Here is a 55,144-nt window from a genome sequence, read left to right as displayed (position 1 = left end):
TAAGCAGCAAACCCATCGGTCGTTGTTTGGCTGCCTGATAGCCTACCGCTGAATTCAAGCCGCCGCTGGTGGCCGCACTGATCAGGTCGGGCAGGGCGCTGAGCAAGGCAAACAAACCCCGTTCGCTGGGGCCGAGAATTCGCGCCAGCAACACGTTGCGTAGCAAGCGCAGGGCGATCATCGCCAGTTTGGTGCCCATGCTCAGGGCCAGGTGTTTGAGGTAGTTGTTGCCACTCATGGGCGTGCCCCACGGTAGATGCGCCAGGACAGTAACCCTGGATTGCGCGCGGTACGCTGACTGACGCCGAAGCGTGGCAGGGCCAGTGGATCTTCGGCCCCTCGATAAATGCCGGTACCGGTACCCAGGGCAAACGGGAAGTCATGCCTGGCTACCTGTTGGCGCACCCGCGCATCGTTGTCGCCATTGGGGTAGCAGTAAACTGGCAATGGCTGGTTGCAGCCTTGGAGCAGCGCCTCGCGACTGCGGCTCAGCTCTTCATCCAGGCGTTGATCGTCGAGACCGGTGAGGATGGCGTGGCTGGCCCCGTGGGGGCCGAAGCGCACCAGGCCGGACGCTTCCAGGTGGTGCACTTGCTGCCAGTCCAGCGCCTGGGGCAACGACTCGTGCGGGCAGTCGTCGGTCAGGCGATTGAGGTCCAGCGGCGACAGAGTTTTCAGGCTCTGCAAAAAATTCAGCAACGCCAGGCTGCGGCGTTGCCGATCCGGGTCGTCGTACAGTGGCGGCAACGGGCGCCCAAGTTGCTGCAGGCATTCGATCAGGTGCAGGCGTGCACGTTCGCCATGGCTGTTCCACAGGGTCTCGCCGATGCTTTCCCACCAGAATCGCTGGCGGCTGCCAATGAAATCGGTGGACAGAAAGATGCTCGCCGGCACCTGGTGTTTTTGCAGTAGCGGGAAGGCATTCAGCGCGTTGTCGCGCCAGCCGTCGTCGAAGGTCAGCGCCACTTTCGGTCGCTGCGAGCGCGCACCCGGTTGCAGAATGTCCATCAGCGGCACGCAGTCGAAGTGTTTTTTCAACCACACCAGCAAATGTTCAAACGCCTTTGATCCGACGCACAGTTCATTGCGGTGGGGCAGTTCGGCGGCCTGGTCGCTAGCCAGCACCCGGTGCAGCATCAGGATCACACCGGCGCCGTGCAGTTGCTTGCGCCCGACCGGGGAGTTGAGGTACAGCCAGCCACTGGTGCGTTTTAACAGTTGTTTGATCGCCACGGCACGCGCCCCTCATCGATTTTGCTCGGGGTTCCATTGGGCGTAACGCTGACCGCGCAGGAACTGCCACAGGCCGATGCTCATCCCGGCAAGGGTCACCAGGAGGAACGCTGCCAGGCGAAAGGGTTTGGGCAAGCGGTGTTGCGAATCCAGCAGGCCGGCAATGGCCATGGTGTAACCGAGCAGTTGTGCGATCAGGCTCAGGCGATAAAAGCCGTGATCCTCCCACAGCCAGAAATTGCTCAGCAGCAACGGCAGCAACAGGATCGGCGCCAGCCGCCGGATCAGCTTGTGGCTGATCAAGGCAATCGCATACAGGCCGTGGGTCAGCGGGTTCAGCAGCTCCCGGCGCTGGGCCAGGCTTTGCAGGCCTCCCACTGTGATGCGCTGACGACGGCGCAATTGTTTGTCGGCTTCGTCCACACCCTGGTCGATCACCCGGGCCTGGGGCACGTAGACAATCCGCTTGAACGCGACGGGTGCGCAGGTGCTGATGAAGAAGTCGTCGTTGACCTCCGCCGGCACGTTCTGGAACAACTCGCGGCGCAGGGCGAGCAATGCGCCGTCGGCGGAGACCATGCAGCCGGTGCGATTTTCCACGTAGCGCAGCCAGCCTTCATAGTGCCGATACAGGCTGTCGCCCACGCTCAAGCCCTTGCCTGTCACCGGGATCACCATGTGCCCGGCGCAGCCACCGACTTGCGGGTCGTTGAGCGGCGCGAGCAAATGGCCGAGGGTGTCGGTGGACCACTGGTTGTCGGCGTCGGTGAACACCAGGATCGCGCCGCTGCTGATCGCGACCCCGGCATTGAGTGTCGCCGCCTTACCCTGACGGGGCAGATCGAGCACGGTGATGCGCGGGTCCTCGACCCGGCGCGCGCAGGCCACTGTGTCATCGGTCGAGCCGTCGCTGGCGAGGATGATTTGCAGTGAGTGGGCCTGATAATCCTGAGCCAGCACAGTGCGCAGTTTTTCTTCGATATGTCGCGCTTCGTTGTGCGCGGCAATCACGATGCTCACGTCCATCGGTTGTGCCGGTCCATGGCGCGGTGCCGGGTAGAACGGTGCCAGCAACGTCAAAAACAGGGGATAACCGAGGTAGGCGTAAACCGGTAGCAAAAGGCATAACCAGAAAATGAATTCAGTCACGGGCGGGCCTCCTGGCATTCCAATGACAAAGGCTGAGGATGAACCCGGCGCCCGCCAAGTGCAGGCGGACCCAGTGCAGGCCCCAGAGTTGCAGGGTCAGGAGCGCGTCGCGGTGCCTGGCACTCTGACGCAGGCTCAGTGCCAGGGCGGGCAGGACGGTCAGCAACAGCATCAGTAGCGAATGATGGGGGAAACCGTCGAGCAGGGCGGAAATGGCCATGAAATCGATCACCCAGGCGGCAATCGACAGCAACGGAAAACGCAGCAAGCGCAGGTTCGGGCCATGGGTGCGCAGCAGTTGCAGATGACTGCCCTGGCGCCATAATTCCTTGCCCATCCATTCCCGCCAACTGCCTTCGTAGCCCCAATGCAGCGCCACGCTTTGATTGACCGCGAGCAGTTTCGCGCCGGCGTCGACCAGGCGCATGGTCATTTCCTTGTCCTCGCCAGTGCGCAGTTGTTCATTGAAACCACCGACCTTATCGAACCAGCGACGGCGCATCAGCAGGTTGCAAGTGGGTAGCCATTGCGCGACATGCAGCGGCTGCGTATCGGGGCGCAAAGTGCGGCGCTGCCAGGCGTCGGCGTACCACGGCGCTTCGGCCGGAGTATGCAGGTCCAGGCCAATGACATCGGCCTGGCCGTCGGACTCGAGGTCGAACAACAGCTTGAGCCAGTTCTCTGGCATCTCGACGTCGGCATCGATAAAGGCCAGCCATTCGCCGCTGGTGATCGCCGCTCCGCGATTGCGCAATGCACCAATCAACAGACCGGGCAGGACCAGCACCTGTGCACCGAACTGCCGGGCAATGTCCGGGCCCTGGTCATCGGAGCCGTTGTCGACCACGATCAACTCGCATTCGACGTTGGCCGCCTCGGCGGCATGTCGTGCCGCTTGCAGGGTCCGGGCGATGTGCCGGGCCTCGTTGTACATCGGGATGATGATGCTGATGCGGTTCATGCCCTGACCTCCGTCGGCGGGGCTTCTTCGGCTTTAGTACGCAGCACGCTGGTCAACGCGAGCATGATCCACAGGTACTTGTGATTCGGTGCGCTGAGGAACATCAGGAACAACGTCAACGACAGAAAGCTCATGCTCAGGTGGGTCATCAGATCAGCCTGATGCCCGGTTCCTCGCAATAGCCAGGCGCGGCGGGCGCGGATCAGGTTGTACAAACCCAGGGCGAGCATGCCGACGAACATCAGGCCGGCGGGAATACCCAGCTCACTGAAGATCTCCAGGTAGGTGTTGTGGGCGCGACGGTACAGGTCATCGGTCTTGCCGCTCATGGCAAAGGTCTTGGAATAACCGGTGGTAGCGTAGTGCAGCGGGAACGTGCCGGGGCCGGTGCCGAGCAAGGGGTTCTCGGCGATCATGGCGCTGCCGACCACAATGTAGGAGGCACGACGGCCCAGGGACTGGTCCTGACTCTTGGCCCCGGAGCTGAGGATGCTCAGCGACTGGATGCGTTCCACGTAACCGGCCGGCATCGCATAGAGCCCCAGCGGAATTACAATCGCCAGGCCGAGCATGGCAAAGCCCAGGTGGCGTGGACGAATATGTGGCAACTGCGCGCGGTAGTGCCACATGCCGATCATCAGGCTGAGGAGCAACACCACCAGCCCCGAACGGGATTCAGTCTTGGTCATGCCGCCCAGCAGCAAGAGGGCACAGGCCCCCCAGAACAACCGGTGCAACCGGTTCGGGCTGTGCACCACCAGCAACAGCGCCATGGGCACGGCGAAGGCGATCATTAAGGCAAAGTCGTTCGGGTCATTGAGCGTCCCGGACGCGCGGCCGTCGTCCTGGTATTTGGCAGAGAACATCGCCATGGCACAGGTCATCGCGACACTGATGGCAACCAGTCTGGCGAACATCTCGAGGTTCAACTCACGCCCGACCAGCAGGGTGATGACAAACAGAATCAGGCCGACGCTCAATTCGCGCAGGTGGCCCAGGGAGAAGCCCATGTCGTCGGTGTTCAACAGGCTCAGCAGGTACAGCACCATGAACCCGACCAGGAAACGCCAGATATTGCTGCGCAGGCGCTCGGCCGGCAGTTGGTGAATCGCCAGCTGCAACATCAGGATCAGCGCCAGAGAAGCCCCGAGGAACTTGGAACCCGACAACGCGTTGTCCTTGAACAGACCTTCGAAAGGCAGGATGGCGACAATGCCCAACAGGCCCCAGGCCGGCTTGCGGTACAGCACCGCGACACCCACCAGGCCCAGCACCGCTCCCGGCGCCAGGTACGGATAAGGGCTGGCCAGCAAACCGAGGCAGACCAGGCCGAGCAAACTGACGATCGAGAGCGGAATAATCACTCGCGCGGCTCCCGTGCAGTCCGGATATAAAGCTGCGACCAGCGTTCGGCCAGGGCCTTGAGGTCGTAGCGATCCCGTTGCGTACGTTTTGCGTTATCGATCAACTCGCCGGCCAGGGCCGGGTCATCCAGCAGCGTGCCGATCTGGCGGGCGAGGGCAGCGCTGTCGGTGGGTGCAGCGAGCAGGCCGTTGTGACGGTCCTGCAAGACATCGGGAATCCCGCCGACGCCGAAGGCCACCACCGGCACTCCGGCCTGCATCGCTTCGAGCAGAATCATGGGCGTGCCTTCAGTGCGCGAGCTGATCACCAACGCATCGAGTTGCCGCCACCAGGCGCGCATGTCGGTCTGGTAGCCGGGCAGTGTGATGCGCGCCTGCAAGCCTGCCTCGTCGATCCGCGTCTGCAGGCTTTCGCGCTCCGGCCCGTCGCCAAGCATCACAGCGTCCAGTTGCGGGTACTGCTGACACAACGGGATCAGCGCATCGAGAAACAGATCAGGGCCTTTTTCGCTACTCAGGCGCCCGACGTAGCCGGCCAGCCAGCGTTGACGCTCGCCACTGTGCGGCAGCAAGTCGTGGGCTGCCGGCAGGCCGTTGGGGATCACCTGCAGTTTGTCCGCGCGCACATTGGCTTGGCGGTGCAGAGCGGCAATGCTTTCGGCGACACACACCACCCGGTTCACCGAGGCCGTGCGGCACAGTTGCAGGCTCAGCCAGGTGTAGAACTTCTGCTTGCGACTGCGTGGGGTGAAGCCGTGCTGGGTGATCACCAGTGGCAGGCGCAACAGCGTCGCGCCGACCCAGCCGAACAACAGGCCCTTGAAGTTGTGCGTATTGATCAGTGGCCGCTGGTTCCGTCGCTGGCGCAAATGCCCCAGCAACGCGACCAGGCCTGCACAGCCGAGGCAATCGACACCGGCCTCGCGAAATCGCGCGATCAGTTCTGGCGGCGCATCGAGAAACAGCACCTGGTGCTGCCCCGGCGTCGCCAGGCAATGATCCAGCAGCATCCGCTCGGCCCCATAGAAGCCGCCGCTGCTGAGCAAATGAATGATCGGCAGGTCGTGGGTGGTGCCGAGCGGCGCGTTCAATTGCGCACCCAATGTACGAGGGCTGGTACGCTCCAGCTCTTGTGCGGATTGTTTGGCAGGGTGCTTTGGTCATTGATCACCAGCAGCACCGGCAAGCCCAGTTCATGGGTGATTTGCGCAGGGTGCTTGAAGCGGTGGTCGAAGAACTCACGCACATAGACCAGGGCAATCGCCAGCAGCAAACCGGTGAATACTCCAAACGGAATGATCAGCATCGGCTTTGGGAACGCCGCTTCGGTCGGTTCGAACGGCGGGCTGAGTACCCGTGCGTTGGACAGGTCGTTGTCCAGTGCGCGCGCAGTGCTGCTTTCGGCGAAGCGCTGGGCATAGGTGGCGAACGCCTTGTGCAGCGCGTTGATTTCGGTGTCCATCTGCCGCAGCTTGCTCCGTGTTTCCTGCAACTGGTGGATGCGATTCTTGAACTCGGCAATGCGCGCGGTTTTCTGCTCGATGACCGAGCTGATCGTCGCCAGGTCGCTGGTGCGCTCCTGAATCCGGTTGCTGACAATCTTCAGGAATTGCCCACGGGCCCGGATGATTTGCTCGCGGGTCATTTGCATCGGCTCACTGCCGGGCTGAAAGACCGCCAAGTCGTCCATATAGCGGCTGACCAGGGTTGTCAGTTGCTCACCCAGTTGCTTGATCTCGCGGTCTTCGAAAGCGACGCTGTCAACCGTGGTGGTGAAGGTGTAGGGGAAGGTGTAGTCGTTGAATCTGGCGTTGTTGGCGGTTGCCAGGCTGGTTTTCAGGTAATCGAGCCAGCGCTGGCTTTGCAGCAGTCGGTCCTGATACAGGTTGAGCGCCTGCTCCTCGGTGTTGATCGCGTTGAGGCGAAACGTGATTTCTTCCTTGGGGTCGGACGAACCGATGCTTTCGAGCAAGGCCAGGCGATTGGCTTCCAGGCCATCGAGACGCACCTGGTACTGCAACTTCTTGGTTTCGTAGAAGCTCTGCGGAAGGTCGATGGACTGCATTTCCTGGCGGCTGACCAGGTAATTTTGCAGCAGGGCGGTGACGAATCGGGTGCCCTGGGCCGGGTCAGGAAAGCGGTAGACGATCGAGATCACGTTGGAGCCCGGCAAAGTTTCAACCTTGAGGGCAGCGGATGCTTGCTGCGTGAGGGCATCGAGCACGGTGTCGCGTACCGGATCGGTCTGTAGTCCGAGCAGGTTGCGGATCGGGTTGGTCACGTGTTCGCGAACGGGATTGGTGACAAACCGTTTGAACGGCTGCACCAGCAGTTTGTTGAAGGCGCTCACAGGTAGCGTGTACTCACCCTTTTCGCGCAACTCGCTGATGGTCTGGCGGATCAAGGCCGGCGAACGCAGGATGTTGCTCTCGGTCTCCATGTCCGCCAGCGACGGTGGAATGAAGGAAGCGTTTTCCTGATTGAGGGTGCTGGTGGCATCCCCCTGGGAGATTTTCTTGGACTGCACGATCACCTGGGCGGTGATATCGAAACTCTGCTTGAGCAACAGCGGCAAGACCACGGCGATCACGGCAAAGATCAGGAAAACTCGCTTCACCAGCTGCTTGTTGGCGAAGAAGATCCTGAAGAACTCATGCAGGTAGTTTTCCTTTGGATTCATGGGCCACCTGAGAGTTAATTGCTGTTGTCGTCTTTGTTGTCGACGCGGTAGCTGAAGCTGAGGCCCATGCCCTGGAACAACACGACGTCCGCCAGTTGCCGCGCGAGCTCACCGGCGCTGGCCAGTTTGGTTTTGGGCACGTACAGCATGTCGTCCGCTTGCAGGTAGGCGATCTGGGTGGCGTCGCCGGACAAGGCGTTTTCCACGTCGTAACGATGCGCGACCACCTGGTTGCCGTTGCGCCGCATGATCATCACCGAGTCCAGGCGTGCCTTGACGTTGGAACCGCGGGCCATGGTCAGGGCTTCAAGCACCGACACCGGGCGGCGGATCGGATAGGCGCCCGGCTGTCCGACTTCACCCAGTACATAGATTTCGTTGCCGGCGGTGGACTTGAGCAACACGTCCACGGTCATGCGCCCCGGCAGGGTGGCGTAGCGTTTATTTAGATAGGCCTCCAGTTGGTTGACGGTCATGCCGTGCAGCGGCACGGCGCCGATTTCCGGGAAACTGGCGTAGCCGTCAGTGCCCACGGTGATTTCCCGGCTCATGCCGGTGGCGGGGTGGTTGAGCACGGACTTGAGGTTCCACTCATTGGCCAGAGGGTTCACCACCATCACTGACAGCTGATTGCGGTTGGGCTGGAACAGCTGTTTGCGATCGTAGGCGCGCTGAATCGCGTCCCGTGCTTCATCGCGGGTCAGGCCTTCGATTTTCACCGTGGTGTTGGCCCCAGGCAGTTCGATGGTGCCATCGGGCAGCACCAACTGGTTGCCGTTGAGCTGGCTGGCGGCGGTGAACTTCAGCGCGATCGTGTCCCCGGACTGCACGCGATAGGCGGCCGAGCCACTGGTACTGATGTGGAAGATCACGTCCAGCACATCCTGTGGGCGCAGCGTCTGCTCGACCTTGGGTACGTCGGTGGCTTGGGCGTTGGCCGGTGGGGCCGTGAGGATTTGCACCGGCATGCTTTGGGATTCGTCGGAGGAAGTGCTGGAGCAACCTGCAAGGGGCAGCAACAGCAGGACAAGCATCTTGGCGTTCATGGCGTCATCCTTGTCTGACTGCTCACAGGTTTCTGTACAGCCATTCGGGCATGTAGTACTTGCGTCGGTTGAACACGCTGCCGACCAGCTTCGCTCCCGCCTGGCTCAAGCGCTGGGCCGCGGCCTGGGCCACCTCCCAGCGGGTGTCTTCCGAGCGCACGACCAGGATCACGCCGTCCACCTGGGTGCTGATGACCAGGGTGTCGGAGGCCGAATACACCGCGTCGCCGTCGATCACCACGAAGCGGTACCGGATGCCGAGTTGATCGAGCAGCGGGCTCAGGCGCTCGGGTGTCAGGTGTTCGTTACCACGGGAGTAGCGGCCAAATGGCAGAACGTGAAAGGGCAGGCTGGAGACATCCACCACACAGTCCTGCAACAAGGGCGGGCTCTGGGTGTTGAACAATAAGTCGCGAAATCCCCGTTCCTTGCTCAGCCCCAATTGTTGCGTGAGGTTGGTCGCCGACTGACTGGCATCCACCAGCAGCACCAGGCCGCTGCTCATCTTCGCCAGTTGACTGGCCAGCGCCAGGGCGCTGGTAGTAGTGCCTGCGCCGGGGTTGGCGGCGGTCAGGAAAAGGATCCGCAGGTTCTGGTCGAGCACGGTCGATGCCAGATTGGACTCGCTCGGGCTGGCAATGCTGAGGCTTTTAGCCGTTGACCCGTCCATTTAACTCGCTCCGTGACCGCTGAAAACTTTTAAAGGGGTTTTCAACAGAATCCTCAAATCAAGCAGCGGGCTCTGCTTGGAGATGTAGGTGAGATCCAGCTCAACGCGCTGATCGAAGTCGATATTGCTGCGCCCGGAGATTTGCCACAGGCCGGTCATGCCGGGGTAGATGCTCAGGCGCACAAGGTGTTTGTTCTTGTAGCGGTAGGCATTGAACGAAGTCGGCCTGGGGCCTACCAGGCGCATGTCGCCAGTCACCACGTTGAACAGGTTCGGCAGCTCGTCGAGACTGGTGCGCCGCAGGAAGCCGCCAATACCGGTGATGCGCGGGTCCTTGTCGATCTTGAAATCGATGGCGTCGGTGCCGTGCTTGTTCAGGTGTCGCAGGGACTCCTTGAGTTCCTCGGCGTTGACGACCATGGTGCGGAATTTGTACATGCCGAACATGCGGCCGCGGTAACCGGTACGCTTTTGCACGAACATCACCGGTCCCGGGCTGGTGAGTTTGATGGCCAGCGCCAGCCCCAGCAGCACCGGGGAAATCAGCACCAGGATCAGCAGCGCGCCGAGGCAGGCCAGGATGCGGTTGGTGCGTGACAGGGTCCATGGCCGGCCACCTTCGCGACCGGTTATCCAACCACAACCCTGCATGTGGATCGCGGCATCCATGCGCATGCGCTGCTCGGGGTCCAAGCGCTTTTCTCTACGCAAATTGCTAAGTGGCACACCTTTTTCGTGTTCAGACATAAATTCTCCGCAGAGTTCATGCGTGTGCGGCATGAGGGACGCAATCAGTAGTAAGAGCGGAACCAGGCAACGAAGCGCCTCAGTCCCTCATCCAGCTCGATACGCGGTTGGAAATCGGTAGCGCGGGCCAGCTCACTGGCATCGGCGCAGGTGTTGAGGACATCGCCGGGTTGCAGGGGCAGCAGTTCGACCCGGACTTTTTGCCCCATGTGTTTTTCCAGCAATGCCAGATAGTCCTTGAGCGCTACCGGGTGCTGGCCACCGATGTTGAAAATCCGCCAGGGTGCCATGCTCGTGGCCGGGTCTGGTTGTTCGCGGTCCCATTGAGCGTTGGCTTGCGGTGGGCGGTCGATCAGGCGTGTGATGCTCTCGATAATGTCGTCGATGTAGGTGAAGTCCCGCTGGTGCTCGCCGTAGTTGAACAGCTTCAGTGGCCGTTCTTCTGCGATGGCCCGGGCGAACTGGATCGGCGACATGTCAGGCCGTCCCCAGGGGCCGTACACCGTGAAGAAGCGCAGCCCGGTGCAGGGAATACCGAACAGGTGGCTGTAACTGTGGGCCATCAATTCGTTGGACTTCTTGGTCGCGGCGTACAGCGACAGTGGATGATCCACACCATCGTGCACCGAGTACGGTGTGTGCTGGTTGGCGCCATACACCGAACTGGAGGAAGCGTAGATCAAGTGTTTGACCGGGTGGTTGCGGCAGCTTTCGAGGATGTTCAGGAACCCGCTCAAGTTGCTGTCCAGGTAGGCCCGGGGATTTTCCAGGGAATAACGCACCCCGGCCTGGGCCGCGAGGTGGATCACGATCTCCGGTTTTTCCCTGGCAAACAGTGCCTCGATGGCCGCTGTATCGGCCAGGTCAACCATTGAGAGCGGGAAGGGGCGCGTCTGCTCCTGCACCCAACGCACGCGATCGTGCTTGAGTTGCGGATCGTAGTAGCTGTTGAAGTTGTCGAGGCCGAACACCTGGTGTCCATCGCGCAACAGTCGCAGCACGCAATGGGCACCAATGAAGCCGGCTGCTCCGGTGACGAGAATCTTCATGGATGGACGGCCTCGGGCTTGATGCGGCGCAAGCCGATGCCACTGTAATGCAGGCCGGCGGCCGCCGCCTGTTCCGGGCTGTACAGGTTGCGCCCGTCCACGATCACCCGTTTTCGCAGTTTGCTTGCCAGCCTGTCGAAGTCCACTACGCGGAAGTTCTTCCACTCGGTGCAGATCACCAGGGCATCGGCGTCTTCGAGTGTGTCATCGCGGGTAGCGCACAGATGCAGGTCGTCGCGGTAGCCGTAAATACGCCGGCATTCGGACATGGCTTCCGGGTCGTAGGCTTGCACGCTCGCACCTTCAGCCCAGAGCGCCTCCATCAGGTTGCGGCTCGGTGCTTCGCGCATGTCATCGGTGTTGGGTTTGAACGCCAGGCCCCACACGGCGATGGACTTGCCAGCCAGTCCACCGGGAAAATGCGCCTTGAGTTTGCTGAACAGGATATGCCGCTGGTGGTCGTTGACGTCGGTCACGCTACGCAGCAACTTCAGGGACATTCCGGCGTGTTCGGCGGTGTGCAGCAGAGCGCGCAGGTCCTTGGGGAAGCAGGAACCGCCGAAGCCGCAACCGGGATAGATGAAGTGGTAACCGATGCGCGGGTCCGAACCGATGCCTTTGCGCACGGCTTCTATATCTGCTCCCAGTAACTCGGTGAGGTTGGCCAGTTCGTTCATGAAACTGATGCGCGTGGCCAGCATCGCGTTCGCTGCGTACTTGGTCAACTCGGCGCTGCGGTTGTCCATGAACATCAATTTGTCGTGGTTGCGGCAGAACGGTGCGTAGAGCTCGCTCATCTGGCTGCGGGCTTCATCGTCAGCAGTTCCGATGATGATCCGGTCCGGGCGCATGCAATCGGCCAGGGCACTGCCTTCCTTGAGAAACTCCGGGTTGGACACCACCCGTACCTTCAGCGAACCTTTGCCGCCGCGCCGCAACTCTTCAATGGCAGTGGCACTTACCTGGTCCGCCGTGCCTACCGGCACCGTGGATTTGATGATCAGGGTGCGGTCGGCCTTCATGAAACTGGCAATCTGCCGAGTCACGTTCAGCACATGGCTGAGGTCGGCCGAACCGTCTTCGTCGGCGGGCGTACCAACGGCGATGAAGATCAGCTCGGCGTGCTCTACCGCATCGCTGGCTTGAGTGGTGAAGAGCAGGCGACCGGCCTTGATGTTTTCTTCAAGGGTGCCGCAAAGCCCCGGCTCACTGATCGGTGGCACGGCCTGTTGCAGTTGTCGGATCTTGTTCGGATCGATGTCGACACACAGGACGCGATGTCCGACATCGGCCAATGCAGCTGCTTGTATCAGGCCAACATAGCCCGTACCAAATACGCTCACGTCCATATCAGCGTGCCTCGTGAAACGGTGGAGAGTTGCAAAACCAGACTGTCAAAAGGGGGTATAGACCAGCCTCGGCAAACCGTATCAGCAAACCGGTAGGTTGAAGGGGAAAGACGTTCCCGAATGTGGGGCTATTGATATCAAAGTCGTACCACTATTGGGTTTCATTCCTCCCGATTTTGACTGTTCGGCGAAAGTCTCAAGAAAGCGACATTCTGTCGAAAGCCTTGAAGTACAAGGGGGGTAGCGGCTTGGGGGGGCAGGGCTTAGTCACCGATGTAATGACGACTTTTCACAACGGCTGACAGTTCTTACGAACAGTTCGCGCAATTCGGATGTTAGAAAATGTCCAACAATCTATTGGTCAAGTGCCTGTCGAGTCATAGCAAATTCAATGAGGCTGTCTTTGTCAGCCAACTGCCTGTGAGCGGCAACGGGCGTCCATTCAATGGTCGCCTACACCGGGGTATCTCGGCTGTGTAGCCGAGGATCGGTTGGCAGGAGTCCATGAGTGTGATGTTGTCGGGCCTGGCCGGAATGTTGATCATGCCGGTGCAGTGAATGGCAAACGAGTCACCGATCATGATGCCTTCCAGCACATCCTTGGTTGCGCCCAATCGACAGTGGTCATTGGGGTCGAACGCGTGTGGTTTTTTATCGACCTTGCCGGGTTCGCCAGGCACCCGGTGCACACCCCAGCCACCGCAGGCAGGCACGATTGAAGCTTTGCACATCGCTGTAGCCCAGGCGGTCGGAAATCTCCACCAGCTCCAGGTCCGTTCCCTGCAAAAAATCTTCGGCCCGGTAGCGACGGTATTCGTCGAGCAACTCTGAAAAACTCCAGCCCAACGCCTTCAAGCGTCGAGCGGCGGTGCGCTCGAGCATGTGCTGGGTGGTACAGAATTGCTGCCAGTTGGCTTCGGCGAGGTTGCCGATCAAATGGTCGCAGACTTGCTCCAGCAAGGTTGGTTCACTGTTGCGTCGGGTCTGCTCCAGTAGCTCGATCAGCGTGTGTTCCAGTTCATGATTGCCCGGCGTCAACGGGATGACGAACAACTGTGGATCGAGGCGGATCGAGTGCTGCGCCTGCCCCCATTGCACCGGTGCGCGAAAGGCTTGTTGATGTTCCTGCGCGTTGGCCGTGCAAGCGCCGGCCAGCCCGACGCCCAGAACCGGATCACGCTCCAGGCCGCTGGCGAGGAATTTGCGTCGCAACATGCTGCACAGGCTGATGAGAATGTAATCGGCGGTTGCCGCGCAGGTTTTCACACTGCCGCGGTCGAGCAGGTGCAATTGGACGCTGTCGTCGCCGCGCACGATCCGCGCCTGGAAGTGCCCGTTGAAAAACGGAAAGAAACGCACGAAATACTGGCAGGCGCTGTCCAGTGAGTCGGCCACGTCGAACAAGTACGTCAGGCCATTGGTAGCGGTGGAAACGAAACGCCGGCCAGACGCCAGGCCGATCAGCGGGTCGCCGGTCTGCTCCAGGGCAAACGCCCAGAAGCGCCGCGACATGAACAGCGGAATGCGCATGAATGGCGTGCGCAACTCGAACAGGCTACGACGAAACAGGCCCTCGATACTGTCCCGGTCCACGCCACGGGCCAGCAACTCTTCGATGGCCGGCAGCAGGGTCGGCGCGTAGAACGCATTGGGTATCGATTGATCGCGTAGTGGCTGATCGCTTTTTGTCATTTAGGGCTCACAGCTCGTTCCGCAACACTGGTTAGGCTGCCCGACGTTAAGCGATTTGCCGGAGCAAGACCATGCTTGATTTACGCCAACTCGATTTGAACCTGTTGCTTGCCTTCGATGCGATTTATCAGCAGCGCAGCGTCACCCGTGCGGCCGAGGTGATGTGCCTGTCGCAACCGGCCATGAGCAATGCGTTGCGTCGCCTGCGCGAGTTGTGCGGCGACCCGCTGTTCATCAAGAGTCGCCTGGGGGTGACGCCGACACTGGTCGCCCATCGTCTGGCCGACTACGTGCGTGCAGCGCTGGAGTCATTGCGCGATGGCTTGCGCATGATTCCCGCCGCGCGGCAGAACAATCCACTGCTGCGCATCAGTTGTCTGGATTGCCTGCAACCGGTGTTGCTCGATGCCTTGCTCGAGTCGCCCCACGCCGATTGGCAGGTGCGTTATTTCCAGCCCCGGCGCCGCGACGCCTTGCAGGATCTGGCCAGCGGCAAGCTGGATATCCTGATCGACCTCGACCAACCGCTGGCCGGGCTTGCCGGCCTGCACAAACAGGCATTGCCCGCCGACCATTATGTGTTCGCCTATGGCGCCGCGCTCAAGGAGCCGCCGCGCACCCTGCAGGAGTATCTGGAGCAGCCGCAGATCCAGGTGTCGAGCCGCCGCGACGGGCTCAGCCCGGTGGACTTGCAGCTTGGCTTGAAAGGCCTGCGCCGAAATGTGGCGATGAGCACCCAAAGCACCCTGGCCGCGAAGCTGATCACCGATCGCCAGCCGTTCGGCATCAGCCTGCCAAGCCGGGTCGCCAACGTGCTGGGCCTGCAACATGTGCCGCTGCCCCTGGACGAACCCGTGGCATTGAAACTGGCGCTGTACATCGAGTCGCGCTATCGCTTCGAGCGCAGCCGCGAGGAGGCGATGCACTGCCTGCTGCGCGCCCTTGGTGAGCCCCGGGCCTTGCAGTCGCTGGCGCGGCGCGCGTGATCTACCCCTGCAGGAGCGAGCCTGCTCGCGATGGAGTGTCATTCACCGCTGTGTCGACTGATACACCATCGCGAGCAAGCTCGCTCCTACAGGGATTTGTGCGTGTTCCGGATGTGCCTAGTTCGACGCCAGCAAGCGTCGGTCGACCGTCAGCACAGCCTCAACCATCGCCAGCGCGGCGGGTGTCAGGGAATGCCCGGCTCGGCTGACGATGCCGTAATGCAATTGCAGGCCGGGATCCTCCTGGGGCACGTCGGTAAACTCCAGCAGCCGGATCAGGCCCTGGTCCACCAGTTCGGCCAAGGCCTCCATGGTGGCTATACCCACCGCATCGGAGCGCATCACCACGCGGCGGATCGCATCGAATTGCGCGCACTCCACGCTCGGGTTGAAGTCCGCCTCGCCCTGCACATCGGCGAGGATCTTGCGGATCATCGGCGGTATTCGCGTGCCGACCACCGCGTAATCGAGCAGGGCGCGCAGGGACGGGTTCTGTTGCTGCATCAAGGGATGACCAACACGGCAAAAGAACCGCCCACGTCGAGGGCGTAACAGCTGAACCTGGTATTGCGGGTCGCCAGTGAAGTACCGCGCGTCGGCTACGAGGAATTCGATCTGCTGTTCGCGAAGCCAGACCGCCAGTTGCTCCCAGTCGCCTTGGTGGAAGCTGATGCGGATCGCCGGGTGAGCCTGGATGAATTCCGCCAGCGCCTCGGGCACCAGTACCTGGGCCGGGTACGGGCCGCAGCCGAAGTGCAACTCACCACCGGTCAGGCCGTTGTATTGCGTCAGTTCGTTTTGCAGGGCCTGGCTGCCGGCGAGCAGGCGCCGGGCATGTTGCAGTACCAGTTCACCCTGGCCAGTCAGACGGAATTCGCGGCTGCTGCGTTCCACCAGCGCGCAGTCGAGGTCGCGCTCCAGGGTCTGGATGCTGCGACTGAAGGCGGGTTGGCTAAGGTTGATCGCCTCGGCGGCACGGCCGAAGTTGCGGTAATCGGCCAGGGCGACAAGGTGGCGGAGTTGTCGTAGGTCCATCATGCGTCTCCTGCATTTGTCGGATACTTTTAATGCATTGGATCGATATCACAGGGGCTGGCATAAGTACACGCCTGTCTTCTCGCCGTAACTTGCCATGACCAGCCAACCGTTCATCTCCAGCGCCTTCACCCGTACCATTCTCAGCCATGCCCGGCAGTCCGGACTGTGCCAGGACCAACTGCTGCAACGGGCCGGCATCTGCCTGTCGTTGCTCGAAGGGCAGGACCTGCACGTGCCCGCGCACCTGGTCGAACGCCTGTGGAATGAATGCGAGCGTGCGGGCGCCGGGGTGTCGTTTGGCTGCGAACTGGTTAACGGTATGGCGACTACCACGTTACGGGGTTTGAACATTCTGTTGGATTCCGCCGCGACCCTTCGCGCGAGCCTGGCGTGTTTCACTGACTTCCTGCCGCGGGTGACCAACTACGTAGTAGCGGAACTGGAGGAGGGTGACGGGCAGGCCCGCTTGCATTTGCGCAGTGTTGACCAGATGCCGCATTTTTTTGGTCTCGATGCGGCAACCCTGACGTTGGTGCGCAACATCGCCCGACGGTTGGGGCGCGCGCCGGCCGAGGTGTTTATCGCGGTCCACTTGACGCCGCAACAGGCTGCCGGGCAGTGGTTGCGTAGCATGGGTGTCGAGGTGCTTGAGGGTTCACATCCGTGTCTGAGCCTGCCAGCGGCCAGTCTCGGTGAGCCTTTGCTGGGGGCCAATGGGTTTTTGCATCAGAGCATGTTGCGGCACTGGCAGACTGCTGGGACGCAACACACCCGTAGCGATAGCCTGGAATTGGCGCGGCACTGGTTGACGGCGGGGGACCAGCCGATTGAGCGGATTGCCCAGCGATTGGGGTATCGGCAGCCGAGCAATTTCATTCGGGCGTTTCGCAAGCAGTTCGGGATTACGCCTAAGCAGTTTCGCCTTGGTTTGTAGTCCGGGGTATAGGGCTTTGGTGATGGGGTACATATCCGTTTCTGCGGTCATGGCCACTTACGGTTCTTGAGGAACGAGTTGGCAGGCTTCACACAACCCTGGGGGACCTTGTCGCTCAGGTCCCGGTTGTCGACCGCTTAGAACGACCACGCACCGGACTCATCCTGATGATGCACGACGCGCTGGTTGTGCTGCTCGGCATCGGCGATGACCACGCGACTCTGTTCGTCGACATAGAAATAGGCGCCGGAGGTGTCGGCCATGGATAGCGGCCCAGCAGCTTTAGGGTGCGTGTCGGAGCTGTAGCCATCGGAATGCATGTAGCTGCTGCCGTTGCTGGTCAGCGGTTGCGGGTCATAGGGCTCGGAACAGGCACTGAGCAGGCCGAGCAGGGGCAGGGCAAGCAGGAGTGGAGCACGCATCGAAGCCTCGCCAACTTGTTATTGGTGTGTTGCGCAATAAGCAGCTACGAGGCTGACCGGGCATCGGCTGTTTGGTCTAACCTCGGTGAAAGGCCTCTCACCGCTGATCAAAACGGACATGTATTTTGGCCATTTTGATCTCCTTTTGGCCTGCCTCACGCTGTGAACCGGAGACGCCGTCAGCAAGAATCAGATGCGGGTGGCTGAGTCGGCAACCCAAGGTGTAAACCACAACCAGACGCTTCACTTCCTTGCCCTTGGCTGTTTTCAAGGCTGCTGCCGTGTACAGAACATAAAAACCATCGAACTCACGCCACACTTGGGGAAATGATCCATGGACTCAATGAAACGCATACTGGGCGCCACCCTTTGCGGACTGTCGCTGCTGGCCAGCGCGGTGCATGCCGAACAGCGCGAATTGCGGGTGTACAACTGGGCGGACTACATCCTGCCGTCCGTGCCGAAGGATTTCGCCAAGGACAACGGGATCAAGGTGACCTGGGACACGTTTGACACCAACGAGTCCCTGGAAGCCAAGCTGCTGACCGGCAACTCGGGCTACGACCTGGTGGTGCCGTCTAACCAGTTCATCGAAACCCAGATCAAGGCGGGCGTGTTCCAGAAACTCGACAAGTCCAAGTTGCCGAACTGGTCGCACCAGGACCCTGCATTGCTCAAGTTGCTGGACAAGAACGACCCGGGCAACCAGTACGGTGTGCCCTACATGTACGGCACTGTGCTGATCGGTTTCAACCCGGCCAAGGTCAAGGCGGCGCTGGGTGAAAATGCGCCGGTGGACAGCTGGGACCTGGTGTTCAAGCCCGAGAACATGGAGAAGCTCAAGGCCTGTGGCGTAGCGATGCTCGACTCACCGTCGGAGATCTTGCCGCTGGCGCTGCATTACCTGGGGCTGGATCCGAACAGCCAGAACCCCGATGACGACGAAAAAGCCAAGGCATTGATGCTCAAGGTTCGTCCCTACGTCACCTATTTCAACTCCGCCAAGTACATGACCGACATCGCCAACGGCGATATCTGCGTGGCCATCGGCTACTCCGGCAGCTTCTATCAATTCGGCAATCGCGCCAAAGAGGCGGGCAACGGCGTGGTCGTCGACTGGCGCCTGCCGAAAGAAGGCGCGCCGATCTGGTTCGACACCTTCGCCATCCCGAAAAGCGCGAAGAACGTCGCCGAGGCCCACGAGTTCCTCAACCACCTGCTGGACCCGAAAGTCATCGCGCCGATCAGCGACTTCCTCGGTTACCCGAATGCCAACAAGGACTCGCTGGCGCTGATCAACAAGGACATTACCGGCAACCCGAACCTGACACCGACCAGCGAGGCATTGAAGACGCTGTACGTCGTGCAGCCATTGCCGCAAAAGCTTGAGCGGGTCCGTACCCGGGTCTGGACCAGCATCAAGTCCGATCAGTAACGCCGGGATCTTTATGTGCAATCCCTGTAGGAGCGAGCCGGCTCGCGATGGTCGTCAACGATAACGTTGGTTGGCAGGTGCCCCGCGGCGTTCTCGGGTTTTTCGCGAGCAAGCTCGCTCCTACAGGTTGTCTTGTGCAGGGCTCAGCGAAAAAACTCCCCCGGTGTTTCGCCGAACTGCTGGCGGAAGGCGGCGATAAACGCCGACGTCGAGTCGTAGCCACAGGCCAGCGCGACGTCGGTCACTCGCTCGCCCTGTTCCAGTGGCGTCAGGGCGCCGAGCAGGCGCAAGCGCTGGCGCCAGGCGCGAAAACTCAGGCCGGTGTCGCGCAGGAACAGGCGACTGAGGGTTTTCTCGGTGACGCCGAATTGCTCGCTCCAGTGACTGAGTGTGGTCTGTTGCTCCGGGTGCGACTCCAGGCTTTGCGCGATTTGCCGCAATCGACTGTCCTGGGGCAGCGGCAGCATCAAGTCGATCTGTGGTGCCTCGGCCAACTGATCCAGAATCACCTGGGCCAACCGGCCGTGCGGCCCGTCCTGATCGTATTCCACCGGAACCTGACTGAAGGCGCGGATCAACTCGCGCAACAAATCGCTGACCCCTAGTACATGACAGCCCGGCGGTGCCCACGTCGAAACGCTGCAATCGATGTACAGGCTGCGCATTTCCGTGCGCGGCGAACTGAACACCCGATGCGGCATGCCTGCCGGAATCCACACGGCACGCTCCGGCGGGGCCACGAAACGCCCGACGCCGGTCTGTATTTCGAGCACACCCGCAATCGCATAGGAAAGCTGCACCCACGGGTGGCTGTGGCGCCGGGTCAGTGCGCGATTGGGCAGCGATTCGGTACGGCCGTAGAGCGGTCGTGGCAGGCTGGACAGCCCGGGAATACTGCGTCGAACACTCTTGTCATGTCCTTTAGGCGGCATCAGCTGGCTCATCGGCGTTAGTCGGTAATTATCAGGCACGTTAGAGTCGCTTTCATGTACTGGCAACCCCCGGATGATCACCCCCCATGACTCGCCCCCGTTTGTTACCCGACAACTTCACCCTGACCCTGATCGGCGTAGTGACGCTCGCCAGCCTGCTGCCCGCCAGCGGCCAGGTCGCGCTCGGTTTTGGCTGGCTGACCAACATCGCCATTGCGCTGCTGTTTTTCCTGCATGGCGCCAAGCTGTCCCGCGAGTCGATCATTGCCGGTGCCGGGCACTGGCGCCTGCATTTGCTGGTGTTCAGCCTGACGTTCGTGCTGTTTCCGTTGCTCGGTCTGGCGCTCAAGCCGCTGCTGTCGCCGCTGATCGGCAATGACCTGTACATGGGCATGCTCTACCTGTGCGCGCTGCCCGCCACGGTGCAGTCGGCGATTGCCTTTACTTCGCTGGCGCGGGGCAACATCCCGGCGGCGATTTGCAGCGCGGCGGCGTCCAGCCTGTTCGGGATTTTCCTCACGCCGTTGCTGGTGACCCTGCTGCTGAATGTCCATGGCGAAGGCGCCTCGACCCTCGACGCCATCCTCAAGATCAGCGCGCAGTTGCTGCTGCCGTTCATTGCCGGGCAGATCGCGCGGCGCTGGATCGGCAACTGGGTGGCGCGCAACAAGAGCTGGTTGAAGTTCGTCGACCAGGGTTCGATTCTGCTGGTGGTCTACGGCGCATTCAGCGAAGCGGTGATCGAAGGCATCTGGCAGCAGATTCCGTTGTTGGATCTGCTTGGGCTGGTGCTGGTCTGCTGCATCGTTCTGGCGCTAGTGTTGGTGGCCTCGACCGTACTGGGCAAGGCATTCGGCTTCAACCGGGAAGATCGCATCACCATTCTCTTCTGCGGCTCGAAGAAAAGCCTGGCGACCGGCGTGCCGATGGCGCAGGTGCTGTTTGCCGGTAGCACCATTGGCTTGCTGATCTTGCCGCTGATGTTGTTCCACCAGATTCAACTGATGGTCTGTGCGGTGCTGGCACAGCGTTATGCCAAGCGGCCGGAATCGATTACCGAGCTGATGGCCCAGGTTGATCCCTGATTTGCCAGCCGTGGCGGCTCGAGTGAGCCGCCACGGTTTACGGGTCAGCGCTTGTCAGCGACCAATGGCGGGGTACGCGGCGGGATCATGCGTTTGCTGCCGGTCGACTCGAACGCCGACGCCAGGTGCAGCAGCGACGAGTCGTCATAGGCGCGCCCGGCAAACGTCAGGCCGACCGGCATGCCGATGTCCGGCATCACGCCCATCGGTACGGTGACCGTCGGCACACCGAGATGACGGATGGCGAGGTTGCCGTTGGCGACCCATACGCCGTTGCTCCAGGCGATATCCGCCGATTGCGGATCGACATCGGCATTCGCCGGACCCACATCGGCCACCGTCGGGAACAGCACCGCGTCGAGGCCCAGGCGATCCATCCAGTCTTCCAGATCGATCTTGCGGGTCTTTTCCAGGCCGCGCAGGCCGTCCGGCACCGTACTGATCTGATCCCATGGCGTGATACCGCGTTCGGCCATGCGCACGTATTCATCCATGCCGGCGGCCAGGTCACCCTCGCGGTTGGGCAGGGTGCCCGGGTCATGAGGGAAGATCTGCGGGCCGTCGACATCGACGAGGCGATTCAGTTTGGGATCGCCGTTCGCTTGCAGGAAATCATCGAAGGCCCAGGCGGAAAGGTCCCACAGTTCATGGTGTAAAAATTCCTTGGAGACGATGCCGCGATTGAACACGGTCGGCGCACCAGGGCGATCGCCCTCGCAATTGGAGACCAGCGGGAAGTCCACTTCGAGCACTTCAGCGCCCGCGGCTTCGAGGGCCTTGCGCGCCTGTTCCCAGAGCCCGATCACCGAAGGACGAGTGTTGATGCGTTGGCCAGTCGGGCCACCGATGCCCGGTGCTTCGGAGGTGCCGGCTTCAGGGTCGGCGTTGATGTACATGCGCGGGATGCCGAATTTCTTGCCTTTGAGCGCATCGCTATTCGCGGCCAGCGCGGCATAGGACTCAGGGCGTACCGAAGAAGATTTCGGGATCGGCACCCAGGGCTGCAGGCGCCACAGGTCGCCACGGGTGTCCGGGTCATCGGCCACCACCACGTCGAGCACTTCGAGCAGGTCGGCCATGGTCCGGGCAAACGGCACGACCACGTCCATGGTCGGGGTCAACGGCCAGTTGCCGCGCACCGAGATCACGCCGCGCGAAGGGGTGTAGGCGCACAAGCCATTGTTCGAAGCCGGTCCACGGCCGCTCGACCAGGTTTCTTCCGCCAGGCCGAAGGCCGAGAAACTGGCCGCGGTCGCCGTGCCGGCACCGTTCGACGAGCCGGAGGCGAAAGGGGCGGTGAGGTAGTCAGCGTTGTACGGGCTCTCGGCGCGGCCGTAGACACCACGCTGCATCCCGCCGTTGGCCATTGGCGGCATGTTGGTCTTGCCCAGGCAGATGGCCCCGGCGGCGCGCAGGCGTTCGATGGTGAACGCATCGCGATAGGCGACCAGGTCCTTGAAGGCCGGGCTCCCGGAAGCGGCGGTGAGGCCCTTGACCAGATAGCTGTCCTTGGCGGTGTAGGGGATCCCGTCCAACGGCCCCAGCGTCTGGCCCTTGGCGCGACGGGCGTCGGACGCCTGGGCTTCGGCGAGCGCCTCGGGGTTGCGAACCACGACCGCGTTCAGTGCGGTAGGCGTTTCGGGGCCGTCAAAGGCGTCGATCCGCGCAAGATAAGCCTGAACCAGCTCAACAGAGGTGGTCTGGCCGGATTCGAGCGCGGCGCGCAACTCGGCAATGGAAACTTCGGTAACTTCGATCATGCTGCCACCGCCGCTTGCAGGTGGAGGGTCCCAAACACTTCACTTTTCTCGAAATGGACTTTCATATCGTTATTCTCGTTGCACTGTGTGGCACGACAGGGTCGGGTGTTAAAAATACTGAGCACTATTTAGCATTAAACCGGGATTTTAGGAATCCGTTGTCCAATTTATCTTACAGGCGACAGAAAAAAGGCCACCACAACCCGACGTTGTGGTGGCCCGAGGGTGACTCATTATAGTGGCCCGCGCGCGCAGGCCAATGGATCAGTGAGCGCCGGCGGCCTTGTTCAGGTCGCTTTCGGCCCATTCGGTGTAGACGCAGGCATCCGCGGTAGCCCAGCGCACCCGCACCGGGTCACCGGACTTGAGCGGCATGCCGGCGGCGGACAGCGCCTTGACCGTCATCGAGGTGCCGCCAGCGGTGACCACGCTGCACGTCTGGCTTTCACCCAGAAACAGCACTTCCACGACCTTGGCCGAGACTTCGTTCCAGCCGGCGGCCAGCGGCTCGGCAATGGCTTGTTCATTGCTCAGGGCCAGGGCTTTTTCCGGACGCACCATCAGCAGCACGTTCTGATCAGTTTGCAGGCCCGCCGTGAGTCGGATCGACAGCGGTTGCCCCTCGAAGGTCGCCACCGCATTACCCTGGGCCTTGAGTTTGAGGAAGTTGGAGTTGCCAAGGAACGAGGCGACAAAAGCATTCGGTGGATTCTGGTACAGGTCGTAGCCGCTGCCCAGGCCGACGATCTTGCCGTGGCTGAAAATCGCGATGCGCTGGGACAGGCGCATGGCTTCTTCCTGATCGTGGGTCACGTAGACGATGGTGATGCCCAGGCGCCGATGCAACTGACGCAGTTCGTCCTGCAAGTCTTCGCGCAGTTTCTTGTCCAGTGCACCGAGGGGTTCGTCCATCAGCAGGATGCGTGGCTCATAGACCAGCGCCCGTGCAATGGCCACGCGTTGCTGCTGGCCACCGGACAGTTGCGAAGGGCGGCGATGGGCAAACTGCTCAAGCTGCACCAGCTTGAGCATTGCATCGACCCGGCGTTCGCGTTCGGCGGCGGCCAGTTTGCGGATGGCCAACGGGAAGGCGATGTTGTCGCGTACCGACAGGTGCGGGAACAGCGAATAGCGCTGGAACACCATGCCGATATCGCGTTTGTGCGGCGGCACATTCACCAGCGACTGGCCGTTGACCAGGATCTCGCCGCTGCTCGGGGTTTCGAAACCGGCCAGCATCGACAGCGTGGTGCTTTTGCCCGAGCCACTGGAGCCGAGGAAGGTGAGGAATTCACCGTCCTTGATGTCCAGCGAGATGTTGTCCACGGCGGCAAAGTCGCCGTAGTGCTTGTTCAGGTTACGCAGGCTGACCAGGGGCTTGTCATTTTGCTGCGCGGAATCGTTGATCACTGCACTCATGTCGTACTCCTGCGCGCTCAGGCGCTGATTTCATTGCGCCGGCGCAGTGCGGCGGCGATCACCATGACCAATACCGAGAGGCCGATCAGCAGCGTCGAGGCGACGGCGATCACGGGCGTCAGGTCCTGGCGCAGGGTGGTCCACATTTTCACGGGAAGGGTTTGCAGGGTCGGGCTGGCCATCATCACGCTCAGCACCACTTCATCCCACGAGACGAGGAAGGCGAAGAGGGCGCCGGCCACCATGCCCGGACGAATCGCCGGGAAGGTCACCTTGAACACCGCTTGCAGGCGCGAGGCACCGCAGATCACCGCCGCATCCTCGATCGACTGATCGAACAGCTTCAGCGAGTTGATGATCGAAATGATGGTGAACGGCAATGCGACGATGACGTGGCTGACCACGAAAGCGAACATGGTCCCGGTGTAGCCCAGTTTCAGGAACAGCGCGTACACCGCCACGGCGATGATCACCAGCGGCACGATCATCGGCAGGGTGAACAGGCCGTAGAGCATTTCCCGGCCGGGGAAGCGGCCGCGAACCAGGGCGAACGCAGTCGGCAGGCCCAATGCGACGGCGAAGAACGTGGTCAGCACCGCGACCTTGAGGCTGGCCATGGCCGCGCTCATCCAGTCGGCGTTGGAGAAGAACTGGCCGTACCATTTCAGCGTCCAGCCCGGCGGCGGGAACACCAGCCACTGGGACGAACCGAACGACAGCAGCACGATGAACACGATCGGCAGCAGCAGGAACAGCCCGATCAGCCCGGTGGTGGCATACAGGCCGAAGCGCATGCGCCGGCTCATGGCATTGGGGGTCAGGAGCATGACGGCTTACCTCGCATTGCTGGCGCCAACCGGGGATTCCGGCTGGAGCTTCAGGTAGAAGTAGAACAACACCAGCGTGATCACGATCAGCAACGCGGCGCCGGCGCTGGCCAGGCCCCAGTTGAGGAACGACTGCACCTGCTGAATGATGAACTCGGGCAGCATCATGTTCTGCGCACCGCCCAGCAGCGCCGGGGTCACGTAGTAACCGAGGGACATCACGAACACCATCAGACCGCCGGAGAACAGCCCCGGCCGGCACAGCGGCAGGAACACCCGGAAGAAGTTGGTCCAGGGGCTGGCGCCGCAGATCGAACCGGCCTGCAGGATCATCGGGTCGATGGCCTGCATGGTCGCCTGCAACGGCAGTACGATGAACGGGATCATGATGTAGCTCATGCCGATCACCACGCCAGTGAGGTTGTGCACCATCTCCAGCGGTTGATCGATGATGCCCATGGCCATCAACGCCTTGTTGATCACCCCGGAGGCTTGCAGCAACACCAGCCAGGAGTAGGTGCGGGCGAGCAGGCTGGTCCACATCGATAGCAGCACGATATTCAGGATCCAGCGCCCCCAGCCGCGCGGCACCAGGGTGATCGCCCAAGCCAGCGGGAAGCCCAGCAACAGGCTGAACAGCGTCACCAGACCGGCTACCGAGAAGGTGTTGAGCAACACTCGCGCATAGGCCGAGTTGGCGAACAGTTGCTCATAGTTGCCCAGCCCTGGCACCGGTTCCAGCACGCCGCGCAACAGCAGGCCAATCAGCGGCGCGAGAAAGAACAGGCCGAGGAACAGCAGGGCGGGAATCAGGTTGCTCGATCCGCGCCAGCGTTGCGCCAGGGTAGGGGATTGCGTCATCGCAGCCGCCTTGCCGACAGCGCCGGAGGCGCTCCCGACTGGCGTCGATGGACGGGACGCGGTTACCGTCATTTTCATTTGACCAGCCATTCGTTCCACCGTGTCGCGATGGCCGGACCGTTCTTGGCCCAGTACGCGAAATCAAGAGTGATCTGATCCTTTGCGTAAGCGGTCGGCAGGTTAGGGGCCAGCGCCGAATCCAGGCGCGCCACACTGTCGACGTTGACCGGGGCGTAGGCGGTCAGGTTGGAAAAGTCCGCCTGTCCTTTGGCGCTGCTGGCATTGGCCAGGAACTTCATCGCCGCGTCCTTGTTTTTCGAACCCTTGGGAATGACCAGGATATCGGCCATGACCAGATTCTGCTTCCAGCTTACGCCGACTGGTGCGCCGTCTTCCTGCAGGGCATGGATCCGGCCGTTCCAGAACTGGCCCATGCTCGCCTCACCGGAGGCCAGCAGCTGCTGCGACTGCGCGCCGCCGCCCCACCAGACGATGTCTTTCTTGATGGTGTCGAGTTTCTTGAAGGCGCGGTCCAGGTCCAGCGGGTAGAGCTTGTCCGCCGCTACACCGTCGGCCAGCAACGCCAGTTCAAGCACGCCAGGGCTTGGCCATTTGTAGAGGGCGCGTTTGCCGGGGTAGGTCTTGGTGTCGAACAGCGCGGACCAGTCCTGAGGTTTATTGGCGCCGAGCTTGCCTTCGTTGTAGCCGAGGACGAAGGAGAAGAAGAACGAGCCGACGCCGTGATCACTGACGAAGCGCGGGTCGATCTTGTCGCGTTCAATGACTTTGAAATCGAGGGGTTCGAGCAAGCCTTCAGCGGCGGCGCGCAAGGCGAAGTCGGCTTCGACGTCGACCACGTCCCACTGCACGTTGCCGCTCTCGACCATGGCCTTGAGTTTGCCGTAGTCGGTCGGGCCATCCTGCACGACAGTAATGCCGCTGGCCTTGCTGAACGGATCCGCCCAGGCCTGCTTCTGCGCATCCTGGGTGCTGCCGCCCCAGCTCACGAAGTTGACGCTTTCAGCCGCCAGCAATGCCTGGCTGGTCACGCTCAGCAGTCCCGCAAAAAGAACTGCGGTCGCACGTTTGTTCAACACCATTTTCACGCCCTCATTGTTGTGTTTATGAGCGGGGCTTTGGAGTGCCCGCCTATCGGGAGCAGTAGGTCCGTCAAGTCAGTGCTGACTGTCCGGTCTATGGAATATCATATTATGGTATTCCAAACTTTGTGCAAGCATTTTGCCGTACCGGCTATCAGCCAAAAACGTTTTTTCATTGGTTCCGAAGATTGCCCGGCGACGCAATTCCTTGTGGGAGCGTCAACCCGTGAAAGGAATACTCTCCACCACTTCCAGGTCGTACCCGGTCAAACCGGCATATTTCAGCGGCGGCCCGAGATGGCGCAATTTGCCGACACCCAGGTTTTGCAGGATCTGCGCACCGGTGCCCACCTCCGAATAAATCCGCGACTGCGAACGGCTGAACTGTCGGGGCGTCTGGGTCAATTGCGGTACGCGTTCGAGCAACGCCTGGGAGGATTCGTGATTGGCCAGCACCACCACCACGCCGTGGCCTTCGGCGGCGACACGCTGCAAGGCGGCCCACAAGGTCCAGTTGGTCGGCCCGCTGTACTCGGCACCGACCAGATCGCGCAACGGGTCAATCACATGCACACGCACCAGCGTCGGCTCATCGCGGCGCATATCGCCCATGACCATGGCCATGTGGACACCGCCTTCGATGCGATCCTCAAAGGTGATCAGACGAAAGGTGCCGTGCACGGTAGGCAGATCACGCTCACCGATGCGCACGATGGTGTGTTCGGTGCTAAGACGGTAGTGGATCAGGTCGGCGATGGTGCCGATCTTGATCCCGTGCTTGCGCGCAAACACTTCCAGGTCAGGGCGCCGGGCCATGGTGCCGTCGTCGTTCATCACTTCGACGATTACCGAGGCCGGGGTATGGCCGGCCAGGCGGGCCAGGTCGCATCCGGCCTCGGTATGACCGGCGCGGGTCAGCACGCCGCCTTCCCGGGCACGCAACGGGAATATATGGCCGGGTTGCACGATGTCAGCAGGGCCGGCGCTGGCAGCGACGGCGGCGGCCACGGTGCAGGCACGATCGGCGGCGGAGATACCGGTGGTCACCCCGACGGAGGCCTCGATGGACACGGTGAAGGCAGTGCTGAACACGCTGCCGTTGCTCGGCACCATCTGCTCCAGGCCCAGGCGTTTGCAGTGCTCGTCGGTCAAGGTCAGGCAGATCAGGCCACGGGCTTCGCGGGCCATGAAACTGATCGCCTCGGGCGTGCAGCAGTCGGCGGCCAGCAACAGGTCGCCTTCGTTTTCCCGGTCTTCGTCGTCGACCAGCAGGACCATTTTGCCGAGGCGGTAATCTTCGATGATTTCTTCGATGCTGTTGAAGGCCATGCTGGAGTCTCAGTGTTTGTTGGATGAGTATTGTGGTATACCGTAATACAAAACAAACCGAGAGGTCACTATGAAGGCGTACTGGATTGCTCACGTGGATGTCACCGACCCCGATCAATACAGCCAATACACCCAGCGGGCGCCGAAGGCGTTTGCCCAGTATGGCGGTCGGATTCTGGCGCGGGGTGGGCGCAGCGAGGCGATGGAAGGCCGGCCTACGCCGCAGCGCAGTGTGGTGATCGAGTTTGATTCCTATGAGCAGGCGGTGGCTTGCTATCACTCGGCGTTGTATCAGGAGGCCAGGGGGCATCGCGAAGGCGTGGCGAAGGCAGAGGTCATTATCGTCGAGGGCATGGCGCCGCTCTGATCAACACCGCTTGACCCTGTAGGAGCGAGCCTGCTCGCGAAAAACGTTAGAGCAACGCGTTCGGTCAGTCAGCACGCGTCATCGTTGACGACCATCGCGAGCAGGCTCGCTGCTACAGGGGGAATGGTTTTTTTCAGCGAATAAAGTGAATCTTCCCGCTGTCGTCATTGCCCATGTAGATGCCATAAACCCCGGCCTGGCGCTCCTCGATATAGCGCTCAAGGATCTGCCGGATCGCCGGATAGTAGATGCTGTCCCAGGGAATGTCCTCGGGCGCGAAGAACTTGTAGTCGAGGGTTTCCGGGCCGTACTGCCCGGTAATCTCCAGCGCGATGGCGCGGAAGATGATGTACACCTCGCTGATCTTCGGCACGCTGAAGATCGAATAGGGCGAGACGATTTCGGCACGCACGCCGCTTTCTTCCCAGACTTCGCGCAAGGCCGCCTGTTCGGTGGTCTCGCCACTTTCCATGAAGCCTGCCGGCAGCGTCCAGGTACCCGGGCGCGGCGGAATCGCGCGTTGGCACAGCAGATATTTGCCGTCCTGCTCGATGATGCAGCCGGCAATGATTTTCGGATTGATGTAATGGATGTAGCCGCAACCGCGGCACATCAGGCGCTCGTGCGTATCGCCCGGCGGCAACTGTGACCTGAGGTCTGCGCTGCCGCACTTGGGGCAAAAGCTCGGGCTGAACATTTCAGCGACCTATGCGCGGTTCTTTCAGCGCGATGGGCAAGGTAATCGCCGGGATGTCGCCGGTTTCTTCCTGCTTGCGCTTGAGGTAGTCCAGGGCCACGGCAGCGGCCGCACGCACGTGGTCGACGCAAGCCTGGTGGGCGGCCAACGGATCACCGCCCTTGATCGCCTCGACCATGCGTTCCATTTCCTGGTTACTGGCGCCGCGACGGTTCTCCTGGGATACCGAGGTCGCGCGCAGGTAGCTGATGCGTGCCTGCAACTGGCGCAATTGAGTGGCCGCGACATGGTTGCCCGAGCCTTCGAGCAGCACATCGTAGAAACCTTGCACCGAGTCGATGACCTGTTGCAGCTCACCGTCTTTGAGCGCCTTGCGATTTTCTTCGAGGGCTTTTTCCAGGGCCTTGATGTCCTTGGCCTTGGCGCGCAGGGTGAACAGTTGCACGATTAGCCCTTCGAGTACGCACCGCAGTTCGTAGATGTCCACGGCATCGGCCAGGGTGATGATCGCGACACGCGGGCCCTTGGCGTCGGCGAATTCCACCAGGCCTTCGGATTCCAGGTGACGCAAGGCTTCACGCACGGAGGTACGGCTGACGCCCAGGCGATCGCACAGATCGCGTTCGACCAGACGGTCTCCCGGCAGGAGCTGGAAGTTCATGATGGCGCTTCGCAGTTTATCCAGCACGATTTCGCGCAGGGTAACGGGGTTGCGATTGACCTTGAAGCTGTCGTCGAGTGGCAGGCGTTTCATGGGGTCCGCTCTGATTGTGGCTGTCCATGCAAAAAAGAGCACTTCGATTACGGAAATCTACGTGCCCGGTCAGATCAAACAGCCAAGGGTTAACTGGAGGCCTCGGCATCGGCTTCGGCGAAGGCTTCACGGGCGAGCCGGAAACTGTCTACGGCAGCGGGGACACCGCAGTAAATGCCGACCTGAAGCAATATTTCGCGTATTTGCTCACGACTCAGGCCGTTACGCAAGGCGCCGCGTACATGCAGTTTGAGTTCATGGGGCCGGTTGAGGGCCGAGATCATCGCCAGGTTGATCATGCTGCGCTCCTTGAGCGACAAACCCTCACGACCCCAGACATGACCCCAACAATACTCGGTGACCATTTCCTGCAACGGTCGGGTGAAGTCGTCGGCGTTCTCGATGGAGCGATTGACGTAGGCCTCACCCAGCACCTGGGTACGGATCTTCAGGCCTTTTTCATACTTTTCGTTGTTCATTTGCGTAGCTCCCGCGGGCTCAAAGGCCGCCCATCAAGGTGTATTTGAGTTCCAGGTAATCCTCGATGCCGTACTTCGACCCTTCACGGCCCAACCCCGAGGACTTGATCCCGCCGAATGGCGCGACCTCAGTGGAAATCAGCCCTTCGTTGATCCCGACCATGCCGTACTCCAGCGCCTCGCTCATGCGCCAGGCGCGGCCCAGGTCGCGGGTGTAGCAGTAGGCGGCCAGGCCGAATTCGGTGTCGTTGGCCATCTCGACGGCCTGGGCCTCGGTGTCGAAACGGAACACGGCGGCCAACGGGCCAAAGGTTTCATCCCGGGCGACTTTCATCTGCGTGGTGACGTCGATAAGCACGGTCGGCTGGAAGAATCCATTGCCCAGGGCATGGCGTTCGCCGCCGCAGAGTAGTTGTGCTCCGTGGGCCAGAGCGTCTTGCACGTGTTCTTCGACCTTGGCCACGGCGCGCTCGTTGATCAGCGGCCCTTGGGTGACGCCATCATCGAAACCGCTGCCGACCTTGAGTTGCGAAACCCGCTCGGCCAGGCGTGCGACAAAGGCGTCGTGGATGCCGTCCTGCACCAGGAAGCGATTGACGCAGACGCAGGTCTGCCCGGCGTTGCGGAACTTGGCGATCAGCGCGCCGTCAACCGCGCGTTCCAGATCGGCATCGTCGAAGACAATGAATGGCGCGTTGCCGCCCAGTTCCAGTGAGACTTTTTTCAGGGTCGGCGCGCACTGGGCCATCAGCAGTTTGCCGATGGCGGTGGAGCCGGTGAACGACAGTTTGCGCACAAGGCTGCTGCCGGTCAGCTCGCCACCGATGGCGATGGCATCGCCGGTGATCACGTTGAAAATGCCCGCTGGAATCCCGGCCTGTTCCGCCAGCGCAGCCATGGCCAGTGCCGAGAACGGTGTTTCCGGGGCTGGCTTGACGATGCACGGGCAACCGGCCGCCAGTGCCGGGCCGGCCTTGCGGGTGATCATCGCCGCCGGGAAGTTCCACGGCGTGATGGCCGCGACGACACCAATTGGCTCCTTGCTGACCACGATGCGCGCATCGCCCTTGTGGCTGGGAATGGTGTCGCCGTAGATGCGCTTGGCCTCTTCGGCGAACCATTCGATGAAGCTGGCGGCGTAGAGGATTTCACCCTTGGCTTCGGCCAGTGGCTTGCCTTGTTCGAGGGTGAGGATCTCGGCCAGGGCGTCGGCATTCTCCAGCATCAGCGCGTGCCAGCACTTGAGGGTATTGCTGCGCTCCTTGGCGGTCAGCGCGCGCCAGGCCGGCCAGGCCTTGTTGGCGGCCTCGATGGCCAGGCGCGCGTGCTCGGCGCCGAGATTCGGCACCTGGCCGATCAGCTCACCGGTGGCCGGGTTGAAGATGTCCTGACAGGCGCCATCCGGCGCGTCCAGCCACTGGCCATCGATGTAGGCCTGCTGACGGAACAATTGCGAGGCTGCTGGGCTCATGCCGGCTCCTGATAAAAAAGAGGGTTACCTGTAGGAGCGAGCTTGCTCGCGAAAAATTCGAGAACGCTACGGGGTGTCAGACCGCCAGCGTTATCGTTGACGACCATCGCGAGCGAGCTCGCTCCTACAACAAAACGCGTCAGGCCAGGGTGGGCAGGGGGCCAAGTTTGCCTTTGTGGTAGATCATCGGCGTCACCGGTTGGTCGGGCAGGATCAGGTGCTTCACCGCGCCGACGATGATCGCGTGATCGCCGCCGTCGTATTCGCGCCACAGTTCGCACTCGATGATCGCCGTGGCCTTGGCCAGGATCGGGTTACCCAGTTCGCTCAAGTGCCACTCGATCCCTTTGGCCTTGTCCTTGCCTTTACCGGCGAAGGCATAGGCTTCGGCGGTCTGCTCAGCGGACAGCAGGTGAATTGCGAACTGCTTGCTGTCGCGCAGCACTGGGTAGGTGTCGGAGCCGTAGTTGGGGCAGAACAGCACCAGTGCCGGGTCGATCGACAGCGCACTGAAGGCGCTGGCGGTAATGCCGACGATGCCGCCTTCCGGATCCAGGGTGGTGACCACCGTGACCCCGGATGGGAACGAGCTCATCACGTCTTTGTAAATGCCGGGTTCGATCATTTTCCGGGACTCCTAGCGCATCACGAAGGGATCAGGCATCGGTGCCTGGGAGAGGTTGATCCACACCGTTTTCAGCTCGGTGTAGGCCAGCACCGAATCGATGCCGCTTTCGCGTCCATAGCCGCTGTTCTTGAAGCCGCCGATCGGCGCCATGGCCGAGACTGCACGGTAGGTGTTGACCCAGATGATCCCCGAACGCACGTCCCGGGCCAGGCGATGGGCGCGGCCCAGGTCGCGGGTCCAGATGCCGGCGGCGAGGCCGAACTGCGAGTCGTTGGCAATCGCCAGCGCTTCGGCTTCGTCCTTGAAACGGATGACCGAAGCCACCGGACCAAAGACTTCTTCCTGCATGATCTTCATCGAATTGCGGTCGCACTCGAACAGCGTCGGTTCGTAGAACCAGCCGTCACCCAGATTCTCTGGACGCTTGCCGCCCAGGCGCAGGCGCGCGCCTTCTGCGATAGCATCGGCCACCAGGCCTTCGACCACGGCCAGTTGCTGTGCGGTGGCCATCGGGCCCATTTCGCTGCTGTCGTCCTGCGGGTTGCCAATGCGGATGCGCTTGGCGCGTTCCACCAGACGAGCGACGAATTCGTCGTAGATTTCGTCCTGCACCAGCAAGCGCGAACCGGAGACGCAGCTCTGCCCGGAGGCGGCATAGATCCCGGCGATGGCGCCGTTGATCGCGCTGTCGAGGTCGGCGTCGGCGAAGATGATGTTCGGCGATTTGCCCCCCAGTTCCAGCGACAGCTTGGCGAAGTTCTCGGCACTGCTGCGCACCACATGCCGCGCGGTGGCCGCGCCGCCGGTGAAGGCGATCTTGCGCACCAGCGGATGACGGGTGAGGGCGGCGCCGGTGCTTGGGCCGTAACCGGTGACGACGTTGACCACCCCCGGCGGGATCCCGGCTTCCAGTGCCAGGCGCGCCAGTTCGAGAATGGTCGCCGAGGCGTGCTCCGAGGGCTTGATCACGATGGTGTTGCCCGCGGCAAGCGCCGGGGCGAGTTTGATCGCGGTCAGGTACAGCGGGCTGTTCCACGGAATGATCGCGGCAACCACACCCATGGCTTCGTGCACGGTGTAGGCAAACAGATCCGGCTTGTCCAGCGGCAGGGTGCCACCTTCGAGCTTGTCCGCCAGGCCTGCGGTGTAGTGGAAAAACTCCGGCAGATAGCCGACCTGGCCACGGGTTTCGCGGATCAGCTTGCCGTTGTCACGGCTTTCGAGCTGCGCCAGTTGTTCTTTGTTCTCGGCGATCAGGTCGCCCAGGCGTCGCAGCAGTTTGCCGCGAGCGGTGGCCGTCAAACCGCGCCATGCCGGGCTGTCGAAAGCCGCCTGCGCAGCTTGCACGGCACGCTCGACATCGGCTTCGTCGGCATCGGGCAGTTCAGCCCAGGGTTCGGCCAGCGCCGGGTTGAGGCTTTCGAAGGTCTTGCCGGACAGGGCATCGACCCATTCACCGCCGATGCACATCTGGAAGCGTGCGAGTGTCATGCAACGATCCCCTTGATCTGGTTTTGTTTGGAGTGCGCGGTCTGCAGAAACTCCAGCAACAGCTGGTTGACCAGGCGTGGCGACTCTACCGGCATCATATGCCGTTGCTCGGCGAGTACGGCAACGGTCGCGCCGGGAATGCGTTCGGCCAGTTGCCGGGCCATTTCCGGGGTTGAGCCGGGGTCCAGTTCGCCGGTGGCGATCAGCGTCGGCACCTGGATGCTGGCCAGGTCGTCGGCGCGGTACATGTCCTGGGTGGCGAACAGTTCATAAGTGGTCAGGTAGCCCTGAGGGTCATTGCCGGCCAGGGTCTGGCGAATTGCGGCGATCTGCGCCGGGTTCGCGGCCTGGTATTCACGGCTGAACCAGCGCGACAGTGCGGCTTCGGCATTGGCGTCCGGCCCGTGTTCGGCAGCCTGGCTGGTGCGGGCGATGACCCCGGCACGCTGTTCGGCGCTGCGGTTGAACACGCTGTTGAGCACCACCAGGCCTTCCAGGCGTTGCGCGTAGTGCAGGGCAAAGGCCCGCGCTACGAGCCCGCCCATGGAAAAACCGATCACCGTTGCCTTGGGCAATTGCAGGTGGTCGAGCAGCTCCAGCAATTGGTCGGCATAGCCGAGCAGCGGCGTGCCGCTCTCCGGGCGCGGGCTGGCGCCATGGCCGAGCATGTCGTAGGCGATGACGCGGTACTTCGTGGCCAAGCCAACGATCTGGCCGCCCCACATTTCTTTGTTCAGGCCCACGCCGTGGATCAAGACCACGGGCTGGCCTTGGCCGGTCGCCAGGTAACTGGTGCCAGCCGGGGTGAGTTCAGCGGTGAGCCGAATCATGGAGCGCTCCTGCAATGCCTTCTTGTTGTCGTTCTACTGGGCGGTTACTGGGCTTTTTCGGCGGCCAGTTCTTCCAGGTCGATGTAGCGGTTGCCGATGCGCGGGTGCAGGCGGCCGCCGTCGGCGCAACCCAGGACCACAACTATTTCGTCGGCACGCGGCGCGTCTTCGATCTGCATTTCCAGGGTGATGTAATGCGAGCGCAGGCCTTCGTCGTCCTTGTGCATCATCGGGATCTGAATCGAGGTGCCCGGGCCGCCGCGCTTGTTGGTGAAGCTCAGGTAGCTCTTGGCCTTGACCGCTTCGCGGTAATGGTTGCCGAAGCGCAGGGTGTGGATCACCGCCGAAGCGTGTTCGATTTCGCCATCGGCGCCGACCACCGCAGCCTTGCCGTACGCCTCGATTTTCTCGGCGCCGCCAATGATGCCCACCAGACGCTCGACCATCAGCGCGCCGAGGTCGGAGCAGTTGGCGCGGATCTGTGGTTTCAGGTCTTCGACGAAACCGTTGCCCAGCCAGGGGTTCTTCATCACCACGGCCAGACCGACCATGGTCACGGGCTTATCGGTGGCTTTGCCGCCTTCAATAAAGGTTTCTTCGACATAGCTGACGATCTTGCGGATTTCGAAACTCATGAGCTGCTCCGTGGAGGTTTGGGTGTCTGTGCGTCTGATGGTATACCATAATACCGGAAGCACAAGTCCCCCGAACGGAGTTTCTGGCTGGATGGCGATAAAAGGCGGCAGGCGAGGCGCTATGCGTGTCGGGAAGGGCTTATAAAGGACGTTAAAAAACCCGGCGGGTGAGGCCGGGTTTTTCTTTGAGTCCTGCGGTAAAGCACTGCATTCAGACAGCGCGGCTTTCGATCAGGCGGTCGGAACCGCCTTCGGCGACGCGGTTTTGCAGCAGTTTGTCGGAACCACCTTCAGCGACGCGGTTTTGCAGGAGCTTGTCAGAGCCACCTTCGGCAACACGTTTTTCCAGCAGGCGATCCGAACCACCTTCGGCGACACGATTCTCGATCAGGCGATCGGAACCACCCTCGGCCACACGGCTTTCAATCAGGCGATCCGAGCCGCCTTCAGCGACCACAGGTTGAGCTGGGTTTGCGGCGAAAGCGTTAATTGCGAAAACCGAGAAAGCGATGCTGAGGAGGGTTTGGCGTTTCATGATGGTGTGCTCCGGGGTGCTGATGAGTTGGTATGGAGCAGATGTTACGCCGTGGATTTTTTAAGAGAACTACATTGAATTGATGGTGACTATCGACGCAGTCAATGGATGATTTGGTGATCTTCGTGGGGGCGGGCTTGCTCCGGGTGGCGTTCCGACGATAGCGGTGTGTCATTCAACACTGATAGTGCCTGGTCCAACGCCATCGCGGGCAAGCCCGCTCCCACAGGTTTTAGCAGTGAGCACAGAATTTGTGTCCAATGAAATCCAATGTGGGTTCGAGGCGTTAGCGGGAAATAAGCCCGTGATCGATGGCGTACTTGACCAGCGCCGCCGGCTTGTCGATGTTGAGCTTGCGTCGGATGCTCAGGCGATGGGTTTCCACCGTGCGCACGCTGATGTCCAGTTCCCGGGCCATTTCCTTGTTGTTCAACCCCTGCGCCATCTTCGACAGTACCTGGCTTTCCCTAGGGGTCAGTTCGTTGTCGGTGTTTCTGTCGGCGATCAGCCGCTGGGCGATGTCGGCGCTGTAGAAGGTTCCGCCGCTGCTGATGGCTTCTATGGCGGCGATGATTTCCCGTGACGGGGCGTTCTTGAGCACGTAGCCGCTGGCGCCGGAGCGCACGGATTCACTGACGTATTCGTAATTGTCGTACATGCTCAGCACCAGCACCTTGAGCGATGGGTACTGGCTGCGCAGCACGCGGGTCAGTTCCAGGCCATTCATGTCCGGCAGGCTGATGTCGACCAGCAGCAGGTCCGGCTGGCAACGTCCGACCATCTCGATGGCCGCGGCGCCGTTTTCCGCTTCGCCGACCATTTCCAGGGGCGACATCACGGCCAGCAGCGCCTTGATGCCGTCGCGGACCAGGGAGTGATCGTCGACCAGGGCGACGCGAATCGGGGAGGGCAGGTTCATGGCAAGTTTCACTCTTGTAGTTTTGCGCCAGGTTTCATCGGCAGCCGCACGTCCAGCTCACTTCTGCCCGGCATCGAGATCAAATCGAAGCGCCCGCCAAAATGTTCGACGCGTTCGCGGATATTACGCAGGCCAATGCCGGCCTGACGACGTTCGACCTGGGCGACGTTGAAACCGATGCCGTCATCGACCACCGTCAGCCGCACGGAGTCGTCGCAGCCGCGCAGTGTAATGGACACGTTCTTCGCCTGGGCGTGTCGTTCGATATTGGTCAGGCCTTCCTGGACGATGCGGAACAATGCGACGGCGGCGCCGTCGACCAATTGGCAGTCGAATTCATTTTCGTCATAGGTCACGGTCAGCCCGCTGCGCTGTTCGAATTCGGCAGCCAATTGGCCGATGGCCGCCGGCAGGCCGAGGGTGTCGAGCAAGGATGAACGCAGATCGTGGGAGAGGCTGCGGACTTCGCCGATGGCATCGCCCAGGCGCTCGGTGGCGTCTTTCAGCGTGTTCAGGCCCTTGTCGGGGGCCTGTCCGCGTTCCAGCAGATGGCTGGCCAGTTCGAACTGAAACTTGATCGAGACCAGCACCTGGCTGATGCCGTCGTGCAACTCGCGGGACACCCGTGATCGTTCCTCTTCCTGCAGGCTGACGATGCGCTGGGTCAGGCGCTGCAGTTTCTTGTCCGCCAGCCGATGTTCGCTGACGTTGAGGGTCATGCCCGTGGCGAATACGAACAGCACCGCGACGAGGGCAACCACGGCAATCGCCATCATGGTCTTGCGGATGCCCATGGCCACTTCGGCACGGGCCTGCTGGGTGGCGCGTTCGACGTCTTCGAGGTAGATGCCGGTACCGAGCATCCAGCCCCAGCGATCGAGCATCACCACGTAGGCGAGCTTGTCGGTCACCTGGCCGGAGGAGGGCTTGTTCCAGGCGTAGCGTTGAAAGCCTTCGCCCGATTGCGCGCTTTTGAGCAGTGCCTGGATCACCGGCAGGCCGTGGGGATCTTTCATGTCCCACAGGTATTGGCCCACCAGTTCCGACTGGCGCGCATGCATCAGGCTGCGGCCTTCGTGGTCGTAGACGAAGAAGTAGCCGTTGATGCCGAAGCTGAGCTTGCGCAGTTCTTCCAGCACTTGTTGTTGGGCACGGGCGTCGCCGTGGCCGTCGTCGTACAGCGGCGCGATCAGGCTTTGCGCCATTTCCACGTAGTTTTTCAGTTCCGCGCGTTTGCTCGCCAGAATGCTGTCTTCGATCAGTTGCGCCTGCTGATCGCCCAATTGGCGGTTGAGGGAAATCACCAGCGCGCAGATGACGGCAATGGCCAGCACCAGTGGCAGAATCCCGAGGGCGACGATCTTGTGTTTGAGCTGCATGTTGACTCCTGCCCGCGCGAAGGCTCGGCATCATATGCCAAAGATACGCCCTGTAGGAGCGAGCTTGCTCGCGATGGTATTCCAGGCGCTGTTTGGTGTCGGTTGTACCTTTTTCGCGAGCAATCGAGCGTCGACCGGCTGCTCCTACAAGGGGAAGGACGTGTTCTACGTAGAACTACGTAGATCCCGCGTACGTAGTAACGCGGATTTATTTGTGGACGGCATGCGCAGATATTGGGCCAGCTCCGCACTGCGGACACAATTATAAAAATTACCGCCGCAGTCACTGGCTGTCGGCAGGAGACACGCTATGCCCCGTCTGGCTAAACACCTCGCCTGGTTTGCCGTGGCTGTCCTGGGAGCGATTGCGCTGAGTGTCGTGGCCCTGCGCCGCGGCGAAGCGATCAACGCCCTGTGGATCGTAGTCGCAGCCGTCGCCATCTACCTCGTTGCCTACCGCTACTACAGCCTGTTCATCGCCAACAAAGTGATGCAACTCGACCCCAATCGAGCCACTCCGGCTGTGCTCAATAACGATGGTCTGGACTACGTGCCGACCAACAAACATGTCCTGTTCGGTCACCACTTCGCGGCCATTGCCGGCGCGGGGCCTTTGGTCGGTCCGGTGTTGGCGGCGCAGATGGGCTACCTGCCCGGCACGCTGTGGCTGATCGCCGGCGTAGTGCTGGCCGGTGCCGTGCAGGACTTCATGGTCCTGTTCATGTCCACCCGCCGCAACGGTCGTTCCCTGGGCGATATGGTCCGCGAAGAAATGGGCCGCATCCCCGGCACCATCGCGCTGTTCGGCTGCTTCCTGATCATGATCATCATCCTCGCGGTGCTGGCGCTGATCGTGGTGAAGGCCCTGGCCGAAAGCCCTTGGGGCATTTTCACGGTGATGGCGACTATTCCGATCGCGATGTTCATGGGCATCTACATGCGCTACATCCGCCCGGGCCGCATTGGTGAAATCTCGGTGATCGGCGTGCTGTTGCTGCTGGGCTCGATCTGGCTCGGCGGGCAGATCGCCGCGGATCCGGTGTGGGCCAAGGCCTTTACCTTTACCGGTATCCAGATCACCTGGATGTTGATCGGTTACGGTTTTGTCGCGGCGGTATTGCCGGTGTGGTTGATCCTGGCGCCCCGTGACTACCTCTCGACGTTCCTGAAAATCGGCACCATCGTCGCCCTGGCCATCGGCATCCTGGTAACCATGCCCGAGCTGAGAATGCCGGCCCTGACCCAGTTCGTCGACGGCACCGGTCCGGTTTGGAAGGGCGGTCTGTTCCCGTTCCTGTTCATCACCATCGCCTGTGGCGCGGTCTCCGGTTTCCACTCGCTGATTGCTTCCGGCACCACGCCCAAGCTGCTTGCCAGTGAGGGGCATGCCCGCTACATCGGTTACGGCGGCATGCTGATGGAGTCGTTCGTCGCCATCATGGCCATGGTTGCCGCGTCGGTGATCGATCCGGGTGTGTATTTCGCCATGAACAGCCCGGCCGCTGTAGTCGGTGCCGATGCGGTGACCGTTGCGCAAACTGTCAGCAGCTGGGGCTTCGCCATTACCCCGGAAGCCTTGCAAGCCGTAGCCCATGACATCGGTGAAACCACCATCCTGGCCCGTGCCGGTGGTGCGCCGACCCTGGCGGTCGGGATCGCGCAGATCCTGCACAGTGTTCTGCCGGGCGAGAACACCATGGCGTTCTGGTACCACTTCGCGATCCTGTTCGAAGCGCTGTTCATCCTGACTGCAGTGGACGCTGGCACCCGAGCCGGTCGCTTCATGCTCCAGGACTTGCTTGGCTCCTTCGTTCCGGCGCTCAAGCGCACCGAATCCTGGACCGCCAACCTGGTGGCCACCGCTGGTTGCGTGGCCATGTGGGGTTATCTGCTGTACCAGGGCGTGATCGATCCACTGGGTGGTATCAACACCCTGTGGCCGCTGTTCGGCATCTCCAACCAGATGCTGGCCGGTATCGCGCTGATGCTCGGCACCGTGGTGCTGATCAAGATGAAGCGCCAGCGTTATGTGTGGGTGACCTTGCTGCCGGCCGTATGGCTGCTGATCTGCACCACGACAGCGGGCTTCATCAAGCTGTTCGACGCCAACCCGGCGATCGGCTTCCTGGCCCTGGCCAAGAAATACAGCGATGCCTTGGCCAATGGACAGGTGCTGGCCCCGGCCAAGAGCATCGACCAGATGCAGCATGTGATCTTCAACGCCTACACCAACGCGACCCTGACTGCGCTGTTCCTGTTCGTGGTGTTCAGCATCCTGTTCTTTGCGCTCAAGGTCGGCATCGCTGCCTGGGGCACCAAGGAGCGCACGGATAAAGAAGCGCCATATCAAGCGCTGCCGGATGCCTGACCATGTTCAATGACCTGAGTCGCCTCGGTAAATACCTCGGTCAGGCCGCGCGCCTGATGGTCGGCATGCCCGACTACGACAACTACGTCGAACACATGCAGACCAAGCACCCGGACAAACCGGTGATGGACTACGAGGCGTTCTTCCGTGAGCGCCAGGAGGCCCGTTACGGCAGTAAAGCCGGACCGAAGTGCTGTTGAGTGACATAAAAAACCGGCTGAAAGGCCGGTTTTTTATTGAATACAGGAATGCCCTGATGACAACGTCCTTGCAGCCAATGCTGTTCATCCACAGTGCAACTCGTTACTGATTTGAACTGTTTATCAGCTATCTCCAAAGATGAAGCGACAGTTTCCCCGACCGGGACTTTAATGGATGGTCTGGAGTGACTGATCGCGGGGCTGTCATAGCCTCAAGGCTATGGATCCCATACCGAAAAGCTATTTCATCAATCGGTGATCCGGAGCCACGCTCAAAGGTGGTTAGCTGAAAACAAAATCAAGAGGAGATGCCATGTCAACTGAATCGAAATGCCCGTTCAATCACGCCGCTGGCGGTGGCACGACGAACCGCGACTGGTGGCCGAACCAACTGAACCTGAAGATATTGAGTCAACACTCGCCCAAGTCTGACCCGCTGGGAGGCGACTTCAACTACGCCGAAGCCTTCAAGAGCCTGGACTTCCAGGCGCTGAAAAACGACCTGACTGCGCTGATGACCGATTCCCAGGACTGGTGGCCAGCGGACTTCGGTCACTATGGGCCTTTCTTTATCCGCATGTCCTGGCACGCCGCAGGTACCTATCGCACCGGTGACGGCCGGGGTGGCGCCGGCTCCGGCCAGCAACGTTTTGCACCGCTCAACAGTTGGCCGGACAACGTCAGCCTCGACAAGGCCCGCCGGCTGCTCTGGCCGATCAAGCAAAAGTACGGCAACAAAATCTCCTGGGCCGACCTGATCGTCCTCACCGGCAACGTTGCACTGGAGTCCATGGGCTTCAAGACCTTTGGTTTTTCCGGTGGCCGCCCGGATGTCTGGGAACCGGACGAAGATGTCTACTGGGGCTCGGAAAGCAAGTGGCTGGGTGGCGACGTGCGTTATGGCAAAGATGCCGGGCAAGCTCCCGCAGAGCGCAATCTGGAAACCCCCCTCGCAGCCGTGCAGATGGGCCTGATCTACGTAAACCCCGAAGGCCCTGAAGGCAACTCTGATCCGGTCGCCGCCGGGAAGGACATCCGTGAAACCTTTGCGCGCATGGCAATGAACGACGAGGAAACCGTTGCGCTGATCGCGGGCGGTCACGCCTTCGGCAAAACCCACGGTGCCGGTCCTGTTGACCATGTCGGACCCGAGCCTGAAGCCGCCGGGCTCGAACTGCAGGGCCTTGGCTGGAAGAGCACGTTCGGTACCGGTAGCGGTGCCGATGCCATCTCCAGTGGTCTGGAAGTGACCTGGACGACCACGCCAACCCGGTGGAGCAACAACTACCTGGAAAACCTGTTCGGTTACGAATGGGAACTGAGCAAGAGCCCGGCGGGGGCAAACCAGTGGAAGCCAAAAAACGGCGCTGGCGCTGGTACCATTCCAGATGCCTTTGACCCGTCCAAACGGCGTGATCCGACCATGCTGACCACGGACCTGTCGCTACGCTTCGACCCGATCTATGAACCGATTTCCCGACGCTTTCTGGCCAATCCGGACCAGTTGGCCGACGCCTTTGCCCGTGCCTGGTACAAGCTGATTCACCGTGACATGGGCCCGCTCTCACGCTACCTCGGCCCGGAAATGCCGAACGAAGAACTGCTGTGGCAAGACCCGATCCCTGCCGTCGATCATCCGCTGGTCAATGACAGCGACGTGGCGGGCCTGAAAAGCAAGGTGCTGGCGTCTGGCTTGTCGGTCTCGCAGCTGGTATCGACGGCGTGGGCGGCGGCTTCCAGCTTCCGTGGCTCCGACAAACGCGGTGGTGCCAACGGCGGGCGTCTGCGCCTGGCACCGCAAAAGTCCTGGGAGGCCAACCAGCCGCAGCAACTGGCCAATGTGCTGGCCATACTCGAAGGCATCCAGAAGGAGTTCAATAGCGCGCAAACCGATGGCAAGAAAATCTCCCTGGCCGACCTGATCGTGCTCGCCGGTGGCGCGGGTGTCGAACAGGCTGCGAAAAACGCTGGCCACAGTGTGACGGTGCCGTTCAGCCCGGGACGCATGGATGCCAGTCAGGAACAAACCGATGTCGAGTCCTTCGGATTCCTTGAACCGATTGCCGACGGTTTCCGTAATTACCTGAAGCAACAGTACCGTGTGCCGGCCGAAAAACTGCTGATCGACAAGGCACAACTACTGACGCTCAGCGCGCCGGAAATGACGGTATTACTGGGTGGGCTGCGGGTGTTGAACACCAACGTCGGCCAGAGCAAACACGGTGTCTTCACCTCACGGCCGGAAGCGTTGACCAATGACTTCTTCACCAACCTGCTCGATATGGGGGTGGAGTGGAAGCCCGTGTCGGATGCCCAGCAGGAGTTTGAAGGGCGTGATCGCAAAACCGGTGCCGTGAAGTGGCTGGGGACGCGGGTTGACCTGGTCTTTGGTTCCAATGCGCAGTTGCGTGCGTTGGGCGAATTCTATGCCAGCGCCGATTCGCAACAGAAGTTCGTCAAGGACTTCGTCGCTGCGTGGACCAAAGTGATGAATCTGGATCGCTTCGACTTAAACCGCGTCGTCTAGAGGAAATGTTGTCATAACGCTGGCATTACTGGCAAAAAGTGCCTCGGCTCGCCCTCCGGCTCCCACATCAGCGGAGGGCATCCAGCGACCATAAACTTTGGCGATCATGGTCCAGTCTTTGTGGCCGAGCTGCTTGGCTACCCACATTGGATTTTCGCCAGCGGATAGCATCATCGAGGCATAGGTGTGGCGACTCTGGTAGGGTCGCCGCCACCTGACGCCAGACTTCTTCTTCGCCGGCATCCAGATAACCCGGTAAATGTATCCGGCATGCTTCCACGGCTCGCCAGTGCTTGTATTGAGAAACACCCTGCCGCCAGCGAGGAATGTCAATTCCTTCTGCTTGAGCAGCGCTTCTCGCGCCGGAGCCAGCAACTTCACGGTGCGCCTTCCTGCTAACGTCTTGGTCGACTCTGGCTCTTTTGCAGCCCTTGTTTTGGCCCTGACGATCCTTATCTCCCCCGCGATCCAGTCGATATCCCCTCATTCCAAGGCGATCAATTCGCTAGGTCGAAGACCTGTCCACAAAGAGAACTGCAGTTGTGGCCACGTGTCGCCCCTGGCTGCTGCCAATATTGCTGGTTGCTCTTCGCGAGTGAAGGGGGTCAACGTCATCTTCCTCCTTGAGCTGTTCACGATTCTTGTAGGCCCACCCAGAGAGCGGATTGCTCTCCAAGATTTCATCCTCAACTGCGTCGTTAAGCGCAGAGCGAAAGCAGCTTTGAACATTCATCAGGGTCTTGTTGGCTACCTGCTAGGTCGACATCTTTTCTCTGATGATCTTTTTCGACAGCTCATAAAATTCTGCCGTCTGGCGCTTTCCTCCAAACAAGATGCTTCGGCCATTTGCCGTCGCGGATTTTGGTTCTGATGGCATCGGGTGTATAGCCCGACTCCCGAGAGAACTGCTCTACGGTCTTGTATCTGACCATGTGTGTGCTCCATGTCGCCCGCGGCGGCAGAGGGTGGGTATTTGGAATTCTGATGAAGGGCGTGTGGCACGCTTTGAAGATGAGCTACGGTTTATTGGTTCATCTCGCCAGTTGTGTACACGCTTTCTCCCCTTAGGTGACTGGCGGGGTGAACCCTCAGCGCCATGGCCCCTTGTAGCAGTACGTCGTCCAGTGCTTTGTTGTAGCCCTTGTTCTTGCACTCAAGACGGACGCGCATGTCGTTGTCGGGGGCGGTGGCATATGGTGGCTTCCGATCAGGCAGCAGCACCGACGCTGTTATGCGCTGCTTGGCTTTCGCTTCGTGAATCTCGATGCCGTATCGTTCAAGGCTTTCGGCATAGCCTTTCTCGTTACCGCCGATGCCGAACTGGAAGCCAGCCATAAGGCCATTGCGATAGGCGCGGTCGTGCGCGATGTCGGCCGCTACCGGCGCGGTGTAGAGAGGTTCCTCAATCCATCCTTTGGTTACGACATTCACGCGGAGCTTAGCCCGGCGCACTTCAGGCTCTTGGTATTCGTCGAACGTGCAGGTGTAGAGGTACGCGACTGGCTCGCCCTGATTCTGCGCGGTCAGTTCATCAATCCGCTGATCCGCTGCGTTCAGACGAAGCAGCAGGGCGTCACGCTCAGCTCGGAGCTGGTTGATCTCCTCCTGGGCCTGGTCAACAACCTGCTGAGCTTCATGCACGTCGATCCAATTGCCGGTGGAGTCTTCCAGTTTCTGAATGCCCACGTCTGAAGGTTTCAGCAGGAACATGTAGCGCGGGAGGGCATTCAGCTTGTCCCGGAATTCCCGGCACGGGCGCGGGGCGAGGGCTGTGTTGGATTGGTTTTCTGTGGGCATGGGGCGTCCTATGCCGGGTAATGCCCGGGCGGTGGAGGGGTGGGGATCGTCTATATTTAAGGGTTCAACCAATGGAGGTAGATATGGAATGCCTAATTTGCTTTGAGCCTGCTTCGGAGGTCGATGTTGGTGATGATTACCAGGAAAGAGCATGTCCAGAATGCGGACACTATCGAATTACCCATACAGCGGTTGTATGGATGGAAACCCACGGCTGGCGCTTCGACGTGAAGCTGACTCGGGCTTGGCTTTTACATTCACAGGGCTCGGGGCAGATCCCAACTATTGATTCGCAGCAGGCTAGCGTTCTGATCCAGGTTTAAGCATGCCGCCATGCCTCTATCATCTTCCTTTCTCGCCGGTTGGCATGATTCGTAAATTGGGATGATGATTTGCACTTGGTGCATACCTGACGGTGACTGCGATGAGTGCGAAAACCGATGTGGAAGCGATAAGGCTGATCGGTAAAGAGGTTGTGCGGTTGCTCAGTCTTCCCGAGTACAGGCTTGAAGCCGAGGCCCGACAAGGGCTTCGACTGATTGCCGATCTCGCGCAGTGGCGAGTAATTGCCTATGGCTCCGAGCCAGCGCTTCAGCGCAATAGGTGAGGGTGAGTCACGCCGCGAGGCGCTGGTAAAGTTCGATGATATCGGCGGCGTTGGCGCTGACCAATGCCTCGGCCTCATCCGGACATACACTGTTGCCGATCAGCCGCACCTGGTCCGTTTTATTGATGTCGCGCCACTCCTCGGCACCGGTTACCGGATCGACAAACAGCCCGCGATCGATGATGTAGTCCCTGTCGAAGCCTTGCGCGGCCTTCTGCTCGGGCGGCTGCAGCATGCGCAGGGTGATGTCCACCAGCACATAGCCGCCGACCATCACCATTTCGGCTGGGTCTTGGAAGTGCTCCGGCAGTTGTTCGTGCATGAAGGCTGCACAGCGGCGAGCGCCTTCCATCTGCTCCGACGTAAGAGTGTCCGGCACCTGCACGACCTCGACCAGTGCGGCCGCGCTCGGCCTTGATCGGTTGGCCGTCTTCGTCGATCGGTCCCCAGTCGCAGAACTCTTCGACGTTCTCCAGGAACATCAGGCGCGGCCGGGTGGCGTGTGCCCAGCGCACCACGACCCAGGCCTGCCCACGCACGCCGCGATCGCGCGGGGCGCAGCCCTTGGCCTTGCGGTGGTGGCAGTCGGGCGAAGCCCAGAGCATACCGACAGGCTGGCCGCCCGTGGCGTGGATAGGGTCAACCTCGAACACATAGGCAACATAGTGCGCTGTCTCCGGGTGGTTGGCGCGGTGCACCGCCAACGCGATCGGGTTGTGGTTTACCGCGACATCTGGTTCCCGGTATGCCCGGGCAATCCCGGTGCTGGCGCCACCGCCGCCGGCGAACAGGTCCACCACCAGCTCTTTCTGAAATGGCAGGCCCATGCTTGGCTGGCCGTGGATGAACTGGGGTTTCTTCTGTTGTGCGGACATAGGGAATCCTCGCCGGGTATATTGCGAATTCATTGATTTGGGGGTGATCAGGGATGTGGCAGTGGCCGAATTACATTCAGTACCGAATTGAGCTTCGCAAACAGAGCAACGCTCAGCGAGCGCTCGATAATAAGCGCCCCGCAGAAACTCAAGAAAACTACGAAAATGGGGCTCTGGATTTCTTTTCTCGTGAGGATGATGATCTTTTTGAGTGGAAGCGCTTAATCCAGACCAGGTACTACAGGGGAAAAGCTGACAGCCTTCTAATTCAAATGCCAAACACTGACGACAAGGCAATGTATGAGAAGGTTGAGTGGGATAAGGACCCGAAACAACCTCGATATTTGACAGACGAAGGTCTGAGGGTTGTTCGTGCAGCCATTCGAGAGGAGCAGAAGCACAAACGTGAGGCTGTCGGTTACTGGTTCGGTATTGCGGTAGGCGTAATCGGTGCCATTACAGGCTTGATTTCAGCTTTTAGGTAGTGGGGCGCCACCCTCCGTGACCGGATGCGACAGGGTGGGGTGATTTTTTCGGGTTGGTCTACGCTTTGACTAAGTTTCAATGCCGGTTTCGGAGAACCATTTGGCTCAGGCCACCGCTCGAAAGGTCTCATATGAAATTTAATATCGTTGCTTTGGGTTTGCTCGCTGTTTTGGCTGGCTGCACAACCGCTGGCCCCTATGTCACCAACATTTCAAGCGATGGACGTAACGGCTTGAATATCGAGAAGTGCTCCGTGAAGATGAATGCTTTCATGGGGACTGTTAGCACCACCGAATGTACATCCCAGAATGTTCAGCTCAGTCGCAGCAACTGATTTCAGTCTTCAGTTTGGCGCGATGATCTCGTCTCCGGGATCTCGCTTTAGCTCCGCCAAAGTTTGATTGCGGAACTCCTGCGCCACGTTTTCGCTAATCACGATTTCGTGGCGCTCCCTCAATGCCTCCCTCGCACCTTCGGGATCGAGCGAGTGGACATAACGCAGGCAGCCTTCAATCACTGATGCCTGCTCAGTGTCTTCGTTCCAGAGCATCAACTCTTCAAGAATGTTGCGCGTGCCGAGCCGGCAGCGGTGCCGCAATTCCTTCTCGTCGAATTCGATCCGCTTCTTGGCAGCCTTGGCCGACCGTTCCTTTCCACTTTTGGCCATGACTAACCTCATCTATTCCGCTGGCCGGCAATGCCATCCAGCTTTGTCGTTTGCGTTGTTGCACGCGTGCCATCCTGCGCATCAGGCTGATGCCGGGAAGTCGAGCGATTAATCGGCGATCAGCCGACGGCATAGCGTTTCGCTAATGCCGAGGTGCTTGCTGGCCTTATACCGCGTCATGCCGGCCGCTTTGCACTCCATTAATTGAGTGGCCAGAGCGGCTTTTTCTTCGTCGCTGATGAGCCGCCTGCGCTTGCTCTTTGGCGCCTCGATATTGCGATAACCGTACACAGGCTTCAGGATTTGATCGACGCCAGGGCTGTCCTTGCCAATGCCAGTCGGGATCAACTGCGCCCGCCCCCAGATGCAAAGAAGGCAGCCTTCGCCGCCTCCAGTCCACTTTACCGCTTTGCGGCTTCTTCGAATGCTTGGTCCATTTCAGGATGCTCGGGAGTTGAGGGTGATGCCGTGGAAGTGGGCGATGCGGCGCAGGACGATTCGCCCGATGCCGAGTTGTTCAGCGATTGCCATCTGGCTCATATTCGCCCGGGCCAGCGGGCGGATGCGCGGCACCAGCTTCGCTTCAGCCTTGCGCCGATCTTCCAGAGTGGCGGCGGTGGTCGTGGCGAACTTGATGCCGTACAGGCCTGCGATGTAGTTGATGGTCCGGGTCGACTTACCCAGGGCCTTTGCGGCGGCGCAGACCCCGAGTTTCGTGAAGCCGCGAATCGCCTCGACCAGCTCGGCGTCGATTGGCGGTACCGCGATGCACAAAGTCGCCCGAGGAAGGCCTGGCGGTGGTCCATACCCACCGCAGTTGCGGCGAGCCGGCCGGGCTCGGACCGATGTGCGCCCATTGCGGGCAGCCCTTGCGCCGCGCGGACCTGATCAGTGAGCCGAGTGCCGCCTACATCGCCGAACGCAGCGCCCGGCGCGACGCTTTCAAGGGCAGTCGTGGGGCGGCGGGGGAATAAGACCTGCGACGTGCCCGCAGTTGCGGGTTTGTATCCGTAGGTATCCGCAACGCCCACCGTTACCGGGGCATACAAAACCGCCGTTTCCCGACACCCGGGCGATACACGGCGGCCTTCAAATGGAACCACCGGCACCGCGTCACTTTCGGCGCGGCTTGGCGTGGTTCAACTGGAGGAAAGACAATGTTGCGTACCCACACCCGTCACACCCTCGGCAAGCTTGGTCTGGTCCTGGCCGCCGCTGGGCTCGCCACCGTAGCGAGTCTCTCTCAAGCCCAGGAAGCACAGCCGGCTCCAGCGATGAAAAGCTGGCAGCAGGGCCTGCATCGCACCGACCTGGTACGCGAAGACCTGGGTGCCGCCGATCGCGAAGTCCTTCAGGTACTCGTGGACTTCGATCACGGCGTGACTTCACCCAAGCATGCTCACCCGGGCGTAGAGGTGGCGCACGTGATCAGCGGCACCTTTGAGTATCAACTGGAAGGTCGGGCACCGGTGATACTCAAGGCCGGCGATTCGTTGTACATCCCTGAAGGCGTCGCCCATGTGGCGAAGAACGTGGGTGGAGGCAAGGCCTCGGAACTGGCGACCTACATCGTGAAGAAAGGCGAACCGCTGCTGATCCTGAAGGAGTAGGCGAGCGCGGCCGGCTCATTGCACACTGCAAACCTCCCACACGCACCCGCGTAGCCAGCGATGCGCCGGGTCGGCGTCCATGCGCGGGTGCCACAACATCGAAACCGTGATCGCCGGCGTGGGGAACGGCAGGGCAAAGCAATGCATTCCCTGGCACAGGTTGCCGACGTGCCGCTGCGGTACGCTGGTGACCAGGTCCGAAGCCCGCGCCAAAGCAATCGCGGAAGAGAAGCCAGCGACAATGGTGGCGATGTCGCGCGTCAGTCCCAGCTCATTCAAGGCGTCGTCCATGACGCCTTTTTCGTGGCCCCGGCGCGAGACCAGGATGTGCCGGGCGGCAGCATAACGAACCGCTGTCATCTCGCCTCGAGCCAGTGGATGACCCTTGCGCACGACGCCAATGAACCGGTCGCGAAACAGCAGCCGGGTCCGCACTTCCGGGCTGGTCGATTCGCCGATCACACCGGTTTCCAGGTCCACCGAGCCTTCGCGCAGCAAGGTGCTGTCCTTGTTGAGCTTCTGCACGAAATTCAGGCGGACACCGGGTGCTTCCTGGTGGAGGCGGGCGATCAGTGGTGGTCCGAAATTTTCCACGAAGCCATCACTGGTGCGCAGGGTGAAGGTGCGCGCCAGTTGATTGAGATCCAGTGCCTCGGCGGGGCGCAGGACGGCTTCGGCGTCCTGCACGAGCGCGCCGACGCGTTCACGCAGCTCCAGCGCCCGGGGCGTGGGAACCAGTCCGCGACCGGCCCGCACCAGCAGCGGATCACCCGTGGTTTCGCGCAACCGCGCCAGCGCCCGGCTCATGGCTGAGGGGCTCAGGCGCAAACGCTGCGCAGCGCGGGCCACGCTGCCTTCTTCGAGCAACACGTTCAGGGTGATCAGCAGATTCAGGTCTGGCATGGAGTGAATCCTTGTGGGAGCGAGCTTGCTCGCGATTGCAGAGTTTCAGTCGACATCAATGGTGGCTGTCAGGGCCCCATCGCGAGCAAGCTCGCTCCCACATTTTCGAGTGTGGCGTTGTATGCACGTATAAAGTGCAAATGCTGCGTCTTCCGCCATGTTAGGTGCGGGCTTAGGCTCGAGACAACCTATTTGCGGAGTCGCGAGAAAATGAAGTCCATATCGATTCGGGGCGCCTTGGCCAGCCTGTCGTTATCCATGTTGCTGTCGTCCCTGGGCACCAGCATTGCCAACGTGGGTTTACCGACACTGGTCGCAGCGTTCTCGGCCTCCTTCCAGCAAGTGCAATGGGTGGTGCTCGCTTACCTGCTGGCGATCACGGCGTTGATCGTCAGTGTCGGGCAGCTCGGCGACATCATTGGCCGTCGGCGATTGCTGCTGACCGGCAATGCGGTGTTCACCGTCGCCTCGTTCCTGTGCGCCCTGGCGTCCAGTCTGTGGTTGCTGATTGCCGCAAGGGCCTTACAGGGTATCGGCGCGGCCATCATGATGGCGTTGACCATGGCGCTGGTGAGCGAGGCGGTGCCCAAGGCAAAACTGGGCAGTGCGATGGGCCTGCTCGGCACCATGTCGGCGATTGGCACGTCGCTCGGCCCGACCCTCGGCGGTTTCTTGATTGCCAATCTGGGGTGGCAGGCGATTTTTCTGGTCAATGTGCCGTTGGGTGTTTTGGCGATTGGGCTCGCGCATCGTTTTTTACCGAAAGATTGCCGTGAGAAAAGGGCGGATGGAGCGGGTTTCGATGTCCTCGGCACCTTGGTACTGGTCTTGACACTGCTGGCCTATGCGCTGGCGATGACCCTCGGGCGTGGCGGTTTTGGTCCGCTGAACACGGCACTGTTGCTGGTGGCGATGGTCGGGGCGGGCGTGTTTGTGTTCGTCGAGCGCACAGCCGAGTCACCGCTGGTTCGACTGACGATATTCCGCAACCTGCAACTGAGCGCAGGTTTCGCCATGAGCATGCTGGTGACGACCGTGGTCATGGCCACCCTGGTGGTGGGGCCGTTTTATCTCACCGGCGCACTGGCGCTGAATGCAGCGAGCGTTGGCCTGGTGATGTCGACGGGGCCGCTGGTCGCCGCACTGGCCGGGGTTCCGGCGGGTCGATGGGTCGACGGATTGGGCGCACATCGAGCCACCACACTCGGATTGATTGCCATGTTGACCGGCGCCTGCATCCTGCCCGTCGTGCCAACGGGCTTCGGTGCGTTCGGCTACATCGTGCCACTGGTGGTCATTACCGCCGGTTACGCGCTGTTCCAGGCGGCCAACAATACCGCCGTCATGTCGAATATTGCGACGCCGCAGCGTGGCGTGGTGTCCGGTTTGCTTGGGTTGTCGCGCAATCTTGGCTTGATCACCGGCGCCAGCGTGATGGGCGCAGTGTTCGCCTTCGGTTCGGCCAGCAACGATGTTTTGCAAGCGCAACCCGAAGCCATCGCACAGGGAATGCGGCTGACGTTCGTGGTCGCCGCCGGGCTGATCCTCGTCGCCCTGGCGATTGGCGCAGTCAGCAAAATCGTTTCACGTCGCCTGATCGCGCCGTGCTGAAAAACGGCGCGACTGTCGTGAAAACGACCTGTTTGCGCTGAACGCGAAGCCTCGCGAGTTTTCTGTTGAACGAGTGTTCAGTCTGGACTATGTTGAGGGCCACCTTCCCCCGGCTGGTTGCGGGCTTGCGTTTCTTCAATTCGAACGAGGCACTGGCATGCGGTTTTCACCCTTTGTTGAACGGATCAGTGGCCAAGGCGTTGCCGCCTGGGATATCCACTACGCGGCCAGCGCTGCGCAGCGCAATGGCGAGGACGTGATCATCCTCAGCGTCGGCGACCCGGATTTCCCCACTCCCGATTTCATTACCGATGCCGCCATCCACGCCCTGCGCGAAGGGGATACCCACTACACCGAAATCGCCGGTCGCCAGGCCCTGCGCGAGGCCATTGCCGGCCGCTACAGCCAATTGATCGACCGCGAACTGCAGGCGACCAACGTCATTCTCACGGCAGGTGCGCAGAACGCCTTGTTCGCCACCTCGATGTGCCTGCTCGGTGCCGGCGACGAAGTGATTGCCTTCGATCCGATGTACGTCACCTACGAAGCGACCCTCAAGGCGTCCGGCGCCACGCTGGTGCGGGTGCCTTGTGCGGCGGACTCGGGTTTCCGCCTCGATGCCGCCGTGTTGGCCAAGGCCATTACCCCGCGCACCCGGGCGATTTTCTTCTCCAACCCGAACAACCCCACCGGCGTGGTGCTGGGTCGTGAAGAGCTGCAAGCCATCGCCGACCTCGCCATTGCCCATGACCTGTGGGTGGTGGTGGACGAGGTCTACGAGAGCCAGGCCTATGAGCGTGAACACCAAAGCCTGGCGGCGTTGCCGGGCATGGCCGAGCGCTGCGTGGTGATCGGCAGCCTGTCCAAATCCCATGCCATGACCGGTTGGCGCATCGGCTGGGTCGTGGCCAATCAAGCCTTGGTCAACCATGTCGAAACCCTGGTGTTGAGCATGCTGTACGGCTTGCCCGGGTTTGTCATGGAAGCGGCGCTCAAGGCCGTGCAGTCCCATGACGAAGTCACCCACGGCATGCGCGAGATCTATCGTCGGCGCCGCGATCTGGTGGTGTCCGGCCTGGCCGATTGCCCGGGCATCAGCGTGCTCAATCCCGATGCGGGCATGTTCGTGCTGGTGGATGTGCGCGGCACCGGCCTGACCTCGCTGGAATTCGCCTGGCGCCTGCTGCGCGAAGCCGGTGTCTCGGTGCTCGATGCCGCGGCATTCGGTGAGCCGGCCCAAGGGTTTGTACGGCTGTCGTTCACCCTGAGTGACGAGCGACTGGCCCAGGCCTGCCAGCGCATTCGCGGCTTTGTCCAGGTACTCAATGGTGAAGCGCCCAGGCCGGTGATCGGCACGGTGACCAGCACCGCGACCGTCGAACCGGCCGCCGCCAGGACCATGATCGAAGTCGATGGCCTGCACAAACGCTTCGGCAATATCGAAGTGCTCAAGGGTGTTTCCCTGACCGCCCGCGAGGGCGAAGTGATCTCCCTGATCGGTGCCAGCGGCTCGGGCAAAAGTACCTTGCTGCGCTGCATCAACATGCTCGAAGTGCCGGACCAGGGACGCATCCTGGTCGACGGCGAAAGCATTCACCTTAACCAGAATCGCCCCGGCGCACCGCTGGTGTCGGATGCCAAACAGCTTGTGCGCATCCGTTCCAGCCTGGGCATGGTGTTCCAGAACTTCAACCTCTGGCCCCATCGCACGGTGCTGGAAAACCTCATCGAAGCGCCGACCCAGGTCCTGCGTGAAAGCCGTGCGGAGGCCACTGAACGGGCCGAAGCACTACTCGAACGCGTCGGGCTGGCGGCCAAGCGCAACGAGTACCCGGCGTTTCTCTCCGGGGGACAGCAACAACGGGTGGCCATCGCCCGGGCCTTGGCCATGCGGCCCAAGGTCATGCTGTTCGATGAACCCACCTCGGCACTCGACCCGGAACTGGTCGGGGAAGTGCTGCGGGTGATCCGCTCCCTCGCCGAAGAAGGCCGGACCATGATCCTCGTGACTCATGAAATGGCGTTCGCACGCGATGTCTCTTCCAAAGTTGCCTTTTTGCACCAAGGGCTGATCGAGGAAACCGGTTCGCCGGACGAAGTGTTCGTACACCCACACAGCGAGCGTTGCCGACAATTCGTCAACGCTCATCAGACTCGCTAACTCATCATAAAAAGACGGGAAAACAACATGGGAAATCGACGTTTTGCAAACTGGTTGACCGGTGCGGCCTGCGTATTGCTGGCCGGCATGAGTGCGGCACAGGCGCAGCCGATCAGGTTCGCGGTGGCCGCCGAACCCTATCCGCCGTACACAGAGAAACAGGCCAACGGTGAATGGAAGGGTTTTGAAGTCGACCTGATCCACAAACTGTGCAGCGAAATGAAAGCCGATTGCGAGATCAAGGAAGTGGCGTGGGACGGCATCATTCCATCGTTGCTGGCAAAGAAGATCGACGTGATTTTTTCCTCGATGTCGGTGACCGAAGAACGGGAAAAACAGATCGCCTTCAGCAAGGCCTACTACGATTCGGCGATTGCCGTCGTCGGCCCGAAAGAGGCGTCGGTGAAGAAGTACCCGGATGACCTCAAGGGCAAGATCATCGGCGTGCAGAACTCGACCGTGAGCGCCAGTTACCTGAAGACCTACTACGAAAAAATTGCCGACGTTAAGTACTACGACACCCAGGATTCGGCCAACGCCGACCTGATTGCCGGGCGCATCGACCTGATGATGGCCGACGGCACCGCCATGGCCGCATTCATCAAGACCCCGGATGCCAAGGACCTGGCCTACCTCGGCACCGTGCCTTATGACCCGATCTTCGGCAAAGGCGTGGGTGCCGGCCTGCGCAAGGACGACACCGAACTTAAGGCCAAGCTCGACAAGGCCATCCAGGAGCTGCTGGCGAGCAAGGACTACGACGACCTGTCCCAGAGCTACTTCGGCACTAGCGTGAAGCCTGCGTTCTGACAGCTAGGTCGAACGCGAACCCTTGGAAAACGCAAATCCTTGTGGGAGCGAGCTTGCTCGCGATGAGGGCATGACAGTCAACATCCAAGTTGACTGAACCACCGCGATCGCGAGCAAGCTCGCTCCCACAGGGTCTGGCGGTGCTTTCTAACCGCCAACTGGAGATTGAAATGCCGGCAATGTTCGATCTGATCAATTTCACTGAGCAGGGATGGGGCAGTGCGCTGTTGAAGGGGCTCTGGATGACCCTGCAGATTTCCGCCGGGGCC

General features: G+C 61.0%; 58 protein-coding genes and 1 pseudogene (2 of these 59 cut by a window edge). 18 read left to right on the top strand and 41 right to left on the bottom strand.

The window, feature by feature from the left end; genetic code table 11:
• The 13 genes from AC3WTM_RS12705 to AC3WTM_RS12645 all read right to left on the bottom strand — a co-directional run.
• On the bottom strand, positions 1–238 hold the beginning of the coding sequence (locus AC3WTM_RS12705; protein WP_102671410.1) for a lipopolysaccharide biosynthesis protein. It extends 1,067 nt beyond the left edge of the window; 238 of the gene's 1,305 nt are visible here — the first part of the coding sequence; its start codon is at positions 236–238; its stop codon lies off the left edge, out of view.
• Positions 235–1,233: a polysaccharide deacetylase family protein gene (locus tag AC3WTM_RS12700; RefSeq protein ID WP_102671411.1), complete on the bottom strand. Its 999-nt coding sequence runs from the start codon at positions 1,231–1,233 to the stop codon at positions 235–237. Before AC3WTM_RS12700 ends, AC3WTM_RS12705 begins: the two co-directional genes overlap by 4 nt.
• Positions 1,234–1,245: 12 nt before the next feature.
• Entirely contained in the window at positions 1,246–2,382 is a 1,137-nt protein-coding gene (locus tag AC3WTM_RS12695; protein ID WP_102671412.1) for a glycosyltransferase family 2 protein, read from the bottom strand.
• Positions 2,375–3,343 (bottom strand): glycosyltransferase, encoded by a 969-nt coding sequence (locus AC3WTM_RS12690; RefSeq protein WP_102671413.1) that lies wholly within the window; start codon positions 3,341–3,343, stop codon positions 2,375–2,377. Before AC3WTM_RS12690 ends, AC3WTM_RS12695 begins: the two co-directional genes overlap by 8 nt.
• Positions 3,340–4,707: an O-antigen ligase family protein gene (locus AC3WTM_RS12685; protein WP_102671414.1), complete on the bottom strand. Its 1,368-nt coding sequence runs from the start codon at positions 4,705–4,707 to the stop codon at positions 3,340–3,342. Before AC3WTM_RS12685 ends, AC3WTM_RS12690 begins: the two co-directional genes overlap by 4 nt.
• Positions 4,704–5,798: a glycosyltransferase family 4 protein gene (locus AC3WTM_RS12680; RefSeq protein ID WP_102671444.1), complete on the bottom strand. Its 1,095-nt coding sequence runs from the start codon at positions 5,796–5,798 to the stop codon at positions 4,704–4,706. The genes AC3WTM_RS12685 and AC3WTM_RS12680 overlap by 4 nt, the downstream gene beginning before the upstream one ends.
• Positions 5,795–7,387, bottom strand: a complete 1,593-nt coding sequence (locus AC3WTM_RS12675) for a GumC family protein (RefSeq protein ID WP_102671415.1) — start codon at positions 7,385–7,387, stop codon at positions 5,795–5,797. The genes AC3WTM_RS12680 and AC3WTM_RS12675 overlap by 4 nt, the downstream gene beginning before the upstream one ends.
• Before the next feature lie 14 nt (positions 7,388–7,401).
• A complete protein-coding gene (locus AC3WTM_RS12670; RefSeq protein WP_102671416.1) occupies positions 7,402–8,433 on the bottom strand; it encodes a polysaccharide biosynthesis/export family protein in 1,032 nt (343 codons plus the stop codon).
• A gap of 22 nt (positions 8,434–8,455) precedes the next feature.
• On the bottom strand, positions 8,456–9,103 hold the full coding sequence (locus AC3WTM_RS12665; RefSeq protein WP_102671417.1) for a CpsD/CapB family tyrosine-protein kinase: 648 nt from the start codon (positions 9,101–9,103) through the stop codon (positions 8,456–8,458).
• On the bottom strand, positions 9,104–9,850 hold the full coding sequence (locus AC3WTM_RS12660; protein ID WP_102671418.1) for a sugar transferase: 747 nt from the start codon (positions 9,848–9,850) through the stop codon (positions 9,104–9,106).
• A gap of 44 nt (positions 9,851–9,894) precedes the next feature.
• The gene (locus AC3WTM_RS12655; protein ID WP_102671419.1) at positions 9,895–10,899 is read right to left on the bottom strand and encodes an NAD-dependent epimerase; all 1,005 of its coding nucleotides are present in this window, start codon (positions 10,897–10,899) and stop codon (positions 9,895–9,897) included.
• Positions 10,896–12,248: a UDP-glucose dehydrogenase family protein gene (locus tag AC3WTM_RS12650; protein ID WP_102671420.1), complete on the bottom strand. Its 1,353-nt coding sequence runs from the start codon at positions 12,246–12,248 to the stop codon at positions 10,896–10,898. Before AC3WTM_RS12650 ends, AC3WTM_RS12655 begins: the two co-directional genes overlap by 4 nt.
• 651 nt (positions 12,249–12,899) lie before the next feature.
• Positions 12,900–13,940: an AraC family transcriptional regulator gene (locus AC3WTM_RS12645; RefSeq protein WP_102671422.1), complete on the bottom strand. Its 1,041-nt coding sequence runs from the start codon at positions 13,938–13,940 to the stop codon at positions 12,900–12,902.
• 71 nt (positions 13,941–14,011) lie between these two features.
• Between AC3WTM_RS12645 and AC3WTM_RS12640 the strand changes: the two genes are divergently transcribed.
• A complete protein-coding gene (locus AC3WTM_RS12640; RefSeq protein WP_102671423.1) occupies positions 14,012–14,926 on the top strand; it encodes a LysR family transcriptional regulator in 915 nt (304 codons plus the stop codon).
• Between the two features lie 117 nt (positions 14,927–15,043).
• On the opposite strand, the gene AC3WTM_RS12635 is transcribed toward AC3WTM_RS12640, so the two are convergent.
• Positions 15,044–15,961, bottom strand: a complete 918-nt coding sequence (locus AC3WTM_RS12635) for a LysR family transcriptional regulator (RefSeq protein WP_102671424.1) — start codon at positions 15,959–15,961, stop codon at positions 15,044–15,046.
• 97 nt (positions 15,962–16,058) lie between these two features.
• On the opposite strand from AC3WTM_RS12635, the gene AC3WTM_RS12630 reads away from it, so the two are divergent.
• Positions 16,059–16,898 (top strand): AraC family transcriptional regulator, encoded by an 840-nt coding sequence (locus AC3WTM_RS12630; RefSeq protein ID WP_102671425.1) that lies wholly within the window; start codon positions 16,059–16,061, stop codon positions 16,896–16,898.
• A gap of 137 nt (positions 16,899–17,035) precedes the next feature.
• Here the strand turns inward: AC3WTM_RS12630 and AC3WTM_RS12625 are convergent, their stop codons facing one another.
• Together AC3WTM_RS12625 and AC3WTM_RS12620 are read right to left on the bottom strand one after the other, a co-directional pair.
• Positions 17,036–17,320: a hypothetical protein gene (locus AC3WTM_RS12625; RefSeq protein ID WP_102671426.1), complete on the bottom strand. Its 285-nt coding sequence runs from the start codon at positions 17,318–17,320 to the stop codon at positions 17,036–17,038.
• A gap of 97 nt (positions 17,321–17,417) precedes the next feature.
• Positions 17,418–17,639 (bottom strand): hypothetical protein, encoded by a 222-nt coding sequence (locus tag AC3WTM_RS12620; protein WP_102671427.1) that lies wholly within the window; start codon positions 17,637–17,639, stop codon positions 17,418–17,420.
• Positions 17,640–17,654: 15 nt separating this feature from the next.
• Here AC3WTM_RS12620 and AC3WTM_RS12615 point away from each other — a divergent pair, with 15 nt between their 5' ends.
• Positions 17,655–18,755 carry a polyamine ABC transporter substrate-binding protein gene (locus AC3WTM_RS12615; RefSeq protein WP_102671428.1) on the top strand — a complete coding sequence of 367 codons (1,101 nt, stop codon included), beginning with the start codon at positions 17,655–17,657 and terminating at the stop codon, positions 18,753–18,755.
• Positions 18,756–18,898: 143 nt separating this feature from the next.
• On the opposite strand, the gene AC3WTM_RS12610 is transcribed toward AC3WTM_RS12615, so the two are convergent.
• On the bottom strand, positions 18,899–19,687 hold the full coding sequence (locus AC3WTM_RS12610) for an AraC family transcriptional regulator (RefSeq protein ID WP_102671445.1): 789 nt from the start codon (positions 19,685–19,687) through the stop codon (positions 18,899–18,901).
• 86 nt (positions 19,688–19,773) lie between these two features.
• On the opposite strand from AC3WTM_RS12610, the gene AC3WTM_RS12605 reads away from it, so the two are divergent.
• Positions 19,774–20,772 carry a bile acid:sodium symporter family protein gene (locus tag AC3WTM_RS12605; RefSeq protein ID WP_102671429.1) on the top strand — a complete coding sequence of 333 codons (999 nt, stop codon included), beginning with the start codon at positions 19,774–19,776 and terminating at the stop codon, positions 20,770–20,772.
• A gap of 44 nt (positions 20,773–20,816) precedes the next feature.
• Here the strand turns inward: AC3WTM_RS12605 and AC3WTM_RS12600 are convergent, their stop codons facing one another.
• From AC3WTM_RS12600 to ribBA, 6 genes are all read right to left on the bottom strand, one after another.
• The gene (locus tag AC3WTM_RS12600; RefSeq protein ID WP_102671430.1) at positions 20,817–22,532 is read right to left on the bottom strand and encodes an amidase; all 1,716 of its coding nucleotides are present in this window, start codon (positions 22,530–22,532) and stop codon (positions 20,817–20,819) included.
• Between the two features lie 264 nt (positions 22,533–22,796).
• The gene (locus tag AC3WTM_RS12595; protein WP_102671431.1) at positions 22,797–23,951 is read right to left on the bottom strand and encodes an ABC transporter ATP-binding protein; all 1,155 of its coding nucleotides are present in this window, start codon (positions 23,949–23,951) and stop codon (positions 22,797–22,799) included.
• Between the two features lie 17 nt (positions 23,952–23,968).
• A complete protein-coding gene (locus tag AC3WTM_RS12590) occupies positions 23,969–24,778 on the bottom strand; it encodes an ABC transporter permease (protein ID WP_090456315.1) in 810 nt (269 codons plus the stop codon).
• Between the two features lie 6 nt (positions 24,779–24,784).
• Entirely contained in the window at positions 24,785–25,717 is a 933-nt protein-coding gene (locus AC3WTM_RS12585) for an ABC transporter permease (RefSeq protein ID WP_173677950.1), read from the bottom strand.
• On the bottom strand, positions 25,714–26,739 hold the full coding sequence (locus AC3WTM_RS12580) for an ABC transporter substrate-binding protein (protein ID WP_095967714.1): 1,026 nt from the start codon (positions 26,737–26,739) through the stop codon (positions 25,714–25,716). The genes AC3WTM_RS12585 and AC3WTM_RS12580 overlap by 4 nt, the downstream gene beginning before the upstream one ends.
• Before the next feature lie 219 nt (positions 26,740–26,958).
• A complete protein-coding gene (gene ribBA, locus AC3WTM_RS12575) occupies positions 26,959–28,068 on the bottom strand; it encodes a bifunctional 3,4-dihydroxy-2-butanone-4-phosphate synthase/GTP cyclohydrolase II (protein ID WP_102671433.1) in 1,110 nt (369 codons plus the stop codon).
• A gap of 70 nt (positions 28,069–28,138) precedes the next feature.
• Between ribBA and AC3WTM_RS12570 the strand changes: the two genes are divergently transcribed.
• A complete protein-coding gene (locus tag AC3WTM_RS12570) occupies positions 28,139–28,435 on the top strand; it encodes a DUF1330 domain-containing protein (protein WP_102671434.1) in 297 nt (98 codons plus the stop codon).
• Positions 28,436–28,568: 133 nt separating this feature from the next.
• Here the strand turns inward: AC3WTM_RS12570 and AC3WTM_RS12565 are convergent, their stop codons facing one another.
• The 11 genes from AC3WTM_RS12565 to AC3WTM_RS12515 all read right to left on the bottom strand — a co-directional run bounded on the left by AC3WTM_RS12565 (position 28,569) and on the right by AC3WTM_RS12515 (position 38,253).
• Positions 28,569–29,132, bottom strand: a complete 564-nt coding sequence (locus AC3WTM_RS12565) for an NUDIX hydrolase (protein ID WP_102671435.1) — start codon at positions 29,130–29,132, stop codon at positions 28,569–28,571.
• Between the two features lies 1 nt (position 29,133).
• Positions 29,134–29,886 carry a GntR family transcriptional regulator gene (locus AC3WTM_RS12560; protein ID WP_015095667.1) on the bottom strand — a complete coding sequence of 251 codons (753 nt, stop codon included), beginning with the start codon at positions 29,884–29,886 and terminating at the stop codon, positions 29,134–29,136.
• An 89-nt stretch (positions 29,887–29,975) separates the two neighbouring features.
• Positions 29,976–30,365: a carboxymuconolactone decarboxylase family protein gene (locus tag AC3WTM_RS12555; protein WP_007991919.1), complete on the bottom strand. Its 390-nt coding sequence runs from the start codon at positions 30,363–30,365 to the stop codon at positions 29,976–29,978.
• Between the two features lie 19 nt (positions 30,366–30,384).
• Entirely contained in the window at positions 30,385–31,836 is a 1,452-nt protein-coding gene (locus AC3WTM_RS12550; RefSeq protein ID WP_102671436.1) for an NAD-dependent succinate-semialdehyde dehydrogenase, read from the bottom strand.
• Positions 31,837–31,975: 139 nt separating this feature from the next.
• On the bottom strand, positions 31,976–32,461 hold the full coding sequence (locus AC3WTM_RS12545; protein ID WP_102671437.1) for a flavin reductase family protein: 486 nt from the start codon (positions 32,459–32,461) through the stop codon (positions 31,976–31,978).
• Between the two features lie 12 nt (positions 32,462–32,473).
• Positions 32,474–33,955 carry an aldehyde dehydrogenase gene (locus tag AC3WTM_RS12540; protein WP_102671438.1) on the bottom strand — a complete coding sequence of 494 codons (1,482 nt, stop codon included), beginning with the start codon at positions 33,953–33,955 and terminating at the stop codon, positions 32,474–32,476.
• The gene (locus AC3WTM_RS12535) at positions 33,952–34,785 is read right to left on the bottom strand and encodes an alpha/beta fold hydrolase (RefSeq protein WP_102671439.1); all 834 of its coding nucleotides are present in this window, start codon (positions 34,783–34,785) and stop codon (positions 33,952–33,954) included. Before AC3WTM_RS12535 ends, AC3WTM_RS12540 begins: the two co-directional genes overlap by 4 nt.
• Before the next feature lie 44 nt (positions 34,786–34,829).
• Positions 34,830–35,420 (bottom strand): amino acid synthesis family protein, encoded by a 591-nt coding sequence (locus tag AC3WTM_RS12530; RefSeq protein ID WP_007978708.1) that lies wholly within the window; start codon positions 35,418–35,420, stop codon positions 34,830–34,832.
• 211 nt (positions 35,421–35,631) lie between these two features.
• The gene (locus AC3WTM_RS12525; RefSeq protein ID WP_102671440.1) at positions 35,632–35,955 is read right to left on the bottom strand and encodes a hypothetical protein; all 324 of its coding nucleotides are present in this window, start codon (positions 35,953–35,955) and stop codon (positions 35,632–35,634) included.
• 286 nt (positions 35,956–36,241) lie between these two features.
• A complete protein-coding gene (locus AC3WTM_RS12520) occupies positions 36,242–36,874 on the bottom strand; it encodes a response regulator (protein WP_102671441.1) in 633 nt (210 codons plus the stop codon).
• Between the two features lie 8 nt (positions 36,875–36,882).
• Positions 36,883–38,253 carry a cache domain-containing protein gene (locus AC3WTM_RS12515; RefSeq protein ID WP_102671442.1) on the bottom strand — a complete coding sequence of 457 codons (1,371 nt, stop codon included), beginning with the start codon at positions 38,251–38,253 and terminating at the stop codon, positions 36,883–36,885.
• Positions 38,254–38,563: 310 nt separating this feature from the next.
• Between AC3WTM_RS12515 and AC3WTM_RS12510 the strand changes: the two genes are divergently transcribed.
• The 3 genes from AC3WTM_RS12510 to katG all read left to right on the top strand — a co-directional run bounded on the left by AC3WTM_RS12510 (position 38,564) and on the right by katG (position 43,348).
• Entirely contained in the window at positions 38,564–40,621 is a 2,058-nt protein-coding gene (locus AC3WTM_RS12510; RefSeq protein ID WP_492574075.1) for a carbon starvation CstA family protein, read from the top strand.
• Positions 40,622–40,623: 2 nt separating this feature from the next.
• Entirely contained in the window at positions 40,624–40,821 is a 198-nt protein-coding gene (locus AC3WTM_RS12505) for a YbdD/YjiX family protein (protein WP_007976534.1), read from the top strand.
• Positions 40,822–41,134: 313 nt separating this feature from the next.
• Positions 41,135–43,348 (top strand): catalase/peroxidase HPI, encoded by a 2,214-nt coding sequence (gene katG, locus AC3WTM_RS12500; protein ID WP_102671930.1) that lies wholly within the window; start codon positions 41,135–41,137, stop codon positions 43,346–43,348.
• Here the strand turns inward: katG and AC3WTM_RS12495 are convergent.
• On the bottom strand, positions 43,331–43,798 hold the full coding sequence (locus AC3WTM_RS12495; RefSeq protein ID WP_305887824.1) for a site-specific integrase: 468 nt from the start codon (positions 43,796–43,798) through the stop codon (positions 43,331–43,333). The genes katG and AC3WTM_RS12495 overlap by 18 nt on opposite strands.
• 573 nt (positions 43,799–44,371) lie before the next feature.
• Entirely contained in the window at positions 44,372–45,145 is a 774-nt protein-coding gene (locus AC3WTM_RS12490; protein ID WP_102671929.1) for a hypothetical protein, read from the bottom strand.
• A 424-nt stretch (positions 45,146–45,569) separates the two neighbouring features.
• On the opposite strand from AC3WTM_RS12490, the gene AC3WTM_RS12485 reads away from it, so the two are divergent.
• A complete protein-coding gene (locus AC3WTM_RS12485) occupies positions 45,570–45,752 on the top strand; it encodes a hypothetical protein (RefSeq protein WP_102671927.1) in 183 nt (60 codons plus the stop codon).
• A gap of 7 nt (positions 45,753–45,759) precedes the next feature.
• Here AC3WTM_RS12485 and AC3WTM_RS12480 read toward each other — a convergent pair whose 3' ends face one another.
• Positions 45,760–46,074 (bottom strand): hypothetical protein, encoded by a 315-nt coding sequence (locus AC3WTM_RS12480; RefSeq protein WP_256588279.1) that lies wholly within the window; start codon positions 46,072–46,074, stop codon positions 45,760–45,762.
• A 370-nt stretch (positions 46,075–46,444) separates the two neighbouring features.
• Here AC3WTM_RS12480 and AC3WTM_RS12475 point away from each other — a divergent pair, with 370 nt between their 5' ends.
• The 3 genes from AC3WTM_RS12475 to AC3WTM_RS12465 all read left to right on the top strand — a co-directional run bounded on the left by AC3WTM_RS12475 (position 46,445) and on the right by AC3WTM_RS12465 (position 47,447).
• A complete protein-coding gene (locus tag AC3WTM_RS12475; protein ID WP_256586104.1) occupies positions 46,445–46,663 on the top strand; it encodes a hypothetical protein in 219 nt (72 codons plus the stop codon).
• 17 nt (positions 46,664–46,680) lie between these two features.
• Positions 46,681–47,112, top strand: coding sequence for a hypothetical protein (locus AC3WTM_RS12470; RefSeq protein ID WP_102671926.1), 432 nt, complete (start codon positions 46,681–46,683; stop codon positions 47,110–47,112).
• Positions 47,113–47,243: 131 nt separating this feature from the next.
• Positions 47,244–47,447 (top strand): hypothetical protein, encoded by a 204-nt coding sequence (locus AC3WTM_RS12465; protein WP_080925379.1) that lies wholly within the window; start codon positions 47,244–47,246, stop codon positions 47,445–47,447.
• Positions 47,448–47,456: 9 nt separating this feature from the next.
• Here AC3WTM_RS12465 and AC3WTM_RS12460 read toward each other — a convergent pair whose 3' ends face one another.
• From AC3WTM_RS12460 to AC3WTM_RS12450, 3 genes are all read right to left on the bottom strand, one after another.
• A complete protein-coding gene (locus AC3WTM_RS12460; RefSeq protein WP_102671925.1) occupies positions 47,457–47,780 on the bottom strand; it encodes a hypothetical protein in 324 nt (107 codons plus the stop codon).
• Between the two features lie 108 nt (positions 47,781–47,888).
• Positions 47,889–48,128 carry a hypothetical protein gene (locus tag AC3WTM_RS12455; RefSeq protein ID WP_102671924.1) on the bottom strand — a complete coding sequence of 80 codons (240 nt, stop codon included), beginning with the start codon at positions 48,126–48,128 and terminating at the stop codon, positions 47,889–47,891.
• A 90-nt stretch (positions 48,129–48,218) separates the two neighbouring features.
• A complete protein-coding gene (locus tag AC3WTM_RS12450; protein WP_146023723.1) occupies positions 48,219–48,554 on the bottom strand; it encodes a hypothetical protein in 336 nt (111 codons plus the stop codon).
• On the opposite strand from AC3WTM_RS12450, the pseudogene AC3WTM_RS12445 reads away from it, so the two are divergent.
• Positions 48,554–48,754, top strand: a pseudogene (locus AC3WTM_RS12445) (winged helix-turn-helix transcriptional regulator); the annotation flags it as partial. The gene AC3WTM_RS12450 and the pseudogene AC3WTM_RS12445 overlap by 1 nt on opposite strands.
• A 183-nt stretch (positions 48,755–48,937) precedes the next feature.
• Positions 48,938–49,390, top strand: coding sequence for a cupin domain-containing protein (locus tag AC3WTM_RS12440; RefSeq protein WP_102671923.1), 453 nt, complete (start codon positions 48,938–48,940; stop codon positions 49,388–49,390).
• Between the two features lie 15 nt (positions 49,391–49,405).
• Here the strand turns inward: AC3WTM_RS12440 and AC3WTM_RS12435 are convergent, their stop codons facing one another.
• On the bottom strand, positions 49,406–50,293 hold the full coding sequence (locus tag AC3WTM_RS12435) for a LysR family transcriptional regulator (protein WP_102671922.1): 888 nt from the start codon (positions 50,291–50,293) through the stop codon (positions 49,406–49,408).
• Between the two features lie 210 nt (positions 50,294–50,503).
• Between AC3WTM_RS12435 and AC3WTM_RS12430 the strand changes: the two genes are divergently transcribed.
• The 4 genes from AC3WTM_RS12430 to AC3WTM_RS12415 form a co-directional block, all read left to right on the top strand.
• Positions 50,504–51,904, top strand: coding sequence for an MFS transporter (locus AC3WTM_RS12430; protein WP_102671921.1), 1,401 nt, complete (start codon positions 50,504–50,506; stop codon positions 51,902–51,904).
• A 157-nt stretch (positions 51,905–52,061) separates the two neighbouring features.
• Entirely contained in the window at positions 52,062–54,065 is a 2,004-nt protein-coding gene (locus AC3WTM_RS12425) for an aminotransferase class I/II-fold pyridoxal phosphate-dependent enzyme (protein ID WP_102671920.1), read from the top strand.
• 27 nt (positions 54,066–54,092) lie between these two features.
• Positions 54,093–54,875, top strand: a complete 783-nt coding sequence (locus AC3WTM_RS12420) for a transporter substrate-binding domain-containing protein (protein WP_090456270.1) — start codon at positions 54,093–54,095, stop codon at positions 54,873–54,875.
• 170 nt (positions 54,876–55,045) lie between these two features.
• Positions 55,046–55,144, top strand: the 5' end (the start) of a protein-coding gene (locus tag AC3WTM_RS12415) for an ABC transporter permease (protein WP_057396652.1). 615 nt of this gene lie beyond the right edge of the window; 99 of the gene's 714 nt are visible here — the first part of the coding sequence; its start codon is at positions 55,046–55,048; its stop codon lies off the right edge, out of view.

The sequence above is a fragment of the Pseudomonas sp. EU05-FHT14B02 genome (assembly GCF_058791055.1).
This window is presented reverse-complemented; position numbering and strand designations above follow the sequence as displayed.

Excerpts from the sequence above, each read along its gene's own strand:
- AC3WTM_RS12665 (WP_102671417.1), bottom strand. The coding sequence starts at position 9,103 with ATGGACGGGTCAACGGCTAAAAGCCTCAGCATTGCCAGCCCGAGCGAG.
- AC3WTM_RS12425 (WP_102671920.1), top strand. The coding sequence starts at position 52,062 with ATGCGGTTTTCACCCTTTGTTGAACGGATCAGTGGCCAAGGCGTTGCC.
- AC3WTM_RS12600 (WP_102671430.1), bottom strand. The coding sequence starts at position 22,532 with ATGATCGAAGTTACCGAAGTTTCCATTGCCGAGTTGCGCGCCGCGCTC.
- AC3WTM_RS12515 (WP_102671442.1), bottom strand. The coding sequence starts at position 38,253 with ATGCAGCTCAAACACAAGATCGTCGCCCTCGGGATTCTGCCACTGGTG.
- AC3WTM_RS12505 (WP_007976534.1), top strand. The coding sequence starts at position 40,624 with ATGTTCAATGACCTGAGTCGCCTCGGTAAATACCTCGGTCAGGCCGCG.
- AC3WTM_RS12675 (WP_102671415.1), bottom strand. The coding sequence starts at position 7,387 with ATGAATCCAAAGGAAAACTACCTGCATGAGTTCTTCAGGATCTTCTTC.
- AC3WTM_RS12615 (WP_102671428.1), top strand. The coding sequence starts at position 17,655 with ATGGACTCAATGAAACGCATACTGGGCGCCACCCTTTGCGGACTGTCG.
- AC3WTM_RS12595 (WP_102671431.1), bottom strand. The coding sequence starts at position 23,951 with ATGAGTGCAGTGATCAACGATTCCGCGCAGCAAAATGACAAGCCCCTG.
- AC3WTM_RS12520 (WP_102671441.1), bottom strand. The coding sequence starts at position 36,874 with ATGAACCTGCCCTCCCCGATTCGCGTCGCCCTGGTCGACGATCACTCC.
- AC3WTM_RS12605 (WP_102671429.1), top strand. The coding sequence starts at position 19,774 with ATGACTCGCCCCCGTTTGTTACCCGACAACTTCACCCTGACCCTGATC.
- AC3WTM_RS12540 (WP_102671438.1), bottom strand. The coding sequence starts at position 33,955 with ATGACACTCGCACGCTTCCAGATGTGCATCGGCGGTGAATGGGTCGAT.
- AC3WTM_RS12460 (WP_102671925.1), bottom strand. The coding sequence starts at position 47,780 with ATGGCCAAAAGTGGAAAGGAACGGTCGGCCAAGGCTGCCAAGAAGCGG.
- AC3WTM_RS12465 (WP_080925379.1), top strand. The coding sequence starts at position 47,244 with ATGAAATTTAATATCGTTGCTTTGGGTTTGCTCGCTGTTTTGGCTGGC.
- AC3WTM_RS12645 (WP_102671422.1), bottom strand. The coding sequence starts at position 13,940 with ATGACAAAAAGCGATCAGCCACTACGCGATCAATCGATACCCAATGCG.
- AC3WTM_RS12650 (WP_102671420.1), bottom strand. The coding sequence starts at position 12,248 with ATGGACGTGAGCGTATTTGGTACGGGCTATGTTGGCCTGATACAAGCA.
- AC3WTM_RS12470 (WP_102671926.1), top strand. The coding sequence starts at position 46,681 with ATGTGGCAGTGGCCGAATTACATTCAGTACCGAATTGAGCTTCGCAAA.
- AC3WTM_RS12670 (WP_102671416.1), bottom strand. The coding sequence starts at position 8,433 with ATGAACGCCAAGATGCTTGTCCTGCTGTTGCTGCCCCTTGCAGGTTGC.
- AC3WTM_RS12480 (WP_256588279.1), bottom strand. The coding sequence starts at position 46,074 with ATGCACGAACAACTGCCGGAGCACTTCCAAGACCCAGCCGAAATGGTG.
- AC3WTM_RS12550 (WP_102671436.1), bottom strand. The coding sequence starts at position 31,836 with ATGAGCCCAGCAGCCTCGCAATTGTTCCGTCAGCAGGCCTACATCGAT.
- AC3WTM_RS12655 (WP_102671419.1), bottom strand. The coding sequence starts at position 10,899 with ATGAAGATTCTCGTCACCGGAGCAGCCGGCTTCATTGGTGCCCATTGC.
- AC3WTM_RS12545 (WP_102671437.1), bottom strand. The coding sequence starts at position 32,461 with ATGATCGAACCCGGCATTTACAAAGACGTGATGAGCTCGTTCCCATCC.
- AC3WTM_RS12430 (WP_102671921.1), top strand. The coding sequence starts at position 50,504 with ATGAAGTCCATATCGATTCGGGGCGCCTTGGCCAGCCTGTCGTTATCC.
- AC3WTM_RS12440 (WP_102671923.1), top strand. The coding sequence starts at position 48,938 with ATGTTGCGTACCCACACCCGTCACACCCTCGGCAAGCTTGGTCTGGTC.
- AC3WTM_RS12490 (WP_102671929.1), bottom strand. The coding sequence starts at position 45,145 with ATGCCCACAGAAAACCAATCCAACACAGCCCTCGCCCCGCGCCCGTGC.
- AC3WTM_RS12590 (WP_090456315.1), bottom strand. The coding sequence starts at position 24,778 with ATGCTCCTGACCCCCAATGCCATGAGCCGGCGCATGCGCTTCGGCCTG.
- AC3WTM_RS12510 (WP_492574075.1), top strand. The coding sequence starts at position 38,564 with ATGCCCCGTCTGGCTAAACACCTCGCCTGGTTTGCCGTGGCTGTCCTG.
- AC3WTM_RS12565 (WP_102671435.1), bottom strand. The coding sequence starts at position 29,132 with ATGTTCAGCCCGAGCTTTTGCCCCAAGTGCGGCAGCGCAGACCTCAGG.
- AC3WTM_RS12525 (WP_102671440.1), bottom strand. The coding sequence starts at position 35,955 with ATGAAACGCCAAACCCTCCTCAGCATCGCTTTCTCGGTTTTCGCAATT.
- AC3WTM_RS12635 (WP_102671424.1), bottom strand. The coding sequence starts at position 15,961 with ATGGACCTACGACAACTCCGCCACCTTGTCGCCCTGGCCGATTACCGC.
- AC3WTM_RS12435 (WP_102671922.1), bottom strand. The coding sequence starts at position 50,293 with ATGCCAGACCTGAATCTGCTGATCACCCTGAACGTGTTGCTCGAAGAA.
- katG (WP_102671930.1), top strand. The coding sequence starts at position 41,135 with ATGTCAACTGAATCGAAATGCCCGTTCAATCACGCCGCTGGCGGTGGC.
- AC3WTM_RS12690 (WP_102671413.1), bottom strand. The coding sequence starts at position 3,343 with ATGAACCGCATCAGCATCATCATCCCGATGTACAACGAGGCCCGGCAC.
- AC3WTM_RS12555 (WP_007991919.1), bottom strand. The coding sequence starts at position 30,365 with ATGAACAACGAAAAGTATGAAAAAGGCCTGAAGATCCGTACCCAGGTG.
- AC3WTM_RS12660 (WP_102671418.1), bottom strand. The coding sequence starts at position 9,850 with ATGTCTGAACACGAAAAAGGTGTGCCACTTAGCAATTTGCGTAGAGAA.
- AC3WTM_RS12485 (WP_102671927.1), top strand. The coding sequence starts at position 45,570 with ATGAGTGCGAAAACCGATGTGGAAGCGATAAGGCTGATCGGTAAAGAG.
- AC3WTM_RS12560 (WP_015095667.1), bottom strand. The coding sequence starts at position 29,886 with ATGAAACGCCTGCCACTCGACGACAGCTTCAAGGTCAATCGCAACCCC.
- AC3WTM_RS12535 (WP_102671439.1), bottom strand. The coding sequence starts at position 34,785 with ATGATTCGGCTCACCGCTGAACTCACCCCGGCTGGCACCAGTTACCTG.
- AC3WTM_RS12580 (WP_095967714.1), bottom strand. The coding sequence starts at position 26,739 with ATGGTGTTGAACAAACGTGCGACCGCAGTTCTTTTTGCGGGACTGCTG.
- AC3WTM_RS12630 (WP_102671425.1), top strand. The coding sequence starts at position 16,059 with ATGACCAGCCAACCGTTCATCTCCAGCGCCTTCACCCGTACCATTCTC.
- AC3WTM_RS12570 (WP_102671434.1), top strand. The coding sequence starts at position 28,139 with ATGAAGGCGTACTGGATTGCTCACGTGGATGTCACCGACCCCGATCAA.
- AC3WTM_RS12420 (WP_090456270.1), top strand. The coding sequence starts at position 54,093 with ATGGGAAATCGACGTTTTGCAAACTGGTTGACCGGTGCGGCCTGCGTA.
- AC3WTM_RS12530 (WP_007978708.1), bottom strand. The coding sequence starts at position 35,420 with ATGAGTTTCGAAATCCGCAAGATCGTCAGCTATGTCGAAGAAACCTTT.
- AC3WTM_RS12625 (WP_102671426.1), bottom strand. The coding sequence starts at position 17,320 with ATGCGTGCTCCACTCCTGCTTGCCCTGCCCCTGCTCGGCCTGCTCAGT.
- AC3WTM_RS12585 (WP_173677950.1), bottom strand. The coding sequence starts at position 25,717 with ATGAAAATGACGGTAACCGCGTCCCGTCCATCGACGCCAGTCGGGAGC.
- ribBA (WP_102671433.1), bottom strand. The coding sequence starts at position 28,068 with ATGGCCTTCAACAGCATCGAAGAAATCATCGAAGATTACCGCCTCGGC.
- AC3WTM_RS12640 (WP_102671423.1), top strand. The coding sequence starts at position 14,012 with ATGCTTGATTTACGCCAACTCGATTTGAACCTGTTGCTTGCCTTCGAT.
- AC3WTM_RS12610 (WP_102671445.1), bottom strand. The coding sequence starts at position 19,687 with ATGCCGCCTAAAGGACATGACAAGAGTGTTCGACGCAGTATTCCCGGG.